Here is a 55,948-nt window from a genome sequence, read left to right as displayed (position 1 = left end):
GCCGGCCAGGCCGATGAATGGATCCAGGCGGATCTGTCCGATCCCCGGTCCCTGCGCGGGAGCTGCGAGAGCGCGGACGTCCTGCTGCACCTGGCTTCGCTGATCGGCCCCGACGCGCGGCAGTGCGGCGTCGTCAACGCCGAGGGCACCGCGGCGCTGATGGCCCAGGCCGAAAAGGCCGGCCTCGGCCGGATCGTCCACCTGTCCACCTCAGCGGTCTACGGCCCCGGACCCCACCGCGGGATCCCGGTGGACGGCGTGGTTCCCACACCCGTCTCGGCCGCCAGCCGAACCCGGCTGGCGGCCGAGCAACCCGCTCTCGCCGCAGGTGCGGTGGTGCTCCGTCCCGGCCTGGTGATCGGCACCGGAGACCGTTGGGTGGTCCCCGGTGTGGCCCAGATCATCGAATCCACCCAGGCGTTGTGGGGAGGCGGGCGGGCCCTGCTGTCCCTGGTGGCGGTCGTCGACCTCGCCCGCCTCATCGTCCGCCTCGCCCTCGGCCACGGCCCGGCGGGCGGGACGGTCTGGCACGCCAGTCATCCGGAGCCCGTGTACGCGGCCGACCTGGTGCGGGCCCTCACCGGGCGGGGAGTGCTGCCCGCGGTGCACCAGGACCTCCCCGAAGCCGAGTGCCTGGTACGCATGGCGGCCTCGGGCTGCCGGGTGAGCCCACGTCAGTTCGGGCTGCTCGCGCAGGACCACTGGTACGACAGCAAGCAGATCTGGGGAGCCGCCGGCTGTCCGCCGGGTCCCGGGCCGCTGGCCTGCCTGGACGAGGCGGCCCCCTGGTACCGGGAGCACCTGGCCGAGGTCGTCGGGCGTTAACGGCGTTAACGCCGTTAACGCCGTTAACGCCCCGGAGCCTCGGCGAGCCGGTACGGGGCGGCCGTGCGGCGGATCACCGGGCGGTCAGGGCAGTGGTGGTCAGGGCCATCAGGACCAGCACCGTGAACAGCCGCGGGCCGATCACCCCGAGGCCGAGGCCGATGTTCAGCACCACCAGCTCGGTCACCCCCCGGCAGTTCATCAGCGCCCCGAGCGTCACCGCCTCCCGCACCGGGCGGCCCGCCATCAGCGCCGCCCCGGTGCCCGCGCCCCACTTCGCGGCGACCGCCACCGCCAAGGCCGCCACCGCCCAGAGCCAGCCGGCCACGTCGGCGCCCAGCAGAGCGATGTCCGTCCGCAGTCCGCTCCCGACGAAGAACAGCGGCAGCAGCACCGGCACCGCGAACTCCCGCATCCGCTCGGCCGCCCGCCGGGCCGGCTCCGCGTCCCTCGGCACCACCGCGCCGAACAGGAAGGCCCCGAACAGCGCGTGGACCCCGATGGCATCGGTCGCGCAGGCCGCCAGGCAGATCCCGGCGAACAGCGCCGCCACCCCGCCGGGGGCGCCCCACCGCGCGAGCAGCGGACGTACGCCCCACCACATCGCGGCCAGGAACGCGCCGGCCGCGGCCACCGTCAGCAGCACCCGCCCGGCCCCACCGTCAGCGGCGACCGCCACCACCACCACCAGCAGGCACCACGCGACCACGTCGGCCACCGCCGCGCAGGCCATGGCAAGTGCCCCCACCGCAGTGGCGTACAGCCCCTCCTCGGTCAGGATCCGGGCGAGCACGGGGAACGCCGTCACGCTCAGCGCGACGGCCACGAACAGCGCGAACTGCGCCCGGCCCACCCCGGCGGGCGCGAAGGACGCGTACATCCCGAGCGCCAGCAGCGCCCCGAGCCCCAGCGGTACGGCCACGGTCGCCTGGCTCACCAGGGCCACGGCCCGCCCGCTGCCGCGCAACAGCCCGAGGTCGAGCTCCAGCCCCACCAGGAACATGAAGAGGACCAGCCCGAGGTTTCCCAGCAGCCCCAGGTACGCCACCACCTCGCCCGGCAGCAGCCACCGCTCCCCCGCCGGCCAGAGCCACCCGAGCAGCGTCGGCCCGAGCAGGATGCCCACCGCGATCTCCCCGACCACGGCCGTCTGCCCGAGCCGGCGCATCACCGCGGCGCCCGCCCGGCACGCCAGGACGACCACCGTCGCGGCGATCAGCACGCCGGGCAGAGGATCGCGCAACGCCCCCAGAGCCAAGGCCACCATGGGCATCACCCTCCCCCGGGGCGGCGGAACCGGAAACAGATCCGCCGCACACTTCCGGAGGTCGCCCGTCGCCCGTCGCCCGTCGCCTACGAACTCCGGGGAGCCGTCTTGCCGACCAGCAGCCCGAGCCCGTCGAGGATGCGTTCCAAGCCGAACGTCAGGGCCTGGTCCTGCCCCCCGTGCGCACCGACCGAGGCCAACGCGGCCGTGAGCGCCGGGAAGCGCTCGCCGTGCACCCGCATCACCTCGCCGAGCGCCGTCACCATCTGCGCGTCGGGGCCCGCGCCCGATTCTCCGCCGCCGCCCCCGGCCCGTTCCTGCTCGGCGATCGCGCGGACGTGCCCGGACAGCAGCACCACCGAGTCGATCGCCTCGGCCCCGCTCAGCCCGCACCCGTCCAGCGCGGCCAGCGCCCGCTCCATCCACCCGGTCTCCCGCGGCCCCGTCACCCGCGCCCCGACCGTCGCCTCCAGCAGCCAGGGGTGGGCCCGGAATCCCGCGTACAGCTCCCGCGCCCAGAGGTCGAGCCGCTCCCGCCAGCCCTCCCCCGCCGCATCGAGGACGGGCGGCTGCGGCATCGCGGCCTCCACCATCAGCGAGACCAGTTCGGCCTTGCCCGGGACGTAGCGGTACAGCGCCATCTTCGTGACCGCCAGTTCCCCGGCCACCCGCTGCATCGATACGCCGGCCAGCCCCTCGGCGTCGGCGATCCGGACCCCCGCGCCGGCGATGCCCTCCAGGGTGAGCCCGCGCTTGGGCCCTCGCGCGGAGCCGGCCGGCGGCCCCCAGAGCAGCCGCACGGCCGCGCCCCACTGCTCGTCCGTCATCGGATCCCCTCGTCTTCCGTCCGCCCCACCAAACTGTGTCTACCGTACACGTTAACGGCGTTAACGGCGTTAACGGTGCTCCGGCGTTAACGCCGTTAACGGTGCCACGGCGTTAACGGCGTTAACGCCGTTAACGGTCCCCGTCGGCTGACGGTGCATCCAGGGCGGCCCCGGGCACGGGCCCTGACGGAGCGCCGGAGGCGGGTCCGCCACGGATCCGCACCACTTCGTTAGCAAAACTCAAGCGCGGTGGCCACATCCACCGGCGAACGTTAGTAAAGTCCCTCTCATGACTTCGCCCTCGTCTCAGAGCGACCGAGAGAAGGTCGTCTCCAAACTCCCTCCGTGGCTGCGCCAGGAATTGAAGATCCGCACCGCCCAACTGCGGGTGGACATCCAGGATGCCGTCCACCAGGGCATCGCCCATTGGAGCGCGCTCGCCTCAGCCCCCTCCCCCGTCGACACCTCCGGCGCCGAGTCCTTCTCCACCTGGCTGCCCGCCGGGCAGTGGGAGTCCTTCCGCTCCGACTCCAAGGACCGCGGGGTCTCCCTCATCCAGGGCCTCGCCCAAGCCGTCCGCCTCTGGCTGGAGATGAACCCGGCGCCCACGGTCAAGCGGCCCTCGGTCGTACGCCGCATCGTCGTGTGCAACCAGAAGGGCGGCGTCGGCAAGACCGCCATCACCGCCGGCACCGCCGAGGCCCTCGCCGAGGACCCCGGCAGCCTCCACCCGGTCCGCGTCGCCCGCCAGCTCGCCCGGGTCGCGGCCGACACCGAGGACGGCGAGACAGGCGCCTCGGAGCAGCGCCCGGCCGAGGCCGGCTCCCTGGACCTGGAAGACCTGCCGGGCCTCGGGATGCGCGTGCTGCTCATCGACTTCGACCCGCAAGGCCACCTCACCAAGCAGCTCGGCCAGCAGCCGCTGCCCATCGGCGGCGACAGCCTCACCTGCCACATGGCAGGCGAGGCCAAGGGCCCCTTGGCCGACCTGATCGTGCCCGTCACGGACGAGCGCTTCGGCGACCGGCTGCACATCCTGCCCGCGTGCACGGACGCCTTCCTCCTCGACGTCCGCCTCTCCACCGTCCGCGCCCGCGAGGCCGCCCTCGAGCGAGCCCTCTCCCCCGTCGAGGCCGACTACGACGTCATCCTCGTCGACTGCCCGCCCAGCCTGGGCCTGAGCATGGACGCGGCCATCTACTACGGGCGCCGCCGCGACGCCGAACAGCAGGGCGCCTCCGGCGCGCTGATCGTCGTACAGGCGGAGGATTCGTCGGCCGACGCCTACGACCTCCTCACCTCCCAGATCAACGACCTGCGCGACGACCTCAGCCTCGAGATCGACTACCTCGGGCTCGTCGTGAACCTCTACGACGGCCGGCGCGGGTACATCGCCACCTCCTCGCTCCAGGCCTGGATCGACATAAAGGATCCGCGCGTCGTGGCCGTCGTACCGGACCTGAAGGAACAGCGGGAGGCCGTGCGCGTGAAGCAGCCGCTGTTCGTCTACGCACCCAAGGGCGACCAGGCGGTCGCGCTGCGCGCCCTCGCAAGGGAGATCTCATGAGCAAGGCCGACAAACTCGGAGTCTCGGCTTCCTTCGCCCGGGCCCAGCCGGCCGGCATCAGCTCGCGCCGCGCGGCCATCGCGGAGGCCACCGGCGCCCCGACCTCCGGGGTGGTGCCGCCCTCGGAGGTACCGATCGAGGCTCTGGCCCACAACCCGTTCAACCTCCGCGAGGAGCTCACCGAACTGGAGGAGATGGCGCAGTCCCTCCTGGTGCGCGGCCAGCTCCAGCCCCTCGCGGTGGCCACCCGGATGGCCTTCATGGAGGCCCACCCGGGGCAGACCGACGGCCTGGGCCGCGCTCCGTACGTGGTCATCGACGGCAACCGGCGGCTCGCGGCGGCGCAGCTGGCGGGGCTGAAGTCGATGCACATCCACGTGAACGACTCCCTGGCCACCTCGGCGGCGGACATCCTGGAGTCGGCGCTGATCGCCAACGTCCACCGGGTCGACGTGGCACCGATGGACCAGGCGCGGGCCCTGCAGGAGCTGGTCGACGTGCACGGCTCGCAGGCGCAGGTCGCCAAGCGGCTGGGCAAGACGGCGGCGTGGGTCTCGCAGCGGCTGACCCTCCTTCACCTGACCCCGGAACTCCAGGACAAGGTGGAGGCGGGCGAGCTCAAGGTGGAGCCGGCCCGGCGGATCGGGCGTCTCCCCCAGGGTGAGCAGGCGGCCGCGGCGGAGGAGACCATCAACGCCGTCAATCCTCCGCGCCAGCGCTCGCGTCCGACGGCGGGGGCCGCTGGGGCGGCGGCAAGCGTTAACGGCGTTAACGGCGTTAACGCCGTTAATGATCGCGAGGGCCGTCCCGCTGCCGCACCCCGCCGGATCACGATCGCGGTGGACTCCCCCGAGGCCGTCGCGGACGCCCTCACCGCGCACCTCACCCCCGACGACCTGAAGGCCGTCACCGAGCTGCTGCTGACCCGGATCTGAAACGGGCGCTTCGGCGGCCGCACCCACGACGGGGGCGCTGACGGCGTTAACGCCGTTAACGCCCCCACGTGTGTTTCATGTGCGTTCAGAGGTGCGCTTCACATAGGCTTCGGCTGGAGGTACCGATGCTCAACGCCCATGACAACGAACAGACCAGCCTCTTCGCCGCGGTCGACGCCCTGCTCGAGGAGGCGGCGGCGAAGGACGCCCTGCCGCACCCGGACGAGCGCAAGCGGCTGCGCGAGGCCGCGGGGCTGAGTCAGGACCAGATCGCCAAGGCGCTGTCCGTCCGCCGCGAGACGGTCACCTCCTGGGAAACGGGCCGCACGGCCCCCCGCCCTCCCAAACGTGCGGCCTATGCCCGCCTCCTGGAAGGCCTCGCGGACCTCCACCCCGTTAACGGCGTTAACGCCGTTAACACCCCCGCCCAGGAGGCGCCCCCGGAGGCCGACCCGAAGTCGATCATTAACGGCGTTAACGCTCCGTCCTCGGAGTCGATCATTAACGCCGTTAACGCCCCCGCTCCCGAGCCGACTCCGGACGCGACTCCCAAGACGATCATTAACGGCGTTAACGCCCCCGCCCCGGATCCGGCCCCGGATCCGACTCCCGAGGTCGCGTCCGAGTCGATCATTAACGGCGTTAACGCCCCGGAGCCCTCCCCCGCTGCCGACGCCGTTAACGCCGTTAACGCCGTTAACGCTCCGGCACGGACGGCGGCTCCGGACGCGGCCCCGCGCCGGGCTCCGAAGTCGATCATTAACGGCGTTAACGCCCCCGCCCGACAACCCGCCGCCCCGCCCACCCGCCTGGAAGGCAACGGCCCGCTCGCCGTGCTCGACGGCGCCGGCCGCGCCCACGCTGCCGGCGGGGTGGTCCTGGAGTACCCCGCCGGCGATCTCCCCGCCCTCATCGCCTGGGCCCTCGGCCCCGCCGCCGACCTCCGCTCCCCCCGCCTCCACCGCAACGGCAAGGACGGCGACCCCCTCCTCGTCCTCACCCCCGCGGCCACCGAGGCACTCGGCCTCCCCCTGGTCTTGGAGGACCGCCGCGGGCTGCGCCTCCCCGACAACCACCCCGTCGTCCGCCTGCTCACCAAGGCCAAGTGGCAGCTGACCCGCCGCGGCTTCGGCCCATGGGCCCGCGTCTACCGGCCCGCCACCCCCACCACCGGCCGCCAGTGCGTCCAGCTCGCGGTGCTGCCCTGGGGCGCGCTCGACCCCCGCGCCTGGGGTGAGGACACCGCCGACCTGCCCGCCCCGGAACTGGCCGAGCTCCTCACCTCGTACGCCACCCGGGTGCTCACCCCCCGCGGCTCCACGGCGGTCTCCGGCCTGGAGCTGATGACCTCCCTGCGTCCGCCCACCCGCGCCGCCCGCGACGAGACCTCCGGCGCCTGGGTCTCGGCCCCCGTCGCCGGCTCCCTCACCCGCCCCGTCGACCCCGCTCCCCCGGAGGCCCCCGACGAGCACCCGGTGGTCGCGGCCCTCTACCCCCGCGCCCACCAGCGCACCCCGGACCAGGTCCTCGACGAGGAGGCGTACGACTGGATCCGCGACCCGCAGCTCCTGAGCGACGCCGAGTGCGCCCGTACCCACGCGGTCGGGATCGACGTGAACATGGCCTTCGCGGCGGCGGCCAACCGGCTGGTCGTCGGCATCGGGCCCGCCGTCCACACCGGCCGTCCCCGCTTCGACCCGAAGACCCCCGGCTGCTGGCTGGCGGACCTCTCCGACCTCGCGCTCGACCCGCGGCTGCCCAGCCCCTTCACCCCGCACGGCCGGGCCCCGGCCGGCCCCGCCTGGTACGCGACCCCGACCCTCGCCTACGCCCAGGAGCTCGGCCACCCCGTCCAGCCGACCGAGGCCTGGGTGCGCCCGGACAGCGGGCCGTACCTCGACGCCTGGTACACCCGCCTGCGCGACGCGTACATGGCGACGATGGCGGAGCTCGGCGTGCACCCCGGGCTCACCGAGGCCGAGTTCCTCACCGCGATGGCGCACCACAAGCAGCACGACCCGGCCCAGGCCGCAGTGCTGTCCGCGATCAAGTCCACCGTCAAGGGCGGCATCGGCAAGCTCCGTGAACGCCCGCAGGGCGCCGGCTACCGGCCGGGCGAGTCCTGGCCCGCGCTCGAACGCCCCACCTGGCGACCCGACATCCGGGCCGCGGTCATCGCCACGGCCCGGGTCAACATGCACCGCAAGATGCGCAAGCTGGCCGACGCGGGGGAGTACCCCATCGCCGTCCTCTCCGACTGCGCGGTGTACCTGTCCGACGGGCCGGGCCCGCTCGACTTCCTGCCCCGCACCCCCGACGGCAAGCCGCTGCCCGGTGGCTTCCGCCTCGGTGTCAGCCCCGGCATGGTCAAGCACGAGGGCACCCAGCCCCTGCTCTGGGCCGTGCAGATGCTCGACGAACGCCACAACCCCGCCCGGCACATCAAGGGCCACGACGCCGCGGCCGACGGAGAGTAGCAACCACCCATGCCCGAGATCAGCGACAGCCTCGAACGCGCCGACGAGCAGCACTTCACCCGTCCGATCCCCAAGTCCGCGGGCGCCCAGGTGCGTTTCCTGGTGAAGCAGCTCAAGTCCACCAAGGCCGTGGCGGACCTCCTCGCCATCTCCCGGCGCACGGTCGAGCGCTATGTGAAGGACCAGATCAAGCAGCCCAAGCCGGCGCTCGCCAGCCGCCTCGTGACCGAGGTACGCCGCCGCTGGCAGCCGCTGGTGCGCAAGCGGGCCCGCGCCAAGGCGGCGAAGACCACCGGCCTGGTCATCGAGACCCGGGCCCGGTTCGGTTTCAGCGCCGCGCCCGGCACCACCGACGACGGCCGGATGCGCCGGATCACCCAGCACCTGCCGGCGGACTACGCGGAGCGGCTCTTCGCGGCGCAGGCGGCCGGAGCCGCCGAGAGCCAGCTGCGGCGGATCGCCGCCGAGGGACTGCAGGAGATCTACTTCAAGGACCACGGTGCCCGCGCCCAGGGGCTCCTCGTCGAGTTCACCGACATCGACTACGTCGACTTCACTTTCTAGGCTTTACTCTCGAATCCGACAAAAGCGACCCACGGAACGGGGGTCGTACGGGGCGATCTCCCGCCAGGCCATGGGATATGACTCTGGATCACACGGGAGGCCGCCAGGCGGCCGCACAGCGGTTTTCGACCGCTTCCGGGCCTCGTCATCGGCGCTGGGCCGCCGCCATGAGGGTACGGGCGAGCTCGCGGACCGAGTCGGCGCCCCCGTCGGGGGTTCCCGCGACGGCGACCAGCGGCGGCTGCCAGCCCTGCTCCGCGATGCGCTCGGCGACCTCGGTGGCGAGCCCCGCCGCCCCGGAGAAACAGCCGAGCAGCAGCGGCGGCCCGGCGGCCAGCGCCGGCCGGAGCGCGGCGAGGCAGGCCGCCGCGTCGGCCGGGGCGCCGTCCGGCAGCGTCGTCAGCGCCTGCGGCCCGGGGTAGACCTGCGCCAGGGCGTCGTAGCAGCCGGGCGCGGCATCGGGCGGCGGGATCAGGCAGACGGTGCCCGCGCCGGGGTGGGCCGGCGCCCGGAGCGTGCGCAGCGGCGCCGACGGCCGGGCCGCCGTATGCGGTACGGGGGCGCCGTCGAGCACCGCGAGGGCCTCGGCGACGGTGGTGGACTCCCGTGCGGTGGCGGGCAGTTCGCGCATCAGCCGGGCTGTCTGCGCGAGGATCTCGGCGGCGTCGCAGTCGCTGATCCGGGCCCGGTCGTGGACGGCGGTGAGCACCAGGCCGCCCTCGCCGTCGTGCCCGGCGCTGAGGCTGAACGGCGCCCCGGTGTACGGTCCGACGGCCTCGACGGGGTCGACCCGTACGCCCTCCTCCGCGAGGGCCTCGCTGAGCGACTCCCGGGAGGCGCGGGCGGTGTGCGGCCGCTCGCTGCCGGCCGGGGGCTCGAACGCGAGGAGGGATTCGGTGAGTTCGGCCTCGTAGGGGGCGCGGCCGGCCCAGGCGTGGATCTGCCCGGGGGAGACCCACTCGTAGGCGGCGGCGTCCAGCGCGCGGCCGGTCAGGTCGGCGAGCAGCCGGGTGACCAGACCGCCGGGCTCGACGACCGCGTGCCGGGGGAGCGCCACCTGCAGCGGGCCCGGGAGCCGCTCCACGCTGTCGAGGGCGATGCCCCGGCCGGAGGAGGCGACGGCGAAGGCGACGTGCCGCTCCCCGGTGGCCCGGTGCAGCAGCAGCGCCCAGACGGCGTGCAGGGCGGTGCTCTCGGCGGCGCCGTGGCTCGCGGCCCAGTCCCGCAGCCGCGCGGCCTCGTACGGGGTCAGGCGCCGGCGGCCCACGCCGTGCCCCTCCCCGCCGGTCGGGCGGGCGCCGGTGCGCGCGGGCAGGGTGGCGGCGCCGCGCGGGGGAGTGGCTCCGGCCCAGTAGGCGCGGGCGGGCGCCAAGTCCCGGGCGGAGAGCCACTGGAGGTGGTCGCGCAGGTCGGGGCGGCGCTCACCGCCCACGGGACGGCCGTCGGCGAGGTAGGCGCGGTAGAAGGCGTCGAGGAGCAGGCGCATGCTGCGGCCGTCGACGAAGGCCTGGTGGTGGGTGACGAGGATCCGGGTGGCAACGCCTTCGTCGACCAGGGCGATGCGCAGCGGACCGGGCCGGGACACGTCGAACTCCCGCCGACGCTCGCTCGCCAGCAGGGCGGGCCAGTCGGCGCTGCCGGCCGGGTGCCACACGATCTCGGGGGCCGCGTGGGCGTGCACGAACACGGCGGGCGCCGCACCGGGCGCGGCGCCGGCTCCGGCCCGGGATCCGGCCCGGCCCGGCCCGAGGGCCGCCCGCAGGACCGCCTCGGAGCCGAAGACGGACTGCCAGGCCTCGGCGAAGCGTTCGAGGTCGAAGGGCCCGCGCCAGCGCCAGTGCACCTGCCCGACGTGCAGCCCGTGTCCGGGATGGGCCACCGTGTCGAGCAGCAGGTCCTGCTGAAGGGGTGTGACCCGCCCGGCCGGCGGACGCGCGGCGCGCACGGGAGCGGGAGCGGCGGGGCCGCCCTCGGCGGGCCCGGTGCGGGCGTCAGCCACCGGCTGGGCTGCCGGGATCGCGCTCCCGGGCTGCTGGGGGAGCGAGGTGAGCAGGTCCACGAGCGGCCCGGCCGGGAAGGGGGGCGGCGGCAGGATCAGGCTGTGGTGCGTCGCGCTGTGCCGGCGCAGGGCCGGGGTGAACGGCGGAAACAGCGACAGCGCCGCCTGCAGGGCCGCCGAGGACAGCGGTCCGAGCAGGTCCAGGGAAGGCGGCGGCCCTGGAGCGATGACCACGCTCATCTGCGTCACGGTCCATCAGCTCCTCCCTGGCTGGGAACACAGACGTGGAAAGGGAGCGCACGACGCCGGCACGGCGCCCCCGCGAGCGTCGTGTGCACGGCAGTTCTACGAATTATGGACTATCGCGCCAGAATTCAGGCGGAATTAAGCCGGGGTCCGGCCGGGGGATCGGTCCGGTATTCCGGCGCGACTCCGGCGGGACTCCGTCATCATTCCGCCAGGCTTCCGGCCCATTTCCGACCGGAATCCTGCCGAACCCTGGCAGGATTCCGGTGGAGAATGATCAGAATTCCACGGAACATTGAACGGACGGCGTTATCCGGGCAGTTCGGCGGGGATTACGCCGCGTACAGGTCGAAGGTCGAGGTGCGGCGCGGTCCGGCCGTCACGTCGAGCGCGGGATCGACCGCCAGCATGGCCTGGTGCAGCCGCTGCAACTGTGGTGAGGGCTCCACTCCCAGTTCGTCGATCAGCCGCGTCCGCAACCGCCGGAAGACGTCCAGCGCGCCCGCCTGGCGGCCCGAACGGTAGAGCGCCACCATCGCCTGGGCGTGCAGCCCCTCGTGCTGTCTGTGGCGCGCTATGAGCTCGGTCAGCTCCGCCAGCACCTCCGTGTGCCGGCCGAGGCGCAGGTCGACGTCGATGCGCCGTTCGACGGTCACCAGCCGGCTCTCCTCAAGGCGCATCACCTCGATCTCCAGGATCGGCCCCACCCGTACGTCCACCAGCGCGGGGCCCTGCCACAGCTCCAGCGCGGAGCGCAGCAGGCCGGCCGCGCGCTCGTCGTCGCCGTCCTCGAACGCCGACTGGCCCCCCGCGACCAGCCGCTCGAACCCGTGGACGTCCACGCTCTCCGGCGGGACCTGCAGCACGTAGCCCCCGTGCCGTGTGGCGAGCACGTCCTTGGCGCCCCCGGGCGCGGCCGGGCCGAGCGCCGCGCCGAGGCGTCTGCGCAGCTGCAGGATGTACGTCTGCAGCGTCGTCAGCGCGCTCTGCGGCAGCCCCGAACCCCAGATCTCCTCCATCAGGGTCGGCACCGGCACCACACGGCCTGGATACAACGCAAGCAGTGCAAGCACCTGCCGCGGCTTTCCCGCCGACGGAACGACCGAACCCCCGTTGACCTCCGCACTCAACGGACCCAGTACCTGAATCTCCACGGCTTCCCTCCGGACGTCGCCGAGTTGTCATCGATTTTCGGACGTCGACTCAGGCACGGTAGCGGCGACTTGAACCCGACCGTGGAATTCTTGAGCGGATATCCACCGCCCTTCGCGGGCGGCCAGGTGCGGAAAGGCGCCGAGCCGCCTGCTTCCACTGCGAGAATTAAGGCCGGAACACGTATCCGAAAGACCACGGGGACTTCACCGGAATTCCTCGCGGCGCGCGGGTGCGCACCACGACGGCGCCCCCCGCCGTGGTGCGGCGGGGGGCGCTGTGACCGGACACGGTCAGGGGTGCTCAAGGGGTGATCAGGGGGTGTGGACCGCCTCGCAGACGACCAGGTCGGCGAAGGCCGCCGGGGTCGGGTACTCGTACAGGTCGGTGGGCTCCACCCCGGCCCCGTAGCGCTGGTTGACCATGGCGACGAACTGCGCGGTCAGCAAGGAGTCCAGTCCCAGGGTGCGGAAGCTCTGGCCCGGGTCGATCCGGTCCGAAGGGATCCTCAGCACCTCGCCGAGCACCCCGAGGAGGACGGCCAGCACCTCGTCGGGCGCGGCGGGCGACTGCTGCGGATCACGGGGGTCACTCGTCATCGGTGGCTCCTTCGGCTAACCGGTGGTGCGGTGGGTCACGTTCACGTCCAGGGCGCGGTCAGCGCCGACTCGGTGTCCGCGACCGAAGTACGGTACTGCGCCGCCCGCCCCGCCGGGACCAGGCCGGGCAGCAGCAGGAGCCACAACGCGCTGACCCTGCGCCGGAGTTCCCCGTACGGCATGCCGATCCCCGCCATCACCTCGATGCCGCAGGCGGCAGCGGCCACCGCCGACTCGATGCCCTCCCAGTGGTCGGCGCGCAGCTCGCCCGCGTCGCGGGCCTCCTGCAGCAGCTCGCACACCGTGGTGAGCCATGCCCGGTGGAAGTCGGTGACGGGCGGCTCGCTGCCCGCGCACTCCTTGGTGATCCTGAAGCTCGCGGGGAGGGCCGGCTCCTCGTGCAGGGTCCTGGCCAGCCAGTGGGTGAGGTCGACCAGGGCCTGGAGCGGCGGGACGCCCCGGCTGCGCAGCGCGTGCGCCTCCTCGCTGAGCATGGCGCCGCCGCGCTCCTGCACCGCCTCGGCCAGTTCGTCCTTGGAGGCGAAGTGGAAGTACAGCGCGCCCTTGGTGACCCCGGCCGCCACGGCGATGTCGCCGAGCGTCGCGTTGGCGTAGCCGTTGCGCTGGAACAGCTGGGCGCCCGCGTGGACGAGCCTGCGGCGGGTCCGCTCCGAGCGTGCCTGCACCGACCGGGCGCCGCGCCCGGCGGCGGGGCCGGTGGTGCTCCGTGCCAACGCCACGTCAGCCCACGCGGGCGAGTCGGGTGTCCGTCGCGTCGGGGGCGGGTTTCACGGGGTGCTCCGGGCCGGCCATGAGGATGGAGCGCTGCAGGGCCCGCAGGGCGGTGGAGGGCTCCAGGCCCTGTTCCCGTACGAGGGTGGCGCGCAGCCGCTGGTAGACGTCCAGGGCCTCGCCGCGGCGCCCGGAGCGGTGCAGGGCGAGCATGAACTGCCCGTGCAGGTTCTCGTGGGTGCGGTAGCGGCTGGCCAGCACGGTGAGCTCGGCGAGCAGTTCGCGGTGGCGGCCGAGCCGGATGTCGGCGTCGATGCGCTGGTCGAGCGCGCAGAGCCGGCTCTCCTCCAGCCGCCGCGTCTCCATCTCCAGCTGGGCGCCGCCCTGTACGTCGGCGAAGGCGGGTCCCTGCCACAGGGCGAGGGCCTCGCGCAGCAGGCGGGCGGCGCCGGGGAAGTCCCCGGCGTCCATGGCCCGGTAGCCCATGCCCGCGAGCCGGTCGAATTCCCGGATGTCGCTGGCCGCGCCGCCGCTGTCGAGGAGGTAGCCGCCCGGGAGGGTGACCAGGACGTCCTTCGCCGTGCGCACGGGCGTCCCGTCCTCGCTGCCGGAATCGCCCGCGACCTCGGCGCCCTCTCCCTGGCCCAGGGCCGTGGAGATCATCGCCCGCAGCTGCAGGACGTACGTCTGCAAGGTGGTCCGCGCGCTGCGCGGCGGCTTGCCCGCCCACAGCTCCTCGGTCAGGGCCGAGACCGGGACCACCTGGTCCGCGTGCAGGGCCAGCAGTGCAAGAACCTGGCGGGGCTTGGGAGCGGTCGGCGTGATCGAGACCCCGTTCACCCGCACCGCAAGCGCGCCCAGAACCGTGATGTCCACGCCCTACTCCCCTGTCCGTGGATGAACCACCGCCAGTAGAAAACAGCACGGCCGGTTTGTCAATACCAAACCGGTCGTACCGTTTTCGCCCGGAACGCTCGATCATCACCCTGATCAGGGACGGGAGTTGAGAAAATGGGGTCCCTGGAGGGGGAGATTGCCAGTGTCACACCCTCCATACCCCCGCCAGAAACAGTCCAAGCGGTTGTTTTTGAGACCGTGCCGAAACGGCTGTCTGCGCGTTGTCCCCTGCGCAGTCACATTCGCGGAGCCGGATCCGTCATGGCGGTACCGGCACGAAACGGGGCACCCGAGCCCCCGCCCCCCAAGGAGTCCCTGATGAACGCACGTATGGGCAACCCCGCCATCGTGGTCCCCGGCGCGATGCAGGCCCTGCAGGCCATGGGCAAGGCCGTCACCGCCACCGGCATCAGCGAGCGCACCCTGGAGCTCGCCCACATCCGGGCCAGCCAGATCAACGCGTGCGGGGTCTGCCTCGACATGCACCCGAAGATCGCGAAGAAGCTCGGGGAGACCGACGAGCGCATCCACGCGATCGCCGGCTGGCGCGACACCCCGTACTTCGACGACGCGGAGCGCGCCGCCCTCGCCCTCGCCGAGGCCGTCACCCGCGTCGCGGACACCAGCAACGCGGTCCCGGACGAGGTCTACGAGGAAGCCGCCAAGCACTACGACGAGCAGCAGCTTGCGGCGCTCATCCTCTCCATCTCCACCGTCAACGTCTGGAACCGCATCAACGTCGCCACCCGCCAGGTCGCCGGCGCCGCCTGGGGCTGAGCCCGGCCGCGCCCGGCGGCGGCTCACCCGCCCACGGCGCTCTTCGCCGCAGCGTCCGTCAGCACCGGGTCCGTCAGCACCTCGTCCGACAGCACCGCGTCCGTCAGCACCGCGGCCGCGCCCGTGTAGCCGGCCGGATCCAGCAGGGCCGCCAGGGCCTCGGCCCCGTAGTGGCGCCCGAGCACCCCGGAGGCCGCCAGGACCTCCGCGAGCGGGCGCCCCGAGGCCGCGGCCTCCGCCGACGCCTCGCTCATCAGCTCCTTGGCCTCGGCCTTCCCCAGCAACGGCGCCAGGACCGCCGCCAGTCGCTCGCTGACGATCTGCCCCCCGGTCAGCTCCAGGTTCGCCCGCATCCGCTCCGGGTGGACCCGCAGCCCGAGGGCCAGTTCCCGGGCCGTCGCGGCAGCGCCGCCGGCCAGCCTCAGACACTCCCGCAGCGGCTGCCACTCCGCGTGCCAGGCACCCGCGGACCGCTCGTCCTCCGAGAGCATGGCCTGCGCGAGCACACTCGCGTACGCGGGCACCTGCAGGGCCGCCGAGCGGATCAGCGTGGCCAGTACGGGATTGCGCTTGTGCGGCATGGCCGAGGAGATCCCACGGCCCGCCACCGCCGGCTCGGCCACCTCGCCGACCTCGGTGCGCGCCATCGACTGGACGTCCACCGCGATCTTGCCCAGGACGCCGGTGGCCAGGGCCAGTTCGGCGCCCAGCGCCGCGATCGGGGTACGGGCCGTGTGCCACGGCAGCCGCGGCGCGCGCAGCCCGCACTCGGCGGCGTACCGCTCGACCAGGCGCGGCGCGTACCCCTGCGGGTCCGCCACCGCATGCGGGCCGCCGCGGGCGTACTCGACGTAGCCGGCCAGCGTCCCGGCCGCGCCGCCCAGTTGGACGAGGAGCCCCTCCGCCCGCAGCCGGCGCAGCCGCGCCGCCGCTTCCTGCACCGCCACCAGCCACCCGGCGGCCTTCAGGCCGAAGGTGGTCGGCACCGCGTGCAGGCCCAGCGTGCGACCGGCCAGCGCCGTGTCGCGGTGCCCGGCGGCCAGCGTGCGCAGGGCGCCCGCCACCGCGTCCAGATCGGCCGTGATCAGGTCCACGACCCGGGCGGACACCAGCATCAGCGCGGTGTCGAAGATGTCCTGGCTGGTGGAGCCGCGGTGCACGAACTCGGCCGCCTCGGGGGAGTGCGCGGCCACCACGGCCGTGAACTCCCGCACCAGCCCCACCACCGGGTTGGCGGTCTCCCGGCTGCCGCGCGCGACGGCGACCAGGTCCAGGTGCTCCCGTACGGCCAGTTCGGATATGACGCGGGCCGCCTCCTTGGGCACGGTCCCCAGATCGGCCTGGGACCGCACCAGGGCGGCCTCGGCGTCGAGCATCGCCTGCAGCCACGCCTCGTCGGAAGTCGCCGCCTCCGCCGCCGTTCCCGCGCGTACGGGGCTCAGCAGACCGGAGTCGGCGCCGGACGGAAGTGTCACCTGGCCAGCTCCCCGACCGGGGCGAGGACGCTCTCGCTGTCCTGGAGCAGGCCCAGGACGGCGTCGGCTATGGCGTCCGAGTCCTGGAGGGTCACGGAGTCCACGCCGGGGCGGATGCCCGCCGCGGTGACCCAGTGCACCCACTCGGTCGGCACCCCGTACGCGTAGCGCGCCGGATGCGGCCGGCCCGCCGCGTCCACCACGCGGAACGGCGCACGGGTCACGTCCAGGCCGCCCGTCTCGTGCACCTCGCCGCCGGGCCCGGGGATCCGGTACGTGCGGCACTGGCCGGTGCCGAGCAGGTGGAGCAGCAGCGGATCGGCGGTGGCGCGCAGGTCGATCTCCGGCAGGCGCGCCTCGATGAGCGTGTCCGCCCGGACCAGGGAGCCGGGCACGAGGGCGGACTCCACCGTGAAGGCACCCTCGGCGTCGTTGAGGCGCCGCAGCCGGGTCTCCGGACCGAGCACCTCCAGGACACCCGCCTCGATCAGCGCGATGGCCTCCTCGATCCGGCTCGCGGGCGGCCCGATGGAGAGGAAGGCATTGAGCGGGGTGTACCAGCCGTCCAGGTCCCGCCCGTACGAGCCGCCGCTCAGACCGCCGTGGTCGATGATCTGGCGGACCTCGTTGCGCAGGTCCCGCAGCACGTCCAGGGCAGCCTTCAGCGGCCCGTCCACATTGCCCTCGCGGGCCGCGGCCAGGTCCTCGCGCAGGTGGTCCAGGAGCCAGGCGCGGAAGTCCCCGGGCTTGGTGAACGCCTGCCCCTCGTACGGCTTGGCGATGCGGGCCCAGTCCCACCGGCGGTCGGCGGCGATACCGAACCGGTCGAGGATCTCCTCCTCGCGCGAGCTGCCCGGGGAGGCTCCCAGATAGGCCGTGCGCAGCGCCCCGGCCTCGGTGTGCCGTCCCTCGGCGGCCAGCAGCGCGGTGTAGTAGACCGTCTCGGTCTCGCGGGCGATCAGCGGCCACAGGTCCCGGCGGAAGTCCAGCCCGCCCTCCCGCCGCGACCTGCTCCGCAGGGCGCGGACCGTCTCCGGGGTCAGGACGAGCGGCATGTGGCGGCCGTGCGCGCCCTTCTGGTTCTCGCCGCGCGAGTGGAAGGGCAGGCCCCGTCGGGACCCGGCGACGAGCTTCGGCTCCCGCCCCGAGGGCAGGTAGACCAGGCGCTCGCCCTGCCGCTCGAAGCGGCCGCCGCGGCCGTGGGTGAACAGCGCCATGTAGTCGAAGAAGTTGAGGCCCAGGCCCAGCAGCGCCACCGTCTCCCCGGGGCGGACCGCCGAGAGGTCCGCCTCCGCCGGGTTCACGGGGGTGACGTAGTGCAGGCCGTTGCGGCGGGCGAAGCCGGCGCGCTCGCGCTGGCTCCTGGACTCCCGTACGGGCACGTGCCCCTGGGCGAGCACGACGGCGTGCAGCCCGTCGAGGCGGGTGCCGTCGGCGAGCCGTACGCTCTGCGTGCCCGTGCGCGGGTCGTCGTCCAGGGCCACCGCGCCGGAGCCGTGGACGACGGTGCGGACCCGGTCGGGGGCGGTCTTGACGACCCGTCTGAACACCCATTCCAGGTAGTGGCCGTAGAAGGCGCGGGTCGGGTACGAGTCGGGGCCCAGGGCGCGGGCCTCGGCCATCACCGACTCGGGGTGGTTCCAGTCGTCGACCGGACCCATGAGCGTCAGGAACCGCGCCCATTCGTAGAGGCTGGGGCCGGGGGACAGCGGTCCCTTCAGCGTCACGCTCTCGTCGGTGAACAGGGTGACCTGGCTGGCCACCGTGTTCATCAGCAGGTGCTGCGACTGGTCCGTGCGCCACACCTGCCCCGGGCCCGGTGGGCAGCGGTCGACCACGTGGACGGTGATGGGTTCCTCACCCCCTTCGGCGGCCTGCGCGCAGATCCGTTCGAGAACGGAGAGCCCGCGGGGTCCGGCGCCGATGAGGCAGACGTCGAGCTGCCGGCTGGTCATGGTCACTCTCCACTGGTCCGTGTATCCGGTGTGCCATCCACGTCGGTCGGAGCTCGGGGCAGCGCCCCATGACGGCCCGGTCAGAGCCGTTCCGTTCCGAAACCCAGGCTGGATCACGCTGCTAGAGGCGCTCAGGAGGCGCTCAAGAGCGGCTCAGGAGGCGGGACGGAGAAGACCGCCCACCGAACGGAGCCCCCCAGGTCGGCGGCCTGGGGGGCTCGGGGCAGGCGGTGGTCAGCGGGGACCCAGGCCCAGGTCCCGCACCACCTGCCGGTACTGCTCGATGAGCTGGGGCCTGGCCTGGTGGACGGCCGGCGGGAAGTTCTCCACGAGCAGGTCGTAGCCGCGTGCGAGGACCGGGTCCTCCAGCAGGCCGAAGACCATGTGCCCGCCGCCCTGGGGGCCGCCCGCGAGGATGGCCTTGCGCAGCCGGTCGATCTCGCTGCCGCCGACCCCCGGGAACAGGTCCCGTACGACCGGCTCCTCGGTGTCGAGGTGGGCGGCGAGCACCTTCTGCACGCGGCGCGCGGCCGCCGCGCCCTCGCGGGCCGGCCGGCCGGCGGAGGCGAGCGTGGCGAGCGGGCCCAGCGCGGCGAGTTCGTCCACGGCCGCCTGCAGCGCGTCCAGTTCCGCGTTGAGTTCCGCGTGCTCGTCCTTGAGGGTGTCGAAGTGCGCGCCCTCCTGCGGGTAGAGCTCGCGCAGCACCGGCCAGAACAGGTCGTCCTCGCTGATGTGGTGGTGGTGGGTCAGCTCCACCAGCCAGCCGGCCGTCCACACCAGGGTGGGGATGTCGACGGCCGCGCCGTCGGTCAGGCACTGGAAGGAGCCGGCGACCAGCTCCGTGCCCCGGCGCAGTATGTCGTGGGCCGAGAGGAACTCCTGGTACATGCGGGCGCCGGGGTTGAGGCCGGCCGACGCCGCCTCGGTCACCGCCGCCACGACGTCGTGGCGCTGGATCCGGTCCACCGCTTCCACCACCGCGTGCATCGACGCCGCGGGCGCCTGCCCGGGCTGCCCGGGCTGCGGAGCCTGTCCGCCGCCGGCCGGCGCGGGGCCGCCCTTGCCGATCCGCTGCGCGCCGCCCGCCCGGGCGCCCTCGGCCACCTCTGCGGTGTAGGGCAGCCGCAGCTCCTCGTACCGGCGCAGGGCGGCGGCGACCCGGCCCGGACCGGCCGGCTCGCGCCGCAGGAAACCGGCCAGCGCCACCGCGTCCTCGATGGCCTGGCTGGCGCCCTGGCCGTGGTGGGGGAGCATCGGATGGGCCGCGTCCCCGAGCAGGGTGGTGCGCGCGGTGCTCCAACGGGCCAGCGGCTCGCGGTCGTACAGGGACCAGTGCCCGGCCTCGGCCACGGCCCCGGCCAGTTCGCGTACGGCGGGCTCCCAGCCGGCGAAGGCCGCCGCCAGCTCGCGCCCGTCGCCCCGCCGGGTCCAGGAGTCCCCGCGGTCGGCGGTGTCCGCCACCACGGCGACGAAGGACAGCTCGCGCCCGGAGCGGACCGGGGCGGCGAGCAGCCGCTCCCGCGCGCCGGTCCACACGTACATGGTCTCGGCGGCCCGCCCGCCCAGCGAGGGCAGCAGTTCCACGGGCACCACCCCGCGGATCGCGGCGGTGCCCGACCACACCGGGGCGTCGGACGCGGCGGCGAGCCGGCGGCGCACCACGGAGTGCACTCCGTCGGCGGCGACCAGCAGATCGGCCCGCCCGCGGGTGCCGTCCTCGAAGTCGAGGCGCACCCCGTCCTCGTCCTCCTCGAAGCCGACGAGGCGCCGGCCCAGGTGCACCGTCTCGGCGGGGACCTGGTCGGCGAGGATGCGGTGGAGGTCCGCGCGGTGGACCGTGTAGTGCGGGCTGCCGTACTCGGCCTCCCAGGCGGCCCCCATCGGCTGCCGGTTCACCGCAAGGCCACTGTCCCAGAGCCGGATCTCCAGGGCCTCGGGGCGCACCGCGACCTCCCGCAGCCGCTCCTCGAGCCCGAACCGGTGCAGCAGCCGGGCCCCGTTGGGCGCCAGGTGCAGCCCGGCCCCGACCTCCGACAGCTCCGGGGCCTGCTCGTACACGTCGACCTCCAGGCCGGCCCGGCGCAGCGCCATCGCCGCGGCCAGGCCGCCGATGCCCGCGCCGACGACCGCCACGCGCAGGGTCTCGTCGCTCATCCGGATCTCCTCACTCGGGTACTCGGGGTACCCGGGGATGCGTGCTGGACTGGAACTCGCGGGGGGAAGTGCACGGGGCGGCGTCGCAGGAGGCGGCCTGGGACATGCCCCGGACAGACCGACGGGCGGCCAGGCCACCGCTGTGAGCTCGGTGATCTGGCCGCCCTTCGGATGGCGCCCGGTGCCGGGTCAGATGCTCCAGCGGTTGATCTTCGCGTAGGCGGGGACCCACGCGTTCTCGTACGCTGCGCGGGCCGGCTCCGGGAGCACCCGCAGCACGGTCGCGCTGTCCGACTCGGAGGCACCGTCGAGCAGCCACGGCAGGTACCGCGGGTTGTCGGGGCCGATGCGCTGCGCGTGGGCCTGGCCGAAGCCCATGAGCAGCGGCGGGGTCGCGACGTCGTCGATGACCGGCAGCCCCTCGTCCTCCTCGTGCTTGAAGTGCCCGCCGAGGCCCGTGACGAGGGCGTCGACCAGGTCACCGAGGCGCTCGTGCCCCGCCGGGTCGGCCAGCGCGGCGTCGATCGCGTCCAGCATCGGATCGATGGTCAGGTGCTCGGCCTCCAGCGCCTCGACGACCGCGAGGTCGTCGGGGCGGCCGGCGAGCGCCTCCCGGATGCCCGGCCACAGCGCCTCGTCCTCGGCTCCGTGGTGGACGTGCAGGTAGGACTTGAACATCTCCCAACCCGCGGCGGTGCGCAGGATGGTGACGGGGTCGTCGCTGGTGCGGGCGGCCACCTTGGCCAGGTGCTCCAGCTCCCGCCGCAGCGCGTCGTGGATGACGAACATCATGGTCATGTCGTGCTTGAAAGTGGCGCTCATGGCTCTTCCTTCCGAGGTCCCCGTGCGCCGCCTCACGGCGGGCACTCCCGACTCACCGGGCGGCGCCGCTCAGGGCAAGTGCCGGGCACTCTGGGGGGAAGGACGTGTCCGCGCGCTCAGCTCCCCGTCACGCCGTACCCACGCCTGACCCCCGGCGGCCCTCGCCACCCGGCGGGCCCGTGCGCTTCACAGTACGGCGCCCCGCTGCGCCCCGGCGGCGCTCTCCACCGTCTCTCGAGCGGTCCCGAACCAGGCCTCCAGCGCCGCTCGAAGGCTGCCGCCGTCCGGCGCGGCCCACGCCACGTGGCCGTCGGGCCGCAGCAGCACCGCCTCGGGCAGCCGCAGCCCGCCGGGCGTCAGCTCCGGGTCCCAGCACCCCTCGACCACGTCGACCCGGTCCGACCAGGCTCCGGCCAGCTCCTTCAGCTCCGCGTCGCCCTCGCCGCCGGTGAGCACCAGGACGCCGCGGGCCGCGTGCAGCAGTTCGGCGACCCGGGTACGGACGCCGTCCGCGCGCTCCAGCTCGTGGTCGGGCAGCCGCAGCCCGGCCAGCGGGTGCCCCGGGGCGCCCGTGTCGTAGCGGACGTCGATCCCGCTGACCAGGCCCGCCAGGTGCCGGGCCACCTCCGGGATCTCCACCAGCTCGCGCATGACGGCGCGCAGCGGCTCCATCTCCTCGCCGCTCAGGTACAGGCGGGTCTGCGCGCGGGTGTTGCGCATCAGCCCCTCGCCCACCGGGTGCCGCTCGGACTGGAAGGTGTCCAGCAGGCCCTCGGGGGCCCAGCCCTTGACCGTCGCGGCCAGCTTCCAGCCGAGGTTGGCGGCGTCCTGGACGCCCACGCTCATGCCCTGCGCGCCGGCCGGCATGTGGATGTGGGTGGCGTCCCCGACGAGGAACACCCGCCCGCTGCGGTACTCGGAGGCCTGGCGCGTGGTGTCGGTGAAGGAGCTCACCCACCGGGCCTCGGCGCCGTGCACGTCCTCGCCGGTCATCCGCTGCCAGGCGTCGGCGATCTCGGCGAAGGTCAGCTTGCTCTTGTCCTCGTGCGGGCGCAGCTTCTCGTCGTGGATGACGATGCGGTCCACGCCGTCCTCGAGGTTGAAGGCCATGACCATGCCGCCGGGGACCTGCTCGCCGATCGGCCGCTGGCGGATGTTCGCCCCGACCAGGTCGGCCATGTACATCCCGCGGGTGGCCTCCCACCCGGGGAAGTCGATGCCGGCCAGCTTGCGCACGATGCTGCGCGCCCCGTCACAGCCCACCAGGTACGAGGCGCTCTCCTCGCCCCGCCCGTCCGGGCCCTCGTACTCGACGACGACGCCGTCCGCGCTCTCCCGGAAGCCGATCACCTCGTGCTCGCGGCGGACGGTGACCCCGATCTCGCGCACCCAGGCCTCCAGCAGGGCCTCGGTGCGGAACTGCGGGATCCCGCGCACGCTGTAGTGGTTGTCGTCGAGCTTGCTGAAGTCGATGCGCACGCCGCCGAAGTGGCCCTGCGCGTACTCGACCTCGCCGAACCGGGCGAGCAGCCCGCGCTGGTCGAACACCTCGGCCGCACGCTTGGTGAAGCCGACGCCGCGTGACTCGCCGCTCGGCGCGGGCAGCTTCTCGAAGACGACGACGTCCGCTCCGCCGAGCCGGATCTCGCCGGCGAGCATCAGCCCGACCGGACCCGCGCCGACGACTATTACGTCCTTGCCCATGGCTTCGTTCTCCTCGTGCAGCAGATGGATGAAGGTCGGTCAGACGAAGAATTCCGACAGCAGCCGGATGACCGGCTCGGGCTGCTCCTCGGGGAGCCAGTGCAGGGTCTTGTACAGCTTCACCACCCGCACGTCGGGGGCCAGCGAGGGGAGCACCTGCTCGAACTCGTGGTGGCTCACCGGGGAGGCGATCCCGAGCAGCGGCACGGTGAGCTTGCCGTACGTCGCCATGTCCTCGATGTCCTGCGGGAAGGCCCGGTACCAGCCGTTGGTCGCCCGGATCTGCTCGGGGGTGTCGTAGGCGCGGGCGAAGATGGCCCGGTCGCGCGGGCTGACCGAGGCCTGGTCGTAGAGGGAGTTCTCGAAGAGCCAGTCGACGACGTGCCGCATCCGGCCGGCGATCAGCTTCTCCGGCAGGCCCTGCGCCTGGTTGAAGCCCCACCACCACATGGAGACCCCGGTGCCCGGGCGGCGCAGCAGCGGCATCGAGTACTTGCTCTCGCCCGGGTGCATGACGTCGAGCAGGGCGAGCTTGCGGACGGCCTCGGGGTGGTTGACGGCGAAGCTGAACGCGACCATGGCGCCGATGTCGTGGCCGGCCAGGTTGACGCTCTGGTAGCCGAGGTGGTGGACCAGGGCGCGGATGTCCGCGGCCATCGACTTCTTGTCGTAGCCGCCCTCGGGGCGGCTGGAGCCGCCCATCCCGCGCAGGTCGACCGCGATGACGCGGTAGCGGCGGGCGAGCTCGGGCATGATCTTGCGGAATTCCCACCAGGTCTGGGGCCAGCCGGGCAGCAGGACCAGCGGCTCGCCCTCGCCTCCGGCGACGTAGTGCAGCCGTACGCCGTCCAGGTCCGCGTACATGCTTCTGAAGTCGCCCGGAAGCGATCTCGCCAGTTCCTCGTCGGTCGGGCTCTCCAGCCCGGTCAGGTCCTCGATCGAGCCCGTTTGCTCGTCCACCGTCGTCATCTCGTACCTTTCTCGGCTCTGTGCTGTGCTGTGCCGTGCTGGGCCGTGGGGTGCCGTGCCGTGCGGGGCGGTCCGTCAGCCGCGGAACGCGGGCGCGTTCTCCTCGGCCCACAGGGCGAAGGTGCGGCCGGGGTGGCCGGTCAGCTCTTCGATGTCGCCGGTGAGCGGCAGCGGCTCGGTGTCCTTGGACCACAGGACGAGCAGCTCGTCGGCGATGTCGGCGGGGATGTATCCGGCGCGGCCCGCCTTCCACTCCTCGGGCGTCACGACGCGCACCGGGATCGAGCGGCCGGCGGCCTCCTCGACGGTGCGGACCTGCTCGGCGAAGGTGAGCGCCTGGGGTCCGGTGAGGTGGTAGGAGCGCCCTTGGAACCGGGTTTCGGTGAGGGCGGCCAGCGCGGCCTCGGCGATGTCCTTCTCGTTGACCGGGTCGGCGTAGCTGTCGGGGAAGGGCAGGCTGACGAAGCCCGCGCCCTTCAGGGCCCACGCCCAGGGCAGGCAGTTGCCCGCGAGGGCGCCGCAGCGGAAGGCGGTCGCCGTGATGGTGGAGGCCTCCAGCGCCTGCTCGACGACCAGGTGCGGGGCGGCGATGCAGTTGTCGGCGGCGTCCGGGAGCAGCACCGCGTCCGAGGACATGATCACCACGTGCCGGACCCCGGCGGCTTCGGCCTCCTTGACGAAGGCGTCGATCTCGCTGGGCTCGCAGTACAGGAAGACGGACTCGACGCCGGCCAGCGCGGCCCGGAAGCCGGACGCGTCGTCCAGGGCGAGCGGTACGGACTCCACGCCCTCGGGCAGCGAAAGCTTCGACGGGTCGGCGGATCCGGCCCGGACGGCGATGCCGCGGGCGTGCAGGAGGCCGATGAGGTGGGAGCCGACCTTGCCGCGGCTTCCGGTGACGAGGATGGTCATGACGTGGGTCCCTCCGGGACGCTCGGGTGACGGCTGGCCGTGCTCGACGGGCTGCGGACCGGCCCGGTCACTCGACCGGGCCGGTCCGCCGCGTACGGGGATGGTGTTCGGGGGGTGTCCGCGCACGTGGGGGTGGGGCGCGGGGGTGCGGTCGCTCAGGCCGGGCCGAACCAGCCCTTGAGCGCGTCCGACAGGTCGCCGCCGTCCGGGGCCGCCCAGACGGCGTACCCGTCGGGGCGGATCAGCACCGCGCCCGGCACGGGGATGCCGCCCGCGGTCTCCGTACGGCTCCACGCGCCGGTGACGATGTCGATCCGGTCGGCCCACGCGGCGGCGAGCTCGCGCTCCTGCGCAAAGCCCTCGGTGGTGACGAGCACGCCCCGGGCCGGGTACAGCAGTTCGGCCACCGTCGTCACGCCGCCGTCCGCGAGCCGCAGCTCCAGACCCGGCTCCACGCGCAGACCCAGCAGCGGGTGGCCCGTCGCTCCGACCTCGTAGCGGATGTCGAGCCCGCTGACCTCGCCGGCGAGGTGGCGCGCCGCCTCGGGGATCTGCACCAGCTCGCGCATGACGGCGCGCAGCGGCTCCATCTCCTCGCCGCTCAGGTACAGCAGCGACTGGGCGAGGGTGTTGCGCAGCAGCTTGACGCCGACCGGGTGGCGCTCGGACTGGTAGGTGTCCAGCAGGCCCTCGGGGGCCCAGCCCTTGACCGTCGCGGCCAGCTTCCAGCCGAGGTTGACGGCGTCCTGGAGGCCCACGCTGACGCCTTGGGCGCCCATCGGGGCGTGGTCGTGCGCGGCGTCGCCGGCGAGGAAGACCCGGCCGCGCCGGTACACCTCGGCCTGGCCCTGGGCGTTGGTGAGCGCGGTCATCCAGCTGGCCGAGGCCCCGTGGATGTCCTCGCCGGTCACCCGCTGCCAGGCGTCGGCGAGCTCGGCGTAGGTCAGCTCGCCCTCGCCGTGGTGCGGACGCACGCCCGGCTCGTGGACGACGATGCGGTCGGTACCCGGCTTGGTGGAGACGGACAGGACCATGCCGCCGCCCGGGATGCGCTCGCCGATGGGACGCGGGCGGACGTTCGCGCCGACGACGTCGGCGAGGTACATGCCGCGGGTGGCCTCCTCGCCGGGGAAGGCGATGCCGGCCAGCTCGCGCAGGGTGCTCTTGCCGCCGTCACAGCCCACCAGGTACGAGGCGCTCTCCTCGACCCGGCCGTCAGGTCCCTCGAACTCGACGACGACCGAGTCCCCGCTCTCGCGGTAGCCGACCAGCTCGTGTCCCCGTACGACGGGTACGCCGATCTCCTCCAGCCAGTCGCCGAGCATCGACTCGGTACGGGACTGGGCCAGGCCCATCACCCCGTAGTGGCTCTCCTCCAGGGAGTCGAAGTTGATCCGCACGCCGCCGAAGTGCCCGTGCTGGCCCCAGCGGAACTCCCCGATGCGCGAGAGCAGTCCGCGCTGCGCGAACACCTCGGCCGTGCGTCCGGTGAAGCCCAGGCCGCGGGACTCACCACTGGGCGCGGGCAGTTTGTCGTACAGGACGACGTCCACACCGCCGAGCCGGAGCTCACCGGCAAGCATCAGCCCGACCGGACCCGCGCCGACGACTATTACGTCCTTGCCCATGGGTTCGCTCTCCTCGTGCAGACTCGTGCGTTCGGCGAAGTGGTTCATCCGGAATCGTGGTCAGTTCTGGTGGAGCCCTGGCTGAATCCCACCTGCGGGCGCCTCAGCCGGCCAGTCCCGCCAGCCGCAGCAGCAGCGGTTTGACCCCGGTCGCCTCCATCGGGCCGCCCACACCGTCCGGCCGGGAGCAGATCAGCAGGGGGGCGTCGGCCTCCTGCGCGGGCAGCCGCCCGTGGCTGCCGCGCACGGGGGAGGGGTCGAGCGCAACGACAGCCATCCGGTAGCGCATTCCGAGCTTCTTGCGGGCGAGCGCCCGGGCCGCCTTCACCTTGACGTAGGGATCCTCGGGGTCCATGAACAGCTCGGCCGGGTCGTAGCCGGGCTTGCGGTGGATCTCCACCTGGCGGGCGAAGTCGGGCGCGCGGGCGTCGTCGAGCCAGTAGTAGTACGTGAACCACGCGTCCGGCTCCGCCACGGCGACGAGCTCCCCGGAGCGCGGGTGGTCCAGTCCGTGTTCCTTCTTGCCGCGGTCGTCGAGGAGTTCACCGAGGCCGGGCAGGTCCCGCAGCGCCTCGCGGGTGGCGTCCACGTCCTCGGGGCGGCGTACGTAGACGTGGGCGATCTGGTGGTCGGCGACGGCGAAGGCCCGCGACGCCGCCGGGTCGAGGTACTCCATCCCGTCCTGGACGTGAACCTCCAGCAGCCCGGCCCGGCGCAGGGCGCGGTTGATGTCGACGGGCCGGCTGACCGGGGTGATGCCGTACTCGGACAGGACGACGACGGTGCGCCCGGCGCGGCGGGCGTCGTCCAGCAGCGGGGCCAGCGTCCGGTCGAGGTCGGCGGCGGCCCGGTGGGAGCGGGGGTCGTCGGGGCCGAAGCGCTGGAGGTCGTAGTCGAGGTGGGGCAGGTAGCACAGGGCGAGGTCGGGGCTGCGCGTGGCGAGGACGTGCCGGGTGGCGTCGACGATCCACCGGGAGGAGACGAGGTCGGCGCCCGGCCCCCAGTAGTGGAACAGCGGGAAGGTGCCCAGGCGCTCGGTGAGCTCGTCGTGCAGCTGCGGCGGGCGGGTGTAGCAGTCGGGTTCCTTGCGCCCGTCGGAGTAGTAGACCGGGCGCGGGGTGACCGTGATGTCGGTGTCGGCGCCCATCGCGTACCACCAGCAGATGTTGGCGACGGTGTAGCCGGGGTGGGAGCGGCGGGCCGCGTCCCAGATCTTGTCCCCGCCCACCAGGGCGTTGTGCTGGCGCCACAGCAGCACCTCGCCCACATCGCGGAAGTACCAGCCGTTGCCGACGATGCCGTGCTCGCTGGGCAGCGCTCCGGTCAGGAAGGTGGCCTGGGCCGAGCAGGTCACCGCGGGCAGCACGGTGCCCAGCGGGGCCCGCGAACCGGCGGCGGCCAGCTCCGTCAGGCGCGGCATGTGCTCCAGCAGCCGGGGGGTCAGGCCGACCACGTCCACGACGAGCAGGGGCGTGGGTTCGGTGGTCTCCGTCATAGCAGCTCCGTCAGTCCCAGGTCGGTGAGCAGGTCGCGGGCGAGGGCGAGTTCGGCGGCGATGCCGTCGGCGAGGGTGGCCGGGCCGTCGGGCCGCAGTCCGGCCGGCAGGGCCTGCCAGGTGTACGTCTCCACTTCCAGGTGGTGCGTACGGGCCGGGCCCGAGCCGAGGAGTCCGGTCAGCGCCTCGCGCAGCACGGGCAGGGTGGAGGCGAGCGGCGGCGCCGGGTCCGCGTGCAGGGGCAGGTGGAAGTGGGCCCGCCAGGGCCCGGTGTCGGGCAGCGCGCCGCCGGACAGGGCCTCGCCGAGGTCGTCGGCGCCGTGCAGCCGGCCGTGGCGGTCCAGGGTGCGCGTCTGGTGCAGGAAGCGGGGCTCGGCGTACGCGGCGAGCGCGGCGCGCACCTCGGGCAGGTGCGGGTGCTCGGCGTGCAGGGCCGCCGACAGCTGGGCCTTGACCACCGGGATGCCGGCCTCCGCCAGCGCGTCGAGGGCGGTCTTCGGCTCCTCGAAGGAGGTCGCGAGGTGGCAGGTGTCCAGGCACAGCCCGATCCGCTCCCCGGCGGCCGAAGCCAGCGCGGCGACGGCGTCGGCGGTGGTCTCCACCGTGCAGCCCGGCTCGGGTTCGAGGCCGACCCGGATGGAGCGGCCGGTCCGCTCGTGGAGCTCGTCGAGGTGCGCGGCGAGCCGCAGCAGGGCCCCGCGGGCGGCGTCCGCGGCCCGCGGGTCCTCCTCGTACGGGGTGCGCCAGGCCAGCGGGAGCGTGGAGATCGACCCGTGGGAGACGTCCTCGGGCAGCAGCGCGGCGAGCACCGCCGCGAGGTCCTCGGTGTACGCGAGCCTCTCGGGCTCGGTCCAGTCGGGCCGGTACACCCGGTACTTGACGTGCTCGGCGCCGAAACCCTCGTACGGGAAGCCGTTGAGGGTGACGACCTCGAGGCCGCGGCGCTCCAGCTCCTCGCGCAGCCGGCGGAGCGCCGCCGGGTCGGCCGTCAGGGTGCGGGCCGCGTCCCTGGCCAGCCACAGGCCGATGCCGAGGCGCTCGCGGCCCAGCCGCAGCCGGACCGGCTCGCAGTTCTCGCGCAGCTGGGCCAGCACCCCCTCCAGGCTCTCCGCGGGGTGCACGTTCGTGCAGTAGGCAAGGTGGACGGTGGATCCGTCGGGGTGCCGAAAACGCATCGGTCATTCCCCGCCGCGGAGTATCGAGTTGCCGGCGTGCAGGGCCGCGGGCTGCGGGGCCTGGAGGTTCAGGCGTCCGCTGAGCCCGTAGAAGGCGACGGGGTTGCGCCACAGCACCAGGTCGACGGTGTCCTCGTCGAAGCCGGCCGCCAGCATGGCGTCGGCGACGCTGCGGGTCTTGAGCGGGTCGCTCTTGCCCCAGTCGGCCGCCGAGTTCACCAGGACCTTCTCCGGGCCGTAGGCGCGCAGGATGGCGACCATCCGGTCCTCGTCCATCTTGGTGTCGGGGTAGACCGAGAAACCGAGCCAGCAGCCGGCGTCCTTGGCCTCCTTGACCGTCGTCTCGTTCAGGTGGTCGAGCACCACCCGGTCGGCGGCCAGCGCCGACTCGCGGACCACGTCGATGGTGCGGCGCATCCCCTCCAGCTTGTCCCGGTGCGGGGTGTGCACCAGCGCCGGCAGTGCGTGGTCGGCGGCCAGCTGGAGCTGGGCGGCGAAGGCGGCGTCCTCCTCGGGGGTCATCGAGTCGTAGCCGATCTCGCCGACGGCGACGACGTTGTCCTTGACGAGGTAGCGGGGCAGCTCGGCGAGGACCGGCGTGCAGCGCGGGTCGTTCGCCTCCTTGGGGTTGAGCGCGATGGTGCAGTGGTGCGTGATGCCGTACTGGGCCGCCCGGAACGGCTCCCAGCCCAGCAGCGCGTCGAAGTAGTCGTAGAAGGAGGCCGGCGAGGTGCGCGGCTGGCCCAGCCAGAACGCCGGCTCGACGACGGCGCGCACGCCGGCCGCGTACATCGCCTCGTAGTCGTCCGTGGTGCGCGAGGTCATGTGGATGTGCGGGTCGAAGATGCGCATCAGTTCGACGCTGCCTCTCGGGTCAGGTTGAGTACGAGACGAAGGTCCGCGGGCACGGGCCGGCCGGCGGCCGTGCGCTCGGCCGCCTGGCCCTGGAGCATGCGGGCCAGTTCGCTGTCGCCGGCGGCGCGGCGGGCGAGGTCGGCGACGAAGGCCACGGGGACCGAGGTGAACAGGCACTTCAGTACGGCGTGCCGCCAGGCGTGCGCGTCCAAGTGCGCGGCGGCGTACGGGCCGACCGCGGCCGCCACCAGCCGGGTGTCGTTGGTGCGCAGCGCGTCCTCGACCAGCGGCAGCCCGTCGGCGGGGTCGAGGGACAGCCGCGGCAGCGCCAGGAGTACGGCGCGCCGCTCGGCCGCGGTGCCCTGCCGGTAGAGCCGTACGACGGTGGCGGCGCCCGGGCGGGCGGCCTCCAGCAGTTGGACGCGGGCCAGGTCGGCGGCCTCGTCGCCGCCGCAGCGGCGGCCCGCCTCGGCGAAGCGCAGCTCCCACACGGGCAGCCCGGCCGGGTCGGCGGCGCCGCGGTGCTCGCGGGCGGCGTCCAGGGCGGCGACGAGCCAGGCGCGGCCCTCCGGGGCGGCGATCCTGGACTCCATCTGGGGGATCGTCACGGGGTGCCTCCATCGCGCAGGAATCGCAGGGACCGGGCGGCCTGTTCGGGGCCGGCGTGGGAGTGGCGGGGCAGCTCCACGACGCTCAGGCCCCGGTAGCCGACCTCCTCCAGGGCGGCCAGCACGGGCGGGAAGTCGATCTCGCCCTCGCCGAAGGGCAGGTGCTCGTGGACGCCGCGGCGCATGTCCTCGATCTGGACGTGCCGCAGCCAGGGGGCGACCGCGCGTACGCAGTCGGCGGGCGGGCTCGCCTCCAGGCACTGGCAGTGCCCGATGTCGAGGGTGATGCCGAGGGCGCCCGGGCTGCCGAGTTCGGTGCGCAGCCGGTGGAAGTCGTCGAGGGTGGCGAGCAGATGGCCCGGCTCGGGCTCGATGGCGAGCGGCACCCCGGCGCTCTCGGCCGCGTCGAGGACGGGGCCGAGGGCGTGCGCGAGCGTCTTCCAGGCGGTGTCGGGGTCGCTCTCCTCGGGCCGGATGCCGCTGAAGCAGTGCACGGCGTGCGCGCCGAGGTCGGCGGCGACACGTACGGCCCGCACGAGCAGGGCCACCCGGGCCGCCCGCAGGTCGGGGTCCGGGTCCAGGAGCGAGGGGCCGTGTTTGCGGCGCGGGTCGAGGACGTAGCGGGCGCCGGTCTCCACGGTGACGTCGAGCCCGAGCCGGTCGAGGCGGCGGGCCACGTGCCGGGTGCGGGCGGCGAGGCCGGGGGTCATCGGGTCCAGGTGCATGTGGTCGAGGGTCAGGCCGACGCCGTCGTAGCCGAGGTCGGCCAGCAGGGCGAGGGCGTCGTCCAGGCGCAGGTCGGTCAGGCCGTTGGTGCCGTAGCCCAGGTTCAGGCTCATGTGGGGCTCACCTTCCGGGCGAGGCGCCGGGCCACGGGGACGAGGCCGGCGAGGACGAGCGCGGTACCGGGCGCCCCGGCCCGCGCGGCGAGCGCCGCCTGCAGCGGGATCATGGCCCGGATCCCTCCGCCGACGGCCCGCTGGGTGAGCGGCGGCGACGGATTGAGCGCCGCGTGCCACAACGGCCGCCCGGCGGTGGCGGCGTACATCCCGGCCATCCCGGCCCCGGCCGCCACGCGCAGCCGCTCATCTGCGCCGAGCGCCCGCAGCCCGGCGGCCAGACCGCCCGCCAGACCGCCCGCGGCGAGGTCCCGTACGCCGTTGCCGGCTCCGGCCGGGCCACCGGCCGCGCGCCGTCCCCGCAGCCCGGCGGCGAGCCCGGCCGCCAGACCGCCCGCGGCGAGGGCCCGCAGGGCGGGGGCGCCCGGCGGGGTGGGGCGGGAGAGGGCCCACAGGAGGGCGGACGGGCCGCGGCCCGCCAGGGACGCCGCCGGGCGCGACTCGGACGGCAGTTGGGCGCGGGAGGCCGCCGGCGCCACCGCGCACAGGACGGCCGAACCGCCCCCGGTGAGCACCGCCAGCACCGCCGTGTTGGCCAGCGCGGCCAGCGCCGTCGCGGGCGCCCCGCCCTGGGTCTCGCGCCGCGACACCGCGGTGACGGCGTAGGTGTGCACGCCCAGCATCCCCGCGGAAGCGAGCGCGGGCCGCAGCCCGCCGCCCCCCGCGCGCGGCCCCGCACCGGCTCCCGCACCGCCCCCCGCACCGGCTCCCGCGGCCACCCCGCCGGAGGCCACCGCGCCCAGCAGCAGGTCCAGCGACCGCGCCGCGGCCATCGCCGCCGGGCCCGCCGGGGTGTGCTTCAGGCCCAGGTCGTACGCCCAGACGGTGCCCGCCAGCACCCCCGCGACCGCCGCCGGCCGGCGCCCCGCGCAGGCCGCCAGCGCCACCCCGGCGGCCGTGAGCCCGCCCGCCGCGGCCAGCGCCGCGCCCGGCCGGATCCGCCCCGAGGGGATCGGCCGGCCCGGACGCTCCAGCGCGTCCTCCTCCCGGTCGGCCCAGTCATTGAGCGCCATCCCCGCCGAGTACAGGCACAGCGACGCCCCGACGGCCAGCGCCGTCCGCGGCCCGGGGCGCACCCCGGCCGCCGCGGCGCCCGCCAGCGCGTCCCCGGGGACGGTGAACAGCGCGGAGATCCGCAGCAACTGCGCCCAGGCCACCAGGCCCTCGCGTCCGCGTCCGCTCACCGCGCGCCGCCCAGCCGCGCGGCGAACGCCAGCAGCTCGTCGTACTGCCGCGACAGCGCGGCCTCGTCGCCGTCGGGGTCCTTGAAGTAGAAGCCCAGCTCCGGCAGCGGCCCGGCCAGCCCCACCTCGTGCGCCCGCGCGAGCAGCCGGGCCAGGTCCAGCACCAGTGGCGCGGCGAGCGCCGAGTCGCAGCCCTGCCAGGTCGTCTGGAGGGTCATCCGGGTCCCGAGGAACCCCTCGAAGGCGATGTGGTCCCAGGCCGTCTTCCAGTCGCCGAGCGCCGGCACGTCGTCGATGTGCGTCTGGCCCTCGGGCAGCGAGCCCAGCGCGTCCTGCAGCACCCGGCTCTTGCCCGCGTTCTTCGCGGCGGCCGCGGCCGGGTCGCCGCCGAGGGCCGCGCCGTCACCGCCGCCCAGCAGGTTCGCCCCCGACCAGGCCAGCACCCGCAGCTCCCGCTGCGCGAACATCGGCGCCAGCACCGAGCGCAGCAGCGTCTGCCCCGTCTTGCCGTCCCGTCCCGCGTACGGCAGCCCCGACGCGGCGGCCTCCGCCTCGGCCGCAGGATGCCGCAGCCCCGCCGAGGGCGTGAAGTTGACGTACGGGCAGCCCGCCCGCACGGCCGCGCGCGCGTAGAGCGTGCTGGCCGGCAGCCGCCCGGCACCCGCCACCGGAACCGGCTCGGTGGAGGCCACGTTGACCACGACCGTACGGGCCGTCCCGCGGCGGCGGGAGAAGTCCGCGATGTCCGCCGCGAAGGCGGCCACCAGCTCGTCGTCGGAGCGCCCGTCACCCGGCAGCGGCCCGCCCGTGCGTATCTCCGCGTCCGCGTCGGCCAGTTCCCCGTGCACCGCCGACACCAGCCCGTACGGCAGCACGCCGCCCGCGGCCAGCTCCTCGGCCCGCTTGGGCAGCGTCCCGGCGGCCACGTCGTGTCCGCCGAAGACCAGCGAGCCCAGCGGCGGCACCCCGCTGCCGGCGAACGCGGCGCTCTCGGTGACCAGTCCGGCCGCCGGCCACAGCCCCGCGGCCAGCGCGGCGCCCCCCGCGACCACCGTGGTGGCCACGGAACCGCGCGCCCCGATCAGCCACACTCCCGTCGTGGGACCGGGAGCGGCGCCGGGCGGATCGATGGCGGGGGCGGTGTCGGTGTCGGTGTCGATGGGATGCGGCATGGCCGGCCTCCAGAGCACGTCGGCGCTTGTCGTCCGCAGGCCTGGCTGGAATTGGACCTGCGGGACAAAAACGTAACCCCGGGCTCTCGAACCCACATCGAGAGCGCCGCGTTCTCGAGCCGACATCGAGACCGGCCCGAGCCGTTGTCATGCGACCGGCCCCACTCTGTCCTCCAGGATCCAGGATCGATTGCCGGCTCTCCGGAGGAAACTCATGCCCGCATTGCCACCCCCGCGCGTCGTCCGCACCGTAGAAGGGGTGCGGTCGGGTCTTCAGCGACTGACCCGGAAGCTCGCGCCCGCGCCGTTCGCGCTCCTCGAACTCGCCCAGGGCTCGATGGTCACCCAGGCCATCTACGCCGCCGCCGAACTGAACGTCGCCGACGCCCTGGCCGACGGACCGCTGACCATCGACGAACTGGCCGGCCGGGTCGAGGCCCACCCCGAGTCCCTCTACCGGCTGCTGCGCCTGCTCGCCAGCTACTCGATATTCACCGAGCAGAAGGACGGCCGCTTCGCCCTCACCCCGATGGGCAGCGCGCTGCGCTCGGACGTCGACATGTCCATGCGCGACACCGCGCTGCTGATGGGCCACCCCACCCACTGGGAGGACTGGGCCTTCCTCGTGGACTCCGTCCGCACCGGCGAGGCCAGCCTGCCCAAGCACCGCGGGATGGGCGCCTTCGAGTACCTGGAGTTCGACAAGGAGTACGGCGAGGTCTTCACCAACGGCATGGGCGGCATGTCCGTCACCGAGACCCTGCCGATCGTGTCGGCCTACGACTTCTCCCGCTACGCCACCATCGTCGACTTCTGCGGCGGCCAGGGCGGCCTGCTGGCCGGCATCCTGGAGCGCGCGAAGAACAGCCGCGGCATCCTGGTCGACCCGCGCATCGAGACCAACGGGGCCCACGAGTTCCTCGCCGGCGCCGGGGTCGCCGACCGCGTCACCGTCGAGAACCGCGGCCTGTTCGACGTCCCGCCGTCCGGCGGCGACGCGTACATCCTCAAGCACATCGTCCACGACTGGCCGGAGCACCAGGCCCTGGAGATCCTGCGCAACGTCCGCGAGGCCATCAGCCCCGACGGCCGGATCCTGCTCATGGAGATGGTGCCCACCCCGGGCAACTCGGCGCACTCCGCCAAGCTGATCGACCTGTGGCTGATGCTGCTGGTCGGCGGCAAGGAGCGCACCGAGGAGCAGTACGGGGAGCTGCTGGCCAGCGCCGGATTCGAGCTCACCGGCGTCCACCAGACCGCAGCGGCCATCTCCATCATCGAGGCCCGCCCGGTGTGACCGGCCGGTTTTGGCACCACCGCGCGGCGGCCCTCAGGGCCGCCGCGCACTCTCGTGCGCCCACCCGCCGCCCGGCCCCGTCGGCCCGGTGGACCCCGTCGGCCCGGTGGCACCCGTCGCCCCCGCGAGCCCGTCGGACCGGTCGCGGACGCTGCGCGCGGCGGCCGCCGCGGCCACCAGGGCCGCCGTCACCGAGGCGAACCCGCCGAGGAACAGGCCCGAGCGGGCCCCCGCGTGCTCGGCGAGCGCGCCGACCAGCAGGCTGCCGAGCGGGGTACTGCCCTGGAGGATCAGCGTGTACAGCGCCATCACCCGGCCCCGGTACGCGGGGTCGCTGCCCAGCTGGATCCGGTGGTTGGCCGCCTGCGCGAAGTACAGCGCGGCGAAGCCCGTCACGAACAGCAGCACCAGCGCCGAGCCGAAGTTCGGCGCCAGGCCGGCGGCGATCTCCGCCACACCCAGCCCCAGCGCCGCCAGGATGACCGTACGGGCGGCGGGACGACCGCGCCGGGAGGTGGTCACCAGCGCGGACAGCAGCGCGCCGCCCGCGTACGCCGTGGTCATGAGCCCGAAGGAGTTCACGCCGGCGTCGAAGACGGTCTTGGCCAGCAGCGGCAGCAGCAGCTGGAAGTTGAGCGAGAACAGCCCGATCGCGCCGACCAGCAGCACCGGCATCGACAGGTCGGGGCGGTCGCGTACGTAGCGCAGCCCGTCCGAGACCTTCACCGGCCCGGCCGCCCGCGCCCCGCGCAGCAGTTCGCCGGGCCGCATCATCCGCAGCCCGGCCACGGTCGCCAGATAGCTGGCCGCGTTGACCACCATCACCCAGCCGGTGCCGAGGAGGGTGATGAGCAGGCCGGCCAGGGCAGGCCCGGCCACCCGGGCGATGTTGAAGTACGCCCCGCTGAGAGCGGACGCGTTGGGCAGCAGTTCGGGGCCGACCAGCTCGCTGACGAAGGCCATCCGGGTCGGGATCTCGACGGCGTTGACCACCCCGAGGCCGAGGGCGCACAGCCAGATGTGCCACAGCTGTACGGAGCCCGCGAGCGCGAGCACGGCGAGCACCAGGGCCAGCGCCCCGGAGACCAGATTGGCGGCGGTCAGCAGCATCCGCTTGTCGTGGCGGTCGGCGAGCCGGCCCCCGTACAGCGTGAACAGCAGCGGGGCGAACTGCAGTGCGGTGACCACGCCCAGGGCGGTGCCCGAGCCATCGGTCAGGCCCAGGACCAGCCAGTCCTGGGCCACCACCATCATCCAGGTGCCGGCGGCGGAGACCACCTGGCCGCCGGCGAACAGCCGGAAGTTGCGGACGGACAGCGAACGGAACGCGTACGCGATGCGGCTGTGGCTCATGAGCGGGCGGTCACGCTCCGCGCCCGGTCCGGGTCACGCAGTCCTCCAGGAAGGCCAGGGCCCGCAGATGGTACGAGCGGGCGGCCCAGCCGAGGCTGATGTTGTGCCCGGCGTCGGGCTGCCGGTCGATCTGCACCCGGGGCGCGGCCGTCAGCCGGCTCGCCAGGTCGGCGAGGTCGTGCTCGCCGTGGTGCCACCACGCCTCGTGCTCGGCGAAGGTCAGCCGGATGGGCACCCGGATGCGCGGCGCGAGCGAGGCGAACAACTCTGTCCAGTGCCCCAGTTCGCCCTGCTCGCGCGAGGGCATCGGCGCCACGACGGCCGAGCTGTGGCGGAAGGTCCGCGGCGGGTAGAGGCGCAGCGGCCCCCACTGGCGCCGGTTGTCCTTGAGTCCCTCCACCGGGTCGCCCGGGGCGAAGCGGTGGCCGCAGCCGGAGATGTCCAGGCCCAGCAGCCCGTCGTCCCCGGTCAGCCCGGCGGCGGTGGACATGACCAGCTTGCCGCCGTAGGAGTGGGCGAGGAGGAACAGGCCCGCCCCGGAGGCGTAGCGGGAGGTGAAGTCGGCGAGGGCCGCGCGCAGCAGGACCGCCTGTCCGGCGAGCGCGAGCCCGTCGGGGAAGAGCGCGGTGGACTCCCCGTACCCGGGGCGGTCGACCGCGAGGACGGTGTAGCCCAGGCTCGCGCCGAGGGCGAGCAGGGACGTCTCCGGGTGGGCCTGTCCGTCGAAGTAGCCGGCGTTCATCCCGCCGCCGTGCACGGCGATCACCGTGGCCCTCGGCTCGGTGTGCTCGGGCACGCTGAGCAGCGCGGACAGGGTGACGCCCGCCGCGTCCAGGGTGATCCGGCGCACGCCGGGGGAGAGCCCCGCGAGTGTTGCCGGGACCGTCGCTGTGCTGTCCATCGGTTACCCCCGTGGTGCGGCCGGCCGCCGGGCCCGCGGTGCGGGCCCGGCGGCGTGGTCAATGCGCTGCGCCGAACCAGCGGCTCAGAGCGTGGTCGAGTTCCTCGGCGCTGTCCCCGCCCCAGGCAACGTGCCCGTCGGGACGGATGAGCAGCGCCGCCGTGCCGTTCAGCGGGTCGTCGCCGTCCACGGGCTTGGCCGTGGCGGTGGTGATGTTCAGCTGGTGGGAGCGGCCCGCCGCGGCCGCGCGCAGGGCGGGGCTGTCGGCGAGGTCGAGGAGCACGGCGCGACCCTGGTGCAGCAGGCGGGTGGTGCTGGTCTCCTCGCCGTCGGCGGTGACGAGCGAGCGCTGCGGCATACGGTGGCCGGCCAGCGGGTGGCCGCCCTCGCCGAGGTCGTAGGCGATGTCGAGGCCGCTGACGATGCCCGCCAGGTGGCGCTTGACGTCGTCGTAGCCGATGAGCTCGGCGAACAGCGCGCGCAACGGGTCCGATTCGGCGCCGCCGAGGAACACCGTGCCCTGGGCGCTGGTGTTCATCAGCAGCCGCTCGCCGACCGGGTGCCGCTCCGCGTGATACGTGTCGAGCAGGTCCTCGGGGGCGCTGCCGGCCACGACCGCGGCCAGCTTCCAGCCCAGGTTGGCGGCGTCCTGCACACCGGTGCTCAGCCCCTGGCCGCCGGCCGGGAGGTGGATGTGCGCCGCGTCGCCGACGAGCAGGACCCGGCCGCGCCGGTAATCGGTGGCCAGGCGGGCGGCGTCGGTGAAGTAGCTGACCCATTCGGCGCCGCCGGCCCGGATGTCCTCGCCTGTGATGTGCTCCCAGGCGTCGGCGACCTCGGCGAAGGTCACCGGCTGGGCGTCGCGCCCGCGCGCCGGGGTCCCGTCGGGGCAGACGATGATGCGGTCCACTCCGGGGGCCAGCGGCGCGGCCATGACCATGCCGTTGGGCTGGCGTTCGCCGAGGAACCGCGGGCGCAGCGAGCAGCCCGTGACGTCGGCGAGGAACATCGCGCGGGTGGCCGCGCTGCCGGGGAAACCTATCCCGGCCGCCTTGCGGACGCTGCTCTGTCCGCCGTCACAGCCCACCAGGTAGGAGGCGCGCAGCTGCTGCACGCCGTCCGGGGTGGACACGGTGATCTCGACGCCGTCGCCGTCCAGGAAGCCCTCGGACAGGTCCAGGAAGTCCCAGCCGCGCCGGATGTCCGCGCCGAGTTCGCCGGCCCAGTCCTCCAGCACGCCCTCGGTGATGTTCTGCGGGATGCCGCGGGCCCCGAAGTGGGCCCCGGGCAGCACCGTGTAGTCGAACTGCACGCCGCCGAAGTGCCCCAGCGGGCTGGTCTCCAGCGTCTCGCCCTGCCCGAACCGCGGCAGCAGCCCGCGCTGGTCGAACACCTCCATGGCGCGTGCGGTGAAGCCGAGGCCACGGGACTGGCCGGTGGGCTGGGTGAGGCGCTCGGTGACGATGACGCTCGCCCCGCCCAGGCGCAGCTCGCCGGCGAGCATCAGCCCGGTGGGGCCGGCGCCGACGATGATGACGTCCGCGTCCACGGCTGTCCCTTCCATGGGGGTCCTCTTCTCTGGCTTCTGGGTTGAGTCTTCAGGGCGCGGGGTCCGGTTCAGCGCGGCGCGCCGAACCAGCGCTCCAGGGCCCCGCGCAGTCCGTCGCCCGCCCCGCCGCCCCGGCCCGCCTGGCCGGCGGAGCCGACCCAGACGACATGGCCGTCCGGGCGTACGAGGACGCAGCCGGCCCCGTCCAGCGGTCCGCCCGGTTCGGCGGGCCGGGCCGCGGCGGTCGCGACCCGGTCGGCCCAGGCGCCGCGCACCGCGGCCGGCACCTCGGCGCCGCCCAGGTCCAGCAGCAGGCCGCGGCCGGTGCGCAGCAGTTCGGCGGTGGTCAGCGGCCCCTCGGCGGACACCAGCCGCAGCACCGGCAGCCGGGCGCCGAGCAGCGGATGGCGCTCCGCCTGCCCGTCACCGCCGACGTCGTAGCGGACATCGAGCCCGCTGATCATTCCGGCCAGGTGGGCCCGTACCGGTTCGAGACCCATCAGCTCGGTCAGCACCGACCGCAGCGGCTCCACCTCGGGGCCGCCGAGCAGCAGCCCGGCCTGCGCCTCGATGTTGGCCAGCACCCGCCGGCCCACCATGTGCCGCTCGCCGTGGTAGCTGTCCAGCAGCCCGTCGGCGGCCCGGCCCGTCACCTCGGCGGCCAGTTTCCAGCCCAGGTTGAAGGCGTCCTGCAGCCCCAGGTTCAGGGCCTGGCCGCCGATGGGCATCTGCTTGTGGGCCGCGTCGCCCGCGAACAGGACCCGGCCGTGCCGGTAGCTCTCCAGCAGCCTGCTGGCGTCGCCGAAGGCGTTGACCCACAGCGGGGTTCCCCCGCTGATGTCCTCCCCGGTGACCCGCTTCCAGACGTCCGCGACCTCCACGAACTCGGCGTCCCGGGTACGGGGCCGCGCGGTGGAGCCGAACTCGTGCACCATCACCCGGGTCACCCCGTCCGGCCGCCGCGCGGCGATGGCCAGGCCCTGCTCCAGCCGCTCGAAGCGCCGGTTGGGGATGTCGATCCCGGAGACGTCGGCGCGGATCAGCTCCCGCCCGGCGTCGTGGCCGGGGAAGGCCGCGCCGACGAGCCGGCGTACCGTACTGTCCTCGCCGTCGCAGCCGACGAGGTAGCGGGCCCGTACCCGGACGGCGGTGCCGTCGCGGCGCACGGCCTGCGCCTCCACATACGAGTCGTCCTCGCCGCCGCCGGACAGGGCGAGCAGCTCGTGCCCGCACCGGATGTCGACGCCGAGGAACAGCGCCCACTCCTCCAGCAGCGCCTCGGTCCTGGTCTGCAGGACCTTCCACTGCCCGGGATAGGGCCCGGGCAGCGTCAGGTCCAGCGGGATGCCGCCGAAGTGGCCGCGCGGCTCGTTCGGCGGGCTGCCGAACTCCTCGATCTGGCCGCGGATGTCGAGGATCTCCATGGTGCGGGCGTGCAGCGTGGAGGCCCTCGACTCCCTGCTGGCCGCGTGCCGCCGCTCCAGCACGACCACGTCGGCGCCGCCGAGGCGCAGCTCCGCGGCGAGCATCAGCCCGACCGGGCCGGCCCCGACGACAACGACCTGGGTGTCCAGCAGGTCCGCCATGGTCAGCTCTTCTGCTCGGCGTGGGCCTTGGCGTGGTTGAGCGTCGCCGTGCTGTTGGTGCTGAGCGCCGTGTGGACGTACGCGCGGGCGTCGGCCACCGTGGCCTCCTCGCCGAGGATCCTGGCGATGTTGGCCGTGTTGAGGGTGACCGTGTGCTGCGAGGAGGCGGCGGTGACGCCGTCCTTCTCCACGAAGGTCCACTCACCGGTGTGCAGGGTCATCAGCGCGGGCAGCGTGACCTGCTTGTAGGCGATCTTGTGATCGGGGAAGACGACCCGGTACGACTTGGTGGTGTGCACCGAGCCGTCCTTGGCCCGCGTGTCCATCTCCAGCGTCTGCAGGCCCGGAACGTCCTCGGTGAGCCGTACGACGGCCACGTGCGGCAGGCGCTCCGCCCACCGGTCGGCCTCGTTGATGAAGTCGAAGGCGTCCTTCGCCGACCCGTTGATCTCCACCGTGTCGGTGAAGGAGAAGGTCAGGTCCTCGGCCGCGTGGGCGGCTTCGACGTTGTCCTTGAGGGCGGCCAGCTCGGAGGTGCTGTTCTTGTCGACGGCCCGCTCGATCCACAGCAGGTCGTGCGCGTCGTCGCCGATCGCGCTGTAGTCGTGCAGCAGCCGGACCCGGGTCTCGGACTCCCCGAGGGGCTCCAGGATCCAGGTGCCGCCCATGGCGGCCACCGGCGCGGCCGGGACCTCCTGGCGGAAGGTGATGCGCAGGCCCTCGGGGTCGAGGGTGCGGCGCGAGGTCCAGTTCTTGGCGTCGCCGTTGGCGGTGGCCCAGATCCGGATCCGCTCCTCGGACCCCTCGGCCTCCACCCGGTCGACATGGATGGTGGGCGGGAAGATCCGCGGCCAGTTGGTCACCTCGGCCAGCAGCCGGTAGACCGCACCGGCCGGGGCGCTGATGGTGATCTCGTGCTCAACCTCACGGGTCGTCATCTTCGATTCCTTAAGGTTTTTCGGTCAGGGCCTCCGGGCCCGCGTGCCCGGAGGCCCTGGGAGGGGTCCGCGAATGTGCCCGCCTGGCGGCGGATCAGAAGTTGCCGAGCCCGCCGCAGACGTTGAGCGCCTGCGCCGTGATCGACGCCGCCGTGTCCGACGCCAGGTAGCCGACCAGGCCGGCGACCTCCTGCGGCGTGGAGTAGCGGCCGAGCGGGATCTTCGACTGGAACTTCTCGAGGATGGCGTCCTCGGAGGTGTCGTAGGCGGCCGCGTAGCCCTGGCGCACCTTCTGCGCCATCGGCGTCTCGACGTACCCCGGGCAGACGGCGTTGACCGTGATGCCGGTGGGGGCGAGCTCGTTGCCGAGCGCCTTGGTGAAGCCGACCACCCCGTGCTTGGAGGCCGAGTACGGGGCGCCGAGGACGACGCCCTGCTTGCCCGCGGTGGAGGCGATGGAGATGATCCGGCCGCGGCTCTTGTCCCGCATCCCGCCGGTCGTCAGCACCTCGCGGGTCAGCCGGAAGACGCTGTTGAGGTTGGTCTCGATCACGTCGTTCCACAGCTCGTCCGCGATGTCCGCGGTCACGCCGCCGCCGGACCGGCCGGCGTTGTTGACCAGGACGTCGACCGTCCCGAAGCGGTCCACCGCGGCCTGGACGAAGGCCGTCACCGACGCTCCGTCGCGGACGTCGAGGAGACCGCCGTCGACGTCGAGACCCTCGCCCTGCAGCTCCTTGACCGTGGCGGCCACGTTCTCGGCGCTGCGCGCGCCGATGAACACCCGGTGCCCCTGCTGGGCCAGCAGCCGGGCCGACTCCAGGCCGATCCCGCTCGTCGCGCCCGAAATCAGTGCGACCCGTGCCGTCGTGTTCTGCGTCATCCCGAGATCAGCCCCTTCACGCGGCCACGGCGGCGGAGGAGGGCAGCAGCGCGTTGACGACGTCTATGAGCGCGCGCGGGGTGAGGGTGTCGTCCACGGCCTCCTCGTCGAGCGAGATGCCGTACTCGCGCTCGATGAGGCTGCCGGCCTCCAGCAGCGCGAGCGACTCGTACTGGAGCGTCGCGAAGGTGGTGTCCAGGATGTCGCCGTCGAGGTCGACGCCCTCCGCCACACCCGCGGCCTCGAGGATGATGCGCTTGAGATCCTCGAGGGTGAAAGACTTGCTGGCCATGTCGTTCCCTTCATCGGTACGGCACACCTCTGCGGCATGCCCAAGCGGTGGTGAGCACAGTGGCTAGACGGCGCGGACGACCATCGCGGAGTTGAAGCCGCCGTGACCCCGGGCCAGCACGAGCGCGGTGCGCACGGCGGCCGGGCGCGGCTCGTCCAGCACGAGGTCGAGCTCGTACTCGGCGCACGGGTCGACGTTGACGGTCGGCGGGATGACCCCGTCGCGCATCGACAGGAAGGCCGCGGCGAGGTCGAGCGGGGCCGCGCCCGCGTACAGGCGTCCCGTCATCGTCTTGGGCAGGGTGACCGGCACCGCCCGGGCGCCGAACACCGCGTTGATCGCGTCGGCCTCGCTACGGTCCAGGCGCGGGTCCGCGGCTCCGTCGGCGAAGACCACGTCCACCTCACCCGGCGCCGCGCCGGCGTCGGCGAGCGCGAGCTCGATGGCCTTGCGCAGACCCGGAGCGCGGTCGCTGCCGGGCTTCGGGTCGATGGTCGCCCCGTACCCGGAGATCTCGCCGTAGATCTCGGCGCCGCGCTCGCGGGCCGACTCGGCGGACTCCATGATGAGGATCGCGCCGCCCTCGCCCGGTACGAAGCCCTGGGCGTCACGGCCGAACGGCACGTACGCCTGGCCGGGCTCCTCCGAGGTGCTCAGCCGGCCGCTGGCCAGCTGCGCCACCCAGCCCCACTGGCAGATCGAGGCGTCGACGGCTCCGGAGACGATGATCCGGGTGCCCTTGCGGACCTGCCGGCGGGCCTGGGCCACGGCGTCGAGGCCGCCCGCCTGGTCGCTGACGACGACCCCGGCCGGGCCCTTCATGCCGTTGCGGATCGAGATCTGGCCGCTGTTGACGGCGTAGAACCAGGCGAAGGACTGGTACGCGGACACGTACTGGCTGCCCTTGCTCCACAGCCGCTGGAGCTCGCCCTGGCCGAACTCGAAGCCGCCGGCCGCACTCGCGGTGACGACGCCCATGTCGAAGCCCTCGAGCTCCGCGGGCCGCACCCCGGCGTCCTCCAGCGCCCAGTCCGCGGCGACGAGCGCGAGCCGCGTCACCCGGTCGGTCTGCGGGAGCAGCCGGCTCGGCAGCGCGTCGTCCGCGGTCGTGCCGGGGATCTGCCCGGCCAGCTTGGCCGGGTAGTCGGAGGGGTCGAAGCGGGTGATCCGCCCGATCCCGCTCTTGCCGGCCAGGGTGGCCGACCAGTAGTCCTGTGCGCCCAGCCCGTTGGGGGCTGCCACGCCGAGGCCGGTCACGACGACCGAGGCGCTCATACGAGGCTCCTCTCGGGATTGGCCAGCACCATGGCGCTCTGGAAGCCGCCGAATCCGCTGCCCACGGTCAGGACCGCGTCGGTGAGCTGCTCGCGCGCGGTGAGGGGGACGTAGTCGAGGTCGCACTCCGGGTCCGGAGTGTGCAGGTTGGCCGTCGGCGGAACCACGTTGTGCTCCATGGCCAGCGCGGAGGCCGCGATCTCGATGGAGCCGATGGCGCCCAGCGAGTGGCCCACCATCGACTTGATGGAGCTGACCGGCGTGCGGTACGCGTGCTCGCCCAGGCTCCGCTTGAACGCCGCCGTCTCGTGACGGTCGTTCTGCTTGGTGCCGCTGCCGTGCGCGTTGATGTAGTCGATCTCGTCGCCGTTCATCCGCGCCTCGTCGAGGGCCAGGCGGATCGCCTCGGCCATCTCCACACCGTCCGGACGCAGTCCGGTCATGTGGTAGGCGTTGGAGCGGGACGAGTAGCCGGCGATCTCGGCGTAGATGTGCGCGCCGCGCCGCTGCGCGCTCTCCAGCTCCTCCAGGACGAAGAAGGCCGCGCCCTCGCCGAGGACGAACCCGTTGCGCGTCCCGTCGAAGGGCCGCGAGGCGTGCTCCGGGTCGTCGTAGCGCGGGGTCGTGGCCTTGATCGCGTCGAAACAGGCCATCGTGATCGGGGAGATCGGGGCGTCCGAGGAGCCGGCGATCATGACATCGGCGGTGCCCTCGCGCAGCAGCTCCACCGCGTAGCCGACCGAGTCGATGCCGGAGGTGCAGCCGGTGGAGACCACCGTGCTGGCGCCCTCCGCGCCGATGCCCCAGGCGACCTCGGCCGCGAACGAGCTCGGCACCATGTGGTTGTACAGGTGCGGGGAGGCGTAGCGGTGGTCGACGTTGTCGAGCCGGCCGCCGTCGCTGACGACCCGGTACTCCTCGTCGAGCGCCATCGTGGCGCCGACCGCGCTGCCCACCGTCACGCCGACCCGGTAGGGGTCGAGCGAGGAGATGTCCAGCCCGCTGTCGGCGACCGCGCCGCGCGAGGCGACGACCGCGAACTGCCCGGCGCGGTCCATGCGCCGGACCTCCTGCGGGGACAGGCCGTGGGCGTACGGGTCGAAGTCGACCTCGGCGGCCACCCGCGAGCGGAAGGGCGCCGGATCGAAGAAGGTGATGCCGCGCGTGGCCGTACGGCCGTCGCTCAGCAGGTTCCAGAAGTTCTCACGGCCGACACCGCCGGGCGCGAGCACCTCCATGCCGGTGATGACGACGCGTCGCCCGGTCACGCCCGACCCTCCCAGTTGTAGAAGCGGGTGGCCATGGCGTCGGCGGGGGAGCGCCACGTCTTCGGGTCGTAGGCCTCGATGAACGGCTTGAGGTCCTCACTGATCCCGACGAAGCGCGGGTCGCTCTTCGCGCCCTCGATGAGCTCGCCGCCGTTGTCGGCGTCGAAGTCCTGGAGGTGGAAGTACAGGCCCTGGTACGAGAACAGCTGGCGCCGCCGCGTTCCCATCAGGTGGGGCATCTCCGTCGCGTCGAATTCGGCGAACAGCCGGGCCACGTCCGCACTCGAGCCGGGGTCCATCCGGGCGACGATCAGCGTGCTGTGCATACGGTTCGCTCCTCAGAAGTTGCGGTTGTTGCGGTACACCCCGGCGGCCGCTCCCGCGTCGTCCCGGGCGGGGGGCGGGTGCCGGCGGAAGGCGCTTCGAGGAGCGCCCGGGAACGCCCGGCTCCCGGAGGGGAGCCGGGCGTTCCGCGTCCTTCCGGGGACGGAAAGCGGGGGGCTTTTACTCCCCGGCGGAACGGGTGTGGACGACGCGGTAGGTGTTGATGTCCGGGATCCCGGCGACGACCGCGCGGCAGCGGCCCTCGGCGGCCACCCGACCGGCCGGCTTCTGGTCCTGCGGCACGGCCTTGTAGGCGTCGTACGCCTCCTTGCTCTCCCACTGGGAGTAGGAGACGACGAAGGAGCCCTCGAGACCGCGGGCGCGCAGGCCGCGCAGCACCACGTGCGAGCGGAAGCCCGGGGTCTCCAGGAAGAAGCCCTGGCCGGGGCCGAGGGCGTCGATCAGCTCCTCCTGGTTCTCCTTCAGGACGGGGAACACCGCGATGGCGGTGTAGTCGTCACGGTGCGGGCCGATCTCGATGGAGCCGCCCAGCGACGGGTGCTCCTGGGTGAAGGCCACCTCGTTCTGCAGGAGCTTGATCGAGGTGGTGATCTCGCCGAAGACCGGGAGGGTGCGGTGGTTGAACTCGTCGCCCTTGTAGCGCTCCTCCAGGTCCTCGCCGCTGCGCCACTGGATGAAGTTGGCGGTGCCCGGCGAGTCGACGCCCGCGTGGACGGTGCTGGACATCCAGCCCTCGTAGGTGGCGGCGTCGACGATCTTCCGCATCTCCTGGACGAGCTTGTCCTGGTTCTCCGGGACGTCCGTGGTGAACAGGTTGAGGACGGTGAGGTGCTTGTCCTCGGTGGAGATCTTGGGCATGTCTCTTCGCTTCCTCAAGGGGGAACAGGTGAACAGGACAGATGGCTTACGGGGGCGGCGCGGCCTCAGGCGGGCTCGCCGAACCAGCGGGTGAGCGCCTGGGTGAGGCCCTCGGTGGGCGCGCCGGGCGGCGGGGCCCAGGCGACGTAGCCGTCCGGGCGGATCAGCAGGCCGTCCAGCGGCGCGTCACAGTCGAAGTTCGCGACGGTGAGCGTGTCGACGCGGTCGGACCAGCCCTCCGCGGCCTGGCGCAGCGCGGCGTTGTCGTGCAGGTCCAGCAGCACGCCGCGGCCGCCGTGCAGGAGTGCGAGGCTGCTCTTCTTGGCGCCGCCGACCACCACCTCGCGGTCGGGCAGGCGCCGGCCGAGCAGCGGGTGCTCGCCCTCGCCGACGTCGTGGCGGATGTCCAGCCCGGTCACCATGCCGATGAGGTGGCGCTGCACCGCGGGGAAGTCCACCAGTTCGGCGAAGACCTCCAGCATCGGGGTGATCTCGTCGCCGCCGAGGTAGAGGATGCGCTGGGCCAGCGTGTTGGTCAGGATCCGGGCCGCGACGGGCCGGCGCTCGCTCTCGTACGAGTCGAGCAGCCCCTCGGGGGCCCGGCCCTGGATGTCCAGGGCGAGCTTCCAGCCGAGGTTGACCGCGTCCTGCACGCCCGAGCTCATGCCCTGCGCGCCGATCGGCAGGTGGATGTGGGCCGCGTCGCCCGCGAGGAAGACGCGTCCGCGCCGGTACTCGGCGGCCTGGCGGCTGGTGTCGGTGGTCGAGCTGACCCACAGCGGCGTCCCGCCGCTGATGTCCTCGCCGGTCAGCCGAAGGAACGCCTCGGCGACCTCGTCGAAGGTGATCGGCTCGCTGCTCGTGCGCAGCGGCTGCGAGCGGTCGAAGTAGATGACCCGGCTGCGGTCGGGACCGATCGGCAGGACCATCACCATGCCGCCGGGCACCCGCTCACCGCTGAACCGGGGACGCAGCGGCACGCCGGCCACGTCGGCGAAGCGCAGCTCGATGGCCGCGTCGGTGCCCTCGAACGCGATCCCGGCCAGGCGCCGCACCGCACTGCGGCTGCCGTCGCAGCCCACCACGTAGCGGGCGCGCAGCGTGCCCGGGCCCTCGGGAGTGGTGACCTGGAGGGTCACCCCGTCCTCGTCGTTCTCCAGACCGGTGACCTCGACGCCGCGGCGCACCTGGGCGCCCTTTTCCGCGGCCCAGCCTGCCAGCATTCCCTCGGTGCGGGACTGGGGTATTCCTCGAGCCCCGTACGAGCCACCCTCAAGCAAGCGATAATCGATGGGGACTCCACCGAAATGCCCGAAGGGAATGACATCGACCTCACCCAGGCGGGAAAGAAGTCCACGCTGGTCGAATTCCTCGATGGTCCGCGCCGAGAATCCGAGGGCGCGAGACTGCTTCATCGGCTCCGCGAGCCGCTCGACGACGGTGGCAGAGACTCCATGCAGACCCAGCTCACCTGCGAGCATGAGTCCGGTGGGGCCGGCTCCAACGATGATTACGTCCGCGTCAAAGGTGTCCATCTGCCCTCTTCCGACTGGTGTTTTCCCAGTATTGCGAGGGGCTACCGGGACAGTAAATAGCCGCTAGTACAGGTTTTCCACAAGAACGTCATATCCTTTACAGGAAGGGTTGGCCGCCAGCCTGATTCGCGCACATCCTCAGGCATGACATCAAGCCAATCGACCGCCGAAGTCGCCGCGCTCTTCGACGCATACCTGATCTCACTCGACGACGAAATACTCGACGCGGGTTGGGCCAAGGGGCTGTTCACCGACGACGCGGTGATCGAATTCCCGAACGCCCGGCACCAGGGCGCCGACGGCCTCCCCGCCTTCCACCAGAAGTCCCTCGACGCCTTCGCGCGCCATCAGCACCTCGGCTCACCGGCCGTGGTCGCGCTCGAGGGGGAGGACCGGGCGACACTGCGGGCCAACGTCATCGCCACCCACGTCCACCACCTGCCGGCCGGAACGCCGCAGGGCACCCCCGCGCCCCGCTTCGCGGCCGGCACGTTCGTCAACGGCGCGGCCCGCCGCACCCCCGAGGGCTGGCGGCTGAGCTCGCTGTCGTTCCGGGTCGTGTGGACCGAGGGCAACCCGCCCGGGGCGAACTGACCCGGCCACGGCCCGTGCGGTGGCGCCGGAGGAACCGGCGCCACCGCACACGTCGTCCACGGGCCGGTGTCACACGTTCAGGCTCACCACGCGGTCGACCACGATCTCGATGACGACCCGCCCCGGCGGGTTCGGCGGCCCGGACCAGTAGCGCTTGGCATAGCGCCGCGCCCCGTCGTCGACCCGGGCGGGGTCGTCGACGACCCTGGCGGTGCCCTCCAGCGTGACCCAGGTGAAGTCCGAGACCTGGCACAGCGCGGCGCGGCTGCCCGGTACGGCGAGCAGGTTGCGGGCCTTGCGCGAGGAGGCGACGGTCATGATCCGGGCCAGTCCCGCCTCCGCGTCCCAGGTGAACCGTACGGGCGCCACATGCGGCGATCCGTCGGGCCTGAGCGTGGTCAGCGTGGCTATGTGCGGTTCGGTCAGAAAGGCGTCGGCCTGCGCCGACACGGCGAGTTCGGCGGCGCGTGCTGTGGGCTGCGACACGAGTACGTCCTTCTGCGGTGCGGGTGGAAGGGGCCCTTGCGCCGCGGCGCCCCCCGGGTTCGGTCCGGGGGGCGCCGCGGGCGGGGACTGCCCCGTCTGACTGTGGTCTTTCACTGGGCAGGGGCAGAGCGGGAGACCGTCAGTGCGCGATCACCGTCTGCGTCTCGACGGCCGGCTCGCCGTCCGCCTGCGCCGCCGGAGCGGGCGCCTGCGGCTTGGCGTTCGGGAAGAAGAAGGCCGCGATGAGCAGGGCGACCGTCGCGAAGCAGGCCGCCGCGAAGAAGGCGGTGTGGTTCGCCGACTCCTGTACGTCCACGGCCTTGGCGACGTCGCCGCCGGCCTTGGTCAGCTTCTCGGCGAGGCCGTTGTAGGCGATGGTCACGATGACGGCGAGACCGAGCGCGCCGCCGGCCTCCTGGCTCGTGTTGATGAGACCCGCGGCCACACCGGCCTCCGAGTCGGCGATGCCGGCGAACGCGGCGATCTGCAGCGTCACGAAGCACATGCCGCAGCCGATGCCGAGGAGGATGAAGGCGGGCAGCAGGTCGACCGCGTACGAACCGCCGGCCGGGGCCCGCGTCAGGAGCAGCAGACCGCCGATGGTGGCGGCGAGACCGATCAGGAGCACGATGCGGGCCGCGACCTTGGCGATCAGGCCCGAGGCGATGCCCGCGCCGGCCGCGACGCAGAACGCGAGGGGCACGTACGAGAAGCCCGCCTTCATCGGCGAGAACCCGTACACCTGCTGCATGAAGATGCTGGCGAAGAAGAACAGGGCGGAGAAGGCACCGAAGACCGACACGGCCGCGATGTTCGCGGTGCTGACCGACTTCAGGCGGAAGACGCGCAGCGGCATCACGGGCGCCTCGACCTTGGTCTCGATCACCAGGAAGACCGAGAGCAGCACGCCCACGATGACGAAGGAGACGACCGTGCGGCCGTCGCCCCAGCCGCGGTGCGTGGCCTCACCCAGGGTGAAGATCAGCAGCAGCAGGGCGCTGGTGAGCGTCGCGGCACCGAAGATGTCGAACCGGGTACGCGGGCCGTCGGCCTTGGAGTCCGGGACGACGCGCGCCGCGAACAGCGCACCGAGCAGACCGATCGGCACGTTGATGTAGAAGATGTACTCCCAGCCGGGGCCGTCGGCGAGCACACCGCCGAGGATCACGCCCACGATCGAGGCGATACCGGAGAGCGAACCCCACAGGCCGAGCGCCTTGTTGCGCTCGGGACCCTCGGGGAAGGTGTTGGTCAGGATCGAGAGCGCCGAGGGCGCGATCATCGCGGAGCCGAGGCCCTGGAAGGCACGCGCGCTGATCAGCACGTTGCCGCTGTCGGACAGGGCCGCCACGAGCGAGGCCAGGGCGAAAACGGCCAGACCGGTCTGCAGGACCCGGCGGCGGCCGTAGCGGTCGGCGAGCCGGCCGCCGAGCAGCAGGAAGCCGCCCAGCACGGTCGCGTAGGCCGTGACCACGTACTCCAGGCTGACGTCGGACATGCCGAGCCCGTCCTGGATGGACGGAAGTGCGAGATTCACGATCGACACGTCGAGGAAGACCATGAACTGGGCCATGCAGACAAAGGCAAGGATCGTGCCGGGCTTGTAGCCCGCTCCCGTGCCCTTCCCGCTCTTGACCACGTCGGGGGCAGTCATTGGGTAACTCCTCAGCTATGCAGAATCGAGTGTGTGAGAGCGGTCGCCGACGACGCCGGGACGAGCCACAGGGCCGACCCCGATCGCGGGCCGCGGCGCGCGCCGGACCTCGGCTTCATCGCCCCACCTTCCGCTTGGCAGTTCCGCTGCCTGGCAGCGTGCCCGGGGCCTCTCGACTCCGCCTTGAGTCCCGCCGGACCGGCCGTCTATCAGTCGATGCCGCGCACGATGTGCGGGTCGACCCATTCCTCCTCCTCGTCCGCGCCTGCGAGCCACAGCGGCGGGGCTCCCATGACGAGGTTGTACGAACGCCAGTCGAGTTCCTCTTGGATGTCGTGCACCAGCTCCTCCTCTGCTTTCCGATCAGGCCACGCTGTCAAGATCTGCTGGAAAGCCGCTCAGGAATCACTCGAGAACTGCTCGGCACGTGCCCTACTCGACCCGGAACTGACAGAATTACCTTCCGCATAAGAATTGGTGACAGTCCGTCACCTTGTCGGCGGACGCGGAAAGCAAGGACGGGACAGTGGACGAGCACGACTGGCTGGCAAAGCGCTTCGAGGACGAACGGACGCGTCTTCGGGCAGTGGCCTACCGGATACTCGGCTCGCTCAGCGAAGCGGAGGACGCCGTCCAGGAGGCCTGGCTCAAGCTCAGCCGCTGCGACTCCGCGGAGATCGAGAACCTGGGCGGCTGGCTGACCACCGTGGTCGGCCGCGTCTGCCTGGACATGCTGCGCACCCGGGCCTCCCGGCGCGAGGAGCCCCTGGAGGTACGGCCGGTGGAGCCGGCCCCCGGCGAAGGCGCGGCCCGGGCGGCGCGCCCGAGCGATCCGCAGGCCGAGGCCGTGCTCGCCGACTCCGTCGGCGCCGCCATGCTCGTGGTCCTGGACAAGCTGACCCCCGCCGAGCGGCTCGCGTTCGTCCTGCACGACCTGTTCGCCGTGCCCTTCGAGGACATCGCCGTCGTCACGGAGCGCACCCCCGCCTCGGCCCGCCAGCTGGCCAGCCGCGCCCGCCGCCGGGTCCGGGGCGCGCAGACCCTGCCCCAGCCGGACCTCGGCCGCCAGCGCAGGATCGTCAACGCCTTCCTGAGCGCCGCCCGCGGCGGGGACTTCGAGGCACTGCTGGAGGTGCTCGACCCGGATGTGGTGGCGCGCTCGGACAACGGCATGGCGGGAGCCCTGTCGGCGGTCCGCGGAGCGGCCCTGGTGGCCCGCCAGGCGGCCACGTTCGCGCAGTTCGCGCAGAGCGCCCAGGTGGCGTTCGTCAACGGCGGCATGGGCGTCGTCGCCCGCGTCGACGGCCGCTTCCGCGTCATGATGTTCACCATCGCGCAGGACCGGATCACCCAGGTCTCGGTGGTCATGGCCCCGGCCGAGGTCGCCCGGCTCGACATCCTGGTGCCCGCCTCGGCCGACACCGACGCCGTGGACCCCCGCTAGCGGGAGCCCGAGCCCCGGACCCTCCTGCCGACCGGTTCCAGGGCGTCGCCATCCGGGCTCCACCCCCGCTCGTCCCGGGCCGCCCACAATGGGTCCGCGCCCGGGCCGTGCGGCTCCCCCCTGCTCGCCGGCACGGACGCACGCCGGCGTGCCGCCGTGGTTCCCGGTCCCCCGCCCACGGCGGCACCCCGCCCGCACCGACCGACGTACGAGCCGATTTCCCGCGCACCGCGAGGGCCCTGCCGAATCCCCCCGGCAGGGCCCTCGCGCATGCACGGAAGAAACTCGAGCATCCCTCGCGAGCACCTCGGGAAACGGACGGGAATGGAATTCGCGAAAACCACCGAAACCGGCCCCCGGATTCCGGTCGGGCCACCCGTAAACGAGATCCCGTGGATCCTCGCTGCAATCCCCCCGGAGACCCGCTGGAGCCCGGTACACCCATAGCGGGCAAGGGGTTATTCCGGCCAACCCGACTGCCTATCGTGGCACGGGATTTCGAATCGCTCCTTTGACGGGGGCACCCACGACCTAGGAGAGACATGTCGACTTCAGTCAGGTCTTGGAGGACCGCCCTCCTGACCGCTGCGGCCCTGGCCGGCGTCACGGCCACGCTCGTTGCGACCCCCGCCCAGGCCAAGGGCACCGCCACCCTCGAGGTCCTGGCGAGCGGGCTGGTCAACGGCCGCGACGTCACCGCCCTGCGGGACGGCCGGATCCTGGTCGCCGAAGCCGGCGAAGGCAAGACGGACTGCGCCGCGGAAACCCACTGCGCCGGCCCGACCGGCGCCGTCTACCAGGTCAACGGCAGCCACAAGGGCCGCGTCGTCACCGGCCTGGCCTCCTCCGGCGTCGGCTCGGCGGCCACCGGCGGCGCCCAGGAGGTCGGCGGCCCCACCGCCGTCGCACCGGCCCCCGACGGCGGCTACCTGGTCCTCAGCAGCCTGGGCGGCACCACCGAGACCCGCACGGCGCTCGGCCCGGCCGGGGCCACGCTGGGCACCCTCTTCCGCACCCGGGACGGAAAGGTCCTCGCCGACCTGGCCGACCACGAGACCCGGCTGAACCCGGACCAGGGCGAGGTGCACGCCAACCCGTGGCGCTTCATCGGCAACGGCCACGGCTACCTGGCGACGGACTCGGGCGCCAACACCCTCGTCGCCGCCGACTGCGGCGGGACCACCACCACCAAGTTCGTCTTCCCCAAGAACGACACCTCCACCGGCCCGGCCGAGGCCGTGCCCACCGGCCTCGTCCGGGCCTTCGACGGCACGCTCTACGTCTCCGACTTCGGCGGCGCCCGCCCGGGCAACGCCAAGATCTGGAAGATCGCGCCGGGCGGCCAGCCCGAGGTCCTCGTCACCGGCCTGAACACGCTCGTCGACATCGCCCTGGACGGCAAGGGCAACCTGTACGCGCTGTCCTTCACGGACGGCTTCGTCCAGGGCCCGCCGCTGCCCGGCCGCCTGTCCAAGGTCAACCTCTCCACCAAGCAGATAACCGAGGTCCCGACCGCCGGCCAGCTCGGCCAGCCGACCGGCATCGACGTCGGCCCGCAGGGCCAGATCTACGTGGTCGCCGGCAACAACGCCGACAGCAAGCTGCTGCGCGTCCGCCCGTAAGGCCACACGCCGACGGCCCGGCCACCGCGCACCTCCGCGATGACCGGGCCGTCGCCCGTTCCGTACCTCAACCGCATCCCCGTACGCCGTGCCCGTACGCCGCTCCCGGCCGGCCCCCAACGCCGGCCCCGCGCGCCGCACGGACCCTCGGCCGGCCCCGCCGCCGGCCCCGCCGAACCCCGCTGCCTAGCCCCGCGGAGCGCCCCCGCGCCGCGGGCCCCTCCTCGCAGCCTCGATGAAGGCCTCGAAGAGCGGGACGGTGTCCTCGCCCAACTCCCCGTGCGCCTGCAGCCCGACGAGGAACGGCGCCGCCGGATCCTTCGCCTCCGCCCCCTCGATCACCCCGTCCGCGGACCACGCGGTCGCCACCAGCCCACTGCCGAGCTTGTCGATGCCCTGGTGGTGGTGGCAGTACACGGTGGCGCTCGCCCCCAGCGTGGAGCCGAGCACCGAGCCGGGCTCCACGCGGACGGACCGCGCGTCGTACTTCCCCGGCACCCGCGGCGAGTGCTCGGGCAGGTGCTGGTCCAGGGTGCCGCCGCGCACGACGGAGATCAGTTGGAGGCCCCGGCAGATGCCCAGCACCGGAATCCCGCGTTCCTCCGCCACGGCCAGCGCGGCGAGTTCGGCGGCCTCGCGCACCTTGTCCGGGGCGCGCGTGAACTTCCCCGCCTCCTCCCCGTACAGGGCGGGATCCACGTCCTCGCCGCCGGTCATCAACAGCGCGTCCACCCGCTCCATGATCGGGCGGACGGCGTCCGCGATCGGCGGCAGGAGCAGCGGGGCGCCGCCCGCCCGCGCCACCTTCTCCTGGTACGTCACGGGAAGCAGGCAGGCCTCCACCTCACCCCAGATGCTCCATTGGATCGAGGCCGATGCGGCGGTCAACGCCACTACTGGTCGATTCATCGCAAGTCGTCCTTCTGCTCATCGGCTTCTTCCGAAAACCGGGCAAGAAGCCGGGCGAGTCGGGAATTGGGGCGCGGAAACAGCCCTCCCAGGTCCAGACATGGTGCCCGCCCCGAGTACGGAAAGTCATCCGATCCACGGCAGCCGACAGCGAAACAAACCCCTGAACCCAAAAGCCCCATCGCGCCTCGAGCGGAATGCGACCGCCCATCCTGGCCGCCTCGACTACCGGTGCACCGCACCCCGCTGCAATGTAGGCGGGTTGTGGAGCCCCTTCGGAGCGGAAGGTGAATCCCCCTCCTGCAGGATCGGCATTGCACCACACGCTCATACGCGGGTACTTGCGAAGAGGCCAGAAGGAGAGCACCTCATGCTCAAGGTAAGCGACACCCCGACGGAGGCGTCCGGGCGGGCGGAGCGGATCGCCTCGAGATCGCGCAGCGAATGGAAGAAGCCGCCGCGCCGCATCGAGAAGTCGGAATGCATCACCTGCGACACCTGCCTGCGCGCCTGCCCCGCCGAGTTCGGGGCGATCTTCGACCGCGGCATCGACGTCGTGATCATCCCCGAACTGTGCTCAGGCTGCCCCGTATGCGTCCTCGAGTGCCCCGTCGACTGCATCTACGTGGACGAGGACTGGACCCCGACCGACGAGTCGATGTGGAACCACATCGAGCTGACCGCCGGAGGCACCGCGTGAGCGCGCTCCCCGACCGCTCCGGCACCTCCCGCCGGGCCCTCAACGCCAAGAAGCGGCAGAGCCGCCGCCCCAGCCGCCTCGGCCTGCCCGCCGGCGGCACCGTCAAGCCGGACCGCGTCGGCGAACCGGACGCGGGCTTCCCCGGACTCCTGCAGCGGGTCTGGCAGCAGGCCGCCGAGGCACCCGACCTCACCACCGCCGTCGGCATCCTCGCCTCCCTCGACGGCTTCGTCCCCGCCGACGTCCAACTGCGCGCCCTGCGCACCGCCGACGAGGTCGCGCTCAAGGTGCTGTGCGCGGTGACCTGGCGCGAGGACGACCCGTACGAGTACCAGGGCGCCCCGGAAGCCGCCGCCGGCGAGCCGGTGTTCCTCGGCGAGATAGGACTGACCACCAGCGGCCGCATCGTGGTCCGCGTCCCCGGCCAGTCCCCGCTGTCGGTCACCGCCAAGCTCGTCGCCGGCGTCCTGCGCGTGCCGTGGTCGGCCCGCGCCGTCGCCGACTACCACACCGAGATCAGCCGCGCCGCCGACCGCTTCGCCCAGTCGGTCGCCGACTGCCGCGACTGGCTTCGGTCCCTGGGTGCGC

49 protein-coding genes and 1 pseudogene (1 of these 50 cut by a window edge) are annotated in these 55,948 nt (G+C 73.3%); 12 read left to right on the top strand and 38 right to left on the bottom strand.

Translation table 11 applies throughout. The features are described from left to right. Window positions 1-825 carry the 3' portion of an NAD-dependent epimerase/dehydratase family protein gene (locus ACFWBF_RS21325; protein WP_385604018.1) on the top strand. The gene continues 141 nt to the left of window position 1, outside the view, so the window shows 825 of its 966 coding nt (coding positions 142-966); the start codon falls outside the window, past its left edge; the stop codon is at window positions 823-825. A 73-nt stretch (window positions 826-898) separates the two neighbouring features. On the opposite strand, the gene ACFWBF_RS21320 is transcribed toward ACFWBF_RS21325, so the two are convergent. Both ACFWBF_RS21320 and ACFWBF_RS21315 read right to left on the bottom strand, forming a co-directional pair. Then, the gene (locus ACFWBF_RS21320; protein ID WP_385604015.1) at window positions 899-2,092 is read right to left on the bottom strand and encodes a cation:proton antiporter; all 1,194 of its coding nucleotides are present in this window, start codon (window positions 2,090-2,092) and stop codon (window positions 899-901) included. Window positions 2,093-2,178: 86 nt separating this feature from the next. Then, window positions 2,179-2,919 (bottom strand): TetR/AcrR family transcriptional regulator, encoded by a 741-nt coding sequence (locus tag ACFWBF_RS21315; protein ID WP_385604013.1) that lies wholly within the window; start codon window positions 2,917-2,919, stop codon window positions 2,179-2,181. 289 nt (window positions 2,920-3,208) lie between these two features. Here ACFWBF_RS21315 and ACFWBF_RS21310 point away from each other — a divergent pair, with 289 nt between their 5' ends. The 4 genes from ACFWBF_RS21310 (at window position 3,209) to tpg (ending at window position 8,462) form a co-directional block, all read left to right on the top strand. After that, on the top strand, window positions 3,209-4,486 hold the full coding sequence (locus ACFWBF_RS21310) for a ParA family protein (RefSeq protein ID WP_385604010.1): 1,278 nt from the start codon (window positions 3,209-3,211) through the stop codon (window positions 4,484-4,486). Continuing rightward, entirely contained in the window at window positions 4,483-5,421 is a 939-nt protein-coding gene (locus tag ACFWBF_RS21305; RefSeq protein ID WP_385604007.1) for a ParB/RepB/Spo0J family partition protein, read from the top strand. Before ACFWBF_RS21310 ends, ACFWBF_RS21305 begins: the two co-directional genes overlap by 4 nt. A 125-nt stretch (window positions 5,422-5,546) precedes the next feature. Further along, window positions 5,547-7,898 carry a telomere-associated protein Tap gene (gene tap, locus ACFWBF_RS21300; protein ID WP_385604004.1) on the top strand — a complete coding sequence of 784 codons (2,352 nt, stop codon included), beginning with the start codon at window positions 5,547-5,549 and terminating at the stop codon, window positions 7,896-7,898. Window positions 7,899-7,907: 9 nt separating this feature from the next. Beyond that, window positions 7,908-8,462 (top strand): telomere-protecting terminal protein Tpg, encoded by a 555-nt coding sequence (gene tpg / locus ACFWBF_RS21295; RefSeq protein ID WP_385604001.1) that lies wholly within the window; start codon window positions 7,908-7,910, stop codon window positions 8,460-8,462. Between the two features lie 145 nt (window positions 8,463-8,607). Here the strand turns inward: tpg and ACFWBF_RS21290 are convergent, their stop codons facing one another. From ACFWBF_RS21290 to ACFWBF_RS21270, 5 genes are all read right to left on the bottom strand, one after another. Beyond that, the gene (locus ACFWBF_RS21290; protein WP_385604067.1) at window positions 8,608-10,701 is read right to left on the bottom strand and encodes a condensation domain-containing protein; all 2,094 of its coding nucleotides are present in this window, start codon (window positions 10,699-10,701) and stop codon (window positions 8,608-8,610) included. Between the two features lie 338 nt (window positions 10,702-11,039). Further along, complete coding sequence (locus tag ACFWBF_RS21285) at window positions 11,040-11,861, bottom strand: BTAD domain-containing putative transcriptional regulator (RefSeq protein WP_385603999.1); 822 nt, start codon at window positions 11,859-11,861, stop codon at window positions 11,040-11,042. 312 nt (window positions 11,862-12,173) lie between these two features. Continuing rightward, window positions 12,174-12,458, bottom strand: coding sequence for an acyl carrier protein (locus ACFWBF_RS21280; RefSeq protein ID WP_385603996.1), 285 nt, complete (start codon window positions 12,456-12,458; stop codon window positions 12,174-12,176). Window positions 12,459-12,499: 41 nt separating this feature from the next. Further along, on the bottom strand, window positions 12,500-13,192 hold the full coding sequence (locus ACFWBF_RS21275; RefSeq protein WP_385603993.1) for a ScbR family autoregulator-binding transcription factor: 693 nt from the start codon (window positions 13,190-13,192) through the stop codon (window positions 12,500-12,502). A gap of 7 nt (window positions 13,193-13,199) precedes the next feature. Next, the gene (locus ACFWBF_RS21270; protein WP_385603990.1) at window positions 13,200-14,066 is read right to left on the bottom strand and encodes a BTAD domain-containing putative transcriptional regulator; all 867 of its coding nucleotides are present in this window, start codon (window positions 14,064-14,066) and stop codon (window positions 13,200-13,202) included. Window positions 14,067-14,405: 339 nt separating this feature from the next. On the opposite strand from ACFWBF_RS21270, the gene ACFWBF_RS21265 reads away from it, so the two are divergent. Continuing rightward, on the top strand, window positions 14,406-14,864 hold the full coding sequence (locus ACFWBF_RS21265; protein ID WP_377779134.1) for a carboxymuconolactone decarboxylase family protein: 459 nt from the start codon (window positions 14,406-14,408) through the stop codon (window positions 14,862-14,864). A 23-nt stretch (window positions 14,865-14,887) separates the two neighbouring features. Here the strand turns inward: ACFWBF_RS21265 and pcaB are convergent, their stop codons facing one another. The 15 genes from pcaB to ACFWBF_RS21190 all read right to left on the bottom strand — a co-directional run bounded on the left by pcaB (window position 14,888) and on the right by ACFWBF_RS21190 (window position 33,871). After that, window positions 14,888-16,339, bottom strand: a complete 1,452-nt coding sequence (pcaB, locus tag ACFWBF_RS21260; protein ID WP_385603987.1) for a 3-carboxy-cis,cis-muconate cycloisomerase — start codon at window positions 16,337-16,339, stop codon at window positions 14,888-14,890. After that, the gene (locus ACFWBF_RS21255; protein ID WP_385603985.1) at window positions 16,336-18,294 is read right to left on the bottom strand and encodes an FAD/NAD(P)-binding protein; all 1,959 of its coding nucleotides are present in this window, start codon (window positions 18,292-18,294) and stop codon (window positions 16,336-16,338) included. Before ACFWBF_RS21255 ends, pcaB begins: the two co-directional genes overlap by 4 nt. Before the next feature lie 234 nt (window positions 18,295-18,528). Further along, window positions 18,529-20,448: an FAD-dependent monooxygenase gene (locus tag ACFWBF_RS21250; protein WP_385603983.1), complete on the bottom strand. Its 1,920-nt coding sequence runs from the start codon at window positions 20,446-20,448 to the stop codon at window positions 18,529-18,531. 189 nt (window positions 20,449-20,637) lie between these two features. Next, window positions 20,638-21,270, bottom strand: a complete 633-nt coding sequence (locus tag ACFWBF_RS21245; protein WP_385603980.1) for a hemerythrin domain-containing protein — start codon at window positions 21,268-21,270, stop codon at window positions 20,638-20,640. 186 nt (window positions 21,271-21,456) lie between these two features. Continuing rightward, complete coding sequence (locus ACFWBF_RS21240) at window positions 21,457-22,974, bottom strand: FAD-dependent monooxygenase (RefSeq protein ID WP_385603977.1); 1,518 nt, start codon at window positions 22,972-22,974, stop codon at window positions 21,457-21,459. A gap of 39 nt (window positions 22,975-23,013) precedes the next feature. Further along, entirely contained in the window at window positions 23,014-23,934 is a 921-nt protein-coding gene (locus tag ACFWBF_RS21235) for an alpha/beta fold hydrolase (RefSeq protein WP_385603974.1), read from the bottom strand. A gap of 84 nt (window positions 23,935-24,018) precedes the next feature. After that, the gene (locus ACFWBF_RS21230) at window positions 24,019-24,855 is read right to left on the bottom strand and encodes an NAD(P)H-binding protein (RefSeq protein WP_385603972.1); all 837 of its coding nucleotides are present in this window, start codon (window positions 24,853-24,855) and stop codon (window positions 24,019-24,021) included. Window positions 24,856-25,010: 155 nt separating this feature from the next. Then, on the bottom strand, window positions 25,011-26,531 hold the full coding sequence (locus ACFWBF_RS21225; RefSeq protein ID WP_385603969.1) for an FAD-dependent monooxygenase: 1,521 nt from the start codon (window positions 26,529-26,531) through the stop codon (window positions 25,011-25,013). Window positions 26,532-26,586: 55 nt separating this feature from the next. After that, window positions 26,587-27,978: an alkaline phosphatase family protein gene (locus ACFWBF_RS21220; RefSeq protein WP_385603966.1), complete on the bottom strand. Its 1,392-nt coding sequence runs from the start codon at window positions 27,976-27,978 to the stop codon at window positions 26,587-26,589. Next, entirely contained in the window at window positions 27,975-29,153 is a 1,179-nt protein-coding gene (gene eboE / locus ACFWBF_RS21215) for a metabolite traffic protein EboE (RefSeq protein WP_385603963.1), read from the bottom strand. The genes ACFWBF_RS21220 and eboE overlap by 4 nt, the downstream gene beginning before the upstream one ends. Before the next feature lie 3 nt (window positions 29,154-29,156). Further along, window positions 29,157-30,005, bottom strand: a complete 849-nt coding sequence (locus ACFWBF_RS21210; protein ID WP_385603960.1) for a TatD family hydrolase — start codon at window positions 30,003-30,005, stop codon at window positions 29,157-29,159. Beyond that, window positions 30,005-30,601, bottom strand: a complete 597-nt coding sequence (locus ACFWBF_RS21205; protein WP_385604064.1) for an EboA domain-containing protein — start codon at window positions 30,599-30,601, stop codon at window positions 30,005-30,007. The genes ACFWBF_RS21210 and ACFWBF_RS21205 overlap by 1 nt, the downstream gene beginning before the upstream one ends. A gap of 11 nt (window positions 30,602-30,612) precedes the next feature. Next, window positions 30,613-31,455: a sugar phosphate isomerase/epimerase family protein gene (locus ACFWBF_RS21200; RefSeq protein WP_385603957.1), complete on the bottom strand. Its 843-nt coding sequence runs from the start codon at window positions 31,453-31,455 to the stop codon at window positions 30,613-30,615. Beyond that, a complete protein-coding gene (locus tag ACFWBF_RS21195; RefSeq protein ID WP_385603954.1) occupies window positions 31,452-32,699 on the bottom strand; it encodes an SCO3242 family prenyltransferase in 1,248 nt (415 codons plus the stop codon). The genes ACFWBF_RS21200 and ACFWBF_RS21195 overlap by 4 nt, the downstream gene beginning before the upstream one ends. Further along, window positions 32,696-33,871 (bottom strand): inositol-3-phosphate synthase, encoded by a 1,176-nt coding sequence (locus ACFWBF_RS21190; RefSeq protein ID WP_385603951.1) that lies wholly within the window; start codon window positions 33,869-33,871, stop codon window positions 32,696-32,698. The genes ACFWBF_RS21195 and ACFWBF_RS21190 overlap by 4 nt, the downstream gene beginning before the upstream one ends. A gap of 259 nt (window positions 33,872-34,130) precedes the next feature. On the opposite strand from ACFWBF_RS21190, the gene ACFWBF_RS21185 reads away from it, so the two are divergent. Next, entirely contained in the window at window positions 34,131-35,168 is a 1,038-nt protein-coding gene (locus tag ACFWBF_RS21185) for a methyltransferase (protein WP_385603948.1), read from the top strand. A 33-nt stretch (window positions 35,169-35,201) separates the two neighbouring features. Here ACFWBF_RS21185 and ACFWBF_RS21180 read toward each other — a convergent pair whose 3' ends face one another. The 12 genes from ACFWBF_RS21180 to ACFWBF_RS21125 form a co-directional block, all read right to left on the bottom strand. Then, the gene (locus ACFWBF_RS21180) at window positions 35,202-36,521 is read right to left on the bottom strand and encodes an MFS transporter (RefSeq protein ID WP_385603945.1); all 1,320 of its coding nucleotides are present in this window, start codon (window positions 36,519-36,521) and stop codon (window positions 35,202-35,204) included. 10 nt (window positions 36,522-36,531) lie between these two features. After that, complete coding sequence (locus ACFWBF_RS21175; protein ID WP_385603941.1) at window positions 36,532-37,422, bottom strand: alpha/beta hydrolase; 891 nt, start codon at window positions 37,420-37,422, stop codon at window positions 36,532-36,534. A 58-nt stretch (window positions 37,423-37,480) separates the two neighbouring features. Then, window positions 37,481-38,986, bottom strand: a complete 1,506-nt coding sequence (locus ACFWBF_RS21170; RefSeq protein ID WP_385603938.1) for an FAD-dependent monooxygenase — start codon at window positions 38,984-38,986, stop codon at window positions 37,481-37,483. Window positions 38,987-39,039: 53 nt separating this feature from the next. Beyond that, window positions 39,040-40,557, bottom strand: a complete 1,518-nt coding sequence (locus ACFWBF_RS21165) for an FAD-dependent monooxygenase (protein WP_385603936.1) — start codon at window positions 40,555-40,557, stop codon at window positions 39,040-39,042. Between the two features lie 2 nt (window positions 40,558-40,559). Beyond that, on the bottom strand, window positions 40,560-41,495 hold the full coding sequence (locus ACFWBF_RS21160; protein WP_385603933.1) for an aromatase/cyclase: 936 nt from the start codon (window positions 41,493-41,495) through the stop codon (window positions 40,560-40,562). 94 nt (window positions 41,496-41,589) lie between these two features. Continuing rightward, window positions 41,590-42,378 carry an SDR family NAD(P)-dependent oxidoreductase gene (locus tag ACFWBF_RS21155; protein ID WP_385603931.1) on the bottom strand — a complete coding sequence of 263 codons (789 nt, stop codon included), beginning with the start codon at window positions 42,376-42,378 and terminating at the stop codon, window positions 41,590-41,592. Window positions 42,379-42,394: 16 nt separating this feature from the next. Next, complete coding sequence (locus tag ACFWBF_RS21150; protein WP_377779122.1) at window positions 42,395-42,670, bottom strand: phosphopantetheine-binding protein; 276 nt, start codon at window positions 42,668-42,670, stop codon at window positions 42,395-42,397. Between the two features lie 63 nt (window positions 42,671-42,733). Then, window positions 42,734-43,945, bottom strand: coding sequence for a ketosynthase chain-length factor (locus ACFWBF_RS21145; protein ID WP_385603927.1), 1,212 nt, complete (start codon window positions 43,943-43,945; stop codon window positions 42,734-42,736). Then, window positions 43,942-45,213 carry a beta-ketoacyl-[acyl-carrier-protein] synthase family protein gene (locus tag ACFWBF_RS21140; RefSeq protein ID WP_365923162.1) on the bottom strand — a complete coding sequence of 424 codons (1,272 nt, stop codon included), beginning with the start codon at window positions 45,211-45,213 and terminating at the stop codon, window positions 43,942-43,944. The genes ACFWBF_RS21145 and ACFWBF_RS21140 overlap by 4 nt, the downstream gene beginning before the upstream one ends. Next, a complete protein-coding gene (locus ACFWBF_RS21135) occupies window positions 45,210-45,539 on the bottom strand; it encodes a TcmI family type II polyketide cyclase (RefSeq protein WP_385603924.1) in 330 nt (109 codons plus the stop codon). The genes ACFWBF_RS21140 and ACFWBF_RS21135 overlap by 4 nt, the downstream gene beginning before the upstream one ends. Before the next feature lie 178 nt (window positions 45,540-45,717). Next, the gene (locus ACFWBF_RS21130) at window positions 45,718-46,416 is read right to left on the bottom strand and encodes an antibiotic biosynthesis monooxygenase family protein (protein ID WP_385603922.1); all 699 of its coding nucleotides are present in this window, start codon (window positions 46,414-46,416) and stop codon (window positions 45,718-45,720) included. A 65-nt stretch (window positions 46,417-46,481) separates the two neighbouring features. Then, a complete protein-coding gene (locus tag ACFWBF_RS21125; protein WP_385604061.1) occupies window positions 46,482-47,897 on the bottom strand; it encodes an FAD-dependent monooxygenase in 1,416 nt (471 codons plus the stop codon). Window positions 47,898-48,095: 198 nt separating this feature from the next. On the opposite strand from ACFWBF_RS21125, the gene ACFWBF_RS21120 reads away from it, so the two are divergent. Next, window positions 48,096-48,545: a nuclear transport factor 2 family protein gene (locus ACFWBF_RS21120; protein WP_385603919.1), complete on the top strand. Its 450-nt coding sequence runs from the start codon at window positions 48,096-48,098 to the stop codon at window positions 48,543-48,545. A 69-nt stretch (window positions 48,546-48,614) separates the two neighbouring features. Here ACFWBF_RS21120 and ACFWBF_RS21115 read toward each other — a convergent pair whose 3' ends face one another. The 3 genes from ACFWBF_RS21115 to ACFWBF_RS21105 form a co-directional block, all read right to left on the bottom strand. Continuing rightward, the gene (locus tag ACFWBF_RS21115; protein WP_385603917.1) at window positions 48,615-49,031 is read right to left on the bottom strand and encodes a pyridoxamine 5'-phosphate oxidase family protein; all 417 of its coding nucleotides are present in this window, start codon (window positions 49,029-49,031) and stop codon (window positions 48,615-48,617) included. Between the two features lie 139 nt (window positions 49,032-49,170). Then, window positions 49,171-50,685: an MFS transporter gene (locus ACFWBF_RS21110; RefSeq protein WP_385603914.1), complete on the bottom strand. Its 1,515-nt coding sequence runs from the start codon at window positions 50,683-50,685 to the stop codon at window positions 49,171-49,173. A 209-nt stretch (window positions 50,686-50,894) separates the two neighbouring features. Then, window positions 50,895-51,026: a hypothetical protein gene (locus tag ACFWBF_RS21105; protein WP_385603911.1), complete on the bottom strand. Its 132-nt coding sequence runs from the start codon at window positions 51,024-51,026 to the stop codon at window positions 50,895-50,897. A gap of 185 nt (window positions 51,027-51,211) precedes the next feature. Between ACFWBF_RS21105 and ACFWBF_RS21100 the strand changes: the two genes are divergently transcribed. Together ACFWBF_RS21100 and ACFWBF_RS21095 are read left to right on the top strand one after the other, a co-directional pair. Beyond that, entirely contained in the window at window positions 51,212-52,129 is a 918-nt protein-coding gene (locus ACFWBF_RS21100) for a sigma-70 family RNA polymerase sigma factor (protein ID WP_385603908.1), read from the top strand. Window positions 52,130-52,671: 542 nt separating this feature from the next. Further along, the gene (locus ACFWBF_RS21095; RefSeq protein ID WP_385603906.1) at window positions 52,672-53,751 is read left to right on the top strand and encodes a ScyD/ScyE family protein; all 1,080 of its coding nucleotides are present in this window, start codon (window positions 52,672-52,674) and stop codon (window positions 53,749-53,751) included. 186 nt (window positions 53,752-53,937) lie between these two features. On the opposite strand, the gene ACFWBF_RS21090 is transcribed toward ACFWBF_RS21095, so the two are convergent. Then, a complete protein-coding gene (locus tag ACFWBF_RS21090; RefSeq protein WP_385603903.1) occupies window positions 53,938-54,660 on the bottom strand; it encodes a gamma-glutamyl-gamma-aminobutyrate hydrolase family protein in 723 nt (240 codons plus the stop codon). Between the two features lie 370 nt (window positions 54,661-55,030). Here ACFWBF_RS21090 and ACFWBF_RS21085 point away from each other — a divergent pair, with 370 nt between their 5' ends. Both ACFWBF_RS21085 and ACFWBF_RS21080 read left to right on the top strand, forming a co-directional pair. Then, window positions 55,031-55,360, top strand: a complete 330-nt coding sequence (locus ACFWBF_RS21085) for a 4Fe-4S dicluster-binding protein (protein WP_385236615.1) — start codon at window positions 55,031-55,033, stop codon at window positions 55,358-55,360. Then, window positions 55,357-55,948: pseudogene (locus ACFWBF_RS21080) on the top strand (hypothetical protein); the annotation flags it as partial. The gene ACFWBF_RS21085 and the pseudogene ACFWBF_RS21080, both read left to right, overlap by 4 nt.

The organism is Streptomyces sp. NPDC060028 (genome assembly GCF_042736725.1).
In the GTDB taxonomy this organism is placed as follows: Bacteria; Actinomycetota; Actinomycetes; order Streptomycetales; family Streptomycetaceae; genus Streptomyces.
Note: the sequence above shows the minus strand (reverse complement) of the source record. Positions and strands in the feature narration are given on the sequence as shown.

Excerpts from the sequence above, each read along its gene's own strand:
- ACFWBF_RS21205 (WP_385604064.1), bottom strand. The coding sequence starts at position 30,601 with ATGGAGTCCAGGATCGCCGCCCCGGAGGGCCGCGCCTGGCTCGTCGCC.
- ACFWBF_RS21190 (WP_385603951.1), bottom strand. The coding sequence starts at position 33,871 with ATGCCGCATCCCATCGACACCGACACCGACACCGCCCCCGCCATCGAT.
- eboE (WP_385603963.1), bottom strand. The coding sequence starts at position 29,153 with ATGCGTTTTCGGCACCCCGACGGATCCACCGTCCACCTTGCCTACTGC.
- ACFWBF_RS21130 (WP_385603922.1), bottom strand. The coding sequence starts at position 46,416 with ATGCCCAAGATCTCCACCGAGGACAAGCACCTCACCGTCCTCAACCTG.
- ACFWBF_RS21310 (WP_385604010.1), top strand. The coding sequence starts at position 3,209 with ATGACTTCGCCCTCGTCTCAGAGCGACCGAGAGAAGGTCGTCTCCAAA.
- ACFWBF_RS21155 (WP_385603931.1), bottom strand. The coding sequence starts at position 42,378 with ATGACGCAGAACACGACGGCACGGGTCGCACTGATTTCGGGCGCGACG.
- ACFWBF_RS21230 (WP_385603972.1), bottom strand. The coding sequence starts at position 24,855 with ATGACCATCCTCGTCACCGGAAGCCGCGGCAAGGTCGGCTCCCACCTC.
- ACFWBF_RS21085 (WP_385236615.1), top strand. The coding sequence starts at position 55,031 with ATGCTCAAGGTAAGCGACACCCCGACGGAGGCGTCCGGGCGGGCGGAG.
- ACFWBF_RS21315 (WP_385604013.1), bottom strand. The coding sequence starts at position 2,919 with ATGACGGACGAGCAGTGGGGCGCGGCCGTGCGGCTGCTCTGGGGGCCG.
- ACFWBF_RS21255 (WP_385603985.1), bottom strand. The coding sequence starts at position 18,294 with ATGACCAGCCGGCAGCTCGACGTCTGCCTCATCGGCGCCGGACCCCGC.
- ACFWBF_RS21150 (WP_377779122.1), bottom strand. The coding sequence starts at position 42,670 with ATGGCCAGCAAGTCTTTCACCCTCGAGGATCTCAAGCGCATCATCCTC.
- tpg (WP_385604001.1), top strand. The coding sequence starts at position 7,908 with ATGCCCGAGATCAGCGACAGCCTCGAACGCGCCGACGAGCAGCACTTC.
- ACFWBF_RS21135 (WP_385603924.1), bottom strand. The coding sequence starts at position 45,539 with ATGCACAGCACGCTGATCGTCGCCCGGATGGACCCCGGCTCGAGTGCG.
- ACFWBF_RS21175 (WP_385603941.1), bottom strand. The coding sequence starts at position 37,422 with ATGGACAGCACAGCGACGGTCCCGGCAACACTCGCGGGGCTCTCCCCC.
- ACFWBF_RS21090 (WP_385603903.1), bottom strand. The coding sequence starts at position 54,660 with ATGAATCGACCAGTAGTGGCGTTGACCGCCGCATCGGCCTCGATCCAA.
- ACFWBF_RS21160 (WP_385603933.1), bottom strand. The coding sequence starts at position 41,495 with ATGACGACCCGTGAGGTTGAGCACGAGATCACCATCAGCGCCCCGGCC.
- ACFWBF_RS21180 (WP_385603945.1), bottom strand. The coding sequence starts at position 36,521 with ATGAGCCACAGCCGCATCGCGTACGCGTTCCGTTCGCTGTCCGTCCGC.
- ACFWBF_RS21305 (WP_385604007.1), top strand. The coding sequence starts at position 4,483 with ATGAGCAAGGCCGACAAACTCGGAGTCTCGGCTTCCTTCGCCCGGGCC.
- ACFWBF_RS21280 (WP_385603996.1), bottom strand. The coding sequence starts at position 12,458 with ATGACGAGTGACCCCCGTGATCCGCAGCAGTCGCCCGCCGCGCCCGAC.
- ACFWBF_RS21290 (WP_385604067.1), bottom strand. The coding sequence starts at position 10,701 with ATGAGCGTGGTCATCGCTCCAGGGCCGCCGCCTTCCCTGGACCTGCTC.
- ACFWBF_RS21225 (WP_385603969.1), bottom strand. The coding sequence starts at position 26,531 with ATGAACCACTTCGCCGAACGCACGAGTCTGCACGAGGAGAGCGAACCC.
- ACFWBF_RS21110 (WP_385603914.1), bottom strand. The coding sequence starts at position 50,685 with ATGACTGCCCCCGACGTGGTCAAGAGCGGGAAGGGCACGGGAGCGGGC.
- ACFWBF_RS21120 (WP_385603919.1), top strand. The coding sequence starts at position 48,096 with ATGACATCAAGCCAATCGACCGCCGAAGTCGCCGCGCTCTTCGACGCA.
- ACFWBF_RS21145 (WP_385603927.1), bottom strand. The coding sequence starts at position 43,945 with ATGAGCGCCTCGGTCGTCGTGACCGGCCTCGGCGTGGCAGCCCCCAAC.
- ACFWBF_RS21320 (WP_385604015.1), bottom strand. The coding sequence starts at position 2,092 with ATGGTGGCCTTGGCTCTGGGGGCGTTGCGCGATCCTCTGCCCGGCGTG.
- ACFWBF_RS21210 (WP_385603960.1), bottom strand. The coding sequence starts at position 30,005 with ATGCGCATCTTCGACCCGCACATCCACATGACCTCGCGCACCACGGAC.
- ACFWBF_RS21125 (WP_385604061.1), bottom strand. The coding sequence starts at position 47,897 with ATGCTCGCAGGTGAGCTGGGTCTGCATGGAGTCTCTGCCACCGTCGTC.
- ACFWBF_RS21240 (WP_385603977.1), bottom strand. The coding sequence starts at position 22,974 with ATGGGCAAGGACGTAATAGTCGTCGGCGCGGGTCCGGTCGGGCTGATG.
- ACFWBF_RS21265 (WP_377779134.1), top strand. The coding sequence starts at position 14,406 with ATGAACGCACGTATGGGCAACCCCGCCATCGTGGTCCCCGGCGCGATG.
- ACFWBF_RS21095 (WP_385603906.1), top strand. The coding sequence starts at position 52,672 with ATGTCGACTTCAGTCAGGTCTTGGAGGACCGCCCTCCTGACCGCTGCG.
- ACFWBF_RS21165 (WP_385603936.1), bottom strand. The coding sequence starts at position 40,557 with ATGGCGGACCTGCTGGACACCCAGGTCGTTGTCGTCGGGGCCGGCCCG.
- ACFWBF_RS21250 (WP_385603983.1), bottom strand. The coding sequence starts at position 20,448 with ATGAGCGACGAGACCCTGCGCGTGGCGGTCGTCGGCGCGGGCATCGGC.
- tap (WP_385604004.1), top strand. The coding sequence starts at position 5,547 with ATGCTCAACGCCCATGACAACGAACAGACCAGCCTCTTCGCCGCGGTC.
- ACFWBF_RS21245 (WP_385603980.1), bottom strand. The coding sequence starts at position 21,270 with ATGAGCGCCACTTTCAAGCACGACATGACCATGATGTTCGTCATCCAC.
- ACFWBF_RS21220 (WP_385603966.1), bottom strand. The coding sequence starts at position 27,978 with ATGACGGAGACCACCGAACCCACGCCCCTGCTCGTCGTGGACGTGGTC.
- ACFWBF_RS21200 (WP_385603957.1), bottom strand. The coding sequence starts at position 31,455 with ATGAGCCTGAACCTGGGCTACGGCACCAACGGCCTGACCGACCTGCGC.
- ACFWBF_RS21170 (WP_385603938.1), bottom strand. The coding sequence starts at position 38,986 with ATGGAAGGGACAGCCGTGGACGCGGACGTCATCATCGTCGGCGCCGGC.